The sequence below is a fragment of the Neorhizobium sp. PAMB6716 genome, assembly GCF_058242805.1.
Genome location: NZ_JBZAYW010000003.1, coordinates 102,501 through 160,171 on the forward strand (window position 1 = coordinate 102,501; position 57,671 = coordinate 160,171).

Below are 57,671 nucleotides of genomic sequence, written 5' to 3' on the forward strand. Positions count from 1 at the left end.
TTTGCAAGTAGGCGGATGGTCTTCTTAAGTCAGGCGGCAATCAGGCCGGCGTCGCGGGGGATCTCAACATCGATCTCCAGGATCGAAACGTGCTCGTCGCGGTCTACCTTCACGCGCACCTTGTCGCTGTCGACTTGGACGTGTTTTGCGATCACGGCAAGGATTTCCTCGCGCAGGATCGCCACAAGATCCGAGCCGGCCGAGGCGCGTTCATGTGCGAGGAGCAGTTGCAGTCGCTCACGCGCCATCGGCGCCGACACCTGCTTGCGGAAAAGCTTAAAAATGCTCATGCGGCCCTCCGTGCGAAAATCTTGCTGAGGATGCCTCGCTTTTCTCCCGGCATGGTGACCGGCACGTCTTCGCCGGCCAGGCGACGGGCGGCCTCGAAATAGGCCATGGCAGGGGCCGAGCGGGCATCCGCCAGCGTGACCGGGGCACCGATATTGGAGGCGCGCAACACATCCATGCTCTCAGGGATGATGCCGAGAAGCGGAATGGAGAGGATTTCCAAGACGTCCTCGACCTTCAGCATGTCGCCACGCTCGGCGCGGTTGGCGTCGTAACGGGTGAGCAGCAGGTGCTTTTCCATCCGTTCGCCGCGTTCGGCCTTCAGCGTCTTGGAATCGAGGAGACCGATGATGCGATCGCTGTCGCGCACGGACGAGACTTCCGGATTGGTGACGACCACGGCGACATCCGCATGGCGCATGGCAAGTGTGGCGCCGCGTTCGATACCGGCTGGGCTGTCGCAGATGACCCAGTCGAAATAACGCTTCAGCTCGGCAATCACCTGCTCGACGCCTTCGGCCGTCAGGTTATCCTTGTCGCGGGTCTGGGAAGCCGGCAGCAGAAAGAGGGTTTCCAGCCGCTTGTCGCGGATCAGCGCCTGCGGCAGCTTGGCATCGCCCTGGATGACATTGACGAGATCGTAGACGACCCGGCGTTCTGCCCCCATGACGAGATCGAGATTGCGAAGCCCGACGTCGAAATCCACGACGACGACCTTTTCGTTGCGCTGCGCAAGCGCGGCCCCAAGGGCTGCTGTCGAAGTGGTCTTGCCAACCCCGCCCTTGCCTGACGTGACGACGATTACCTTGCCCATCTTGCTCTCCTGTTCTTGCCGCATGCGGCTCACATCAGTTTTTCGGCGATGATCGCGTCACCCTCGAGCCATAACTGGACCGGTTGTCCATGAAGCTCGGGGGCCAGATCCTCGGCCATTTTGTAAACACCGTCGATTGCCACCAGCTCGGCTTCGAGCTTGCGGCAGAAGATGCGGGCCGATGCATTGCCGACCGATCCCGCCATGGCCCGCCCGCGCAGCGCGCCGTAGATATGCACAGACCCCCCCGCGATGATTTCCGCGCCCGAGGCCACGGAACCGACGACGGTTACGTCTCCCTCGGTAAAGATGATCGATTGCCCGGACCTGACCGGTTCGCGGATCACCAGCGATTGCAGCGTCTGCCGGGGCTCTGCAATCTGGGGCCGGTTATCGACTTTCGATGGTTCGACGGGGGCTTCATTTTCCGGCACCTCGACGTCGGCCGCCGGGCGGCCGCCCTTCAGCGCCGGCGGCATGCCGGGGCCGATAGCGGAATGGCGCGCCCCTTCGATGCCCATGATGCTGACATTGCGCTCGCCAAGGGCTGCGATCAATTCCTTCATCTGCGCCCGGTCGAGGCCCAGGTCGGTGACATCGAGCACCACCGGCCGGCCGAGGAAAAACCCGGCAGACCGCTGCGCCAGATCGTCCAGGCGCGTCAGCCAGTCGTCGAGTGGCATGTCCGGAGACAGTACCACCGCCAGGAATGAGCGGCCTTTGATGCGGATGGAGCGGGCGTCTGTTAGCACTTTGGTCATCTACGTAAACAAATCGTTGATCATGCCTAGCGCCGGCATGGTTAACAAAGGGTTAACGATGGAGCATGGGTGAAGCTTGCGCGGCAGTGCCATTGCCGGGCGCCCGTTGATTTCATGAGGATTTTTTTAGCTGCCTTTGCGTTAACGGAATGGACCGGAAAGGCCTTGCGGCGGTTAACCCCTTGGCATGCAAGGGTTCCGGCAAGGCCTGTGTCATCGCCACAACAGAGGGACCGGAATATCTGTTGGGAGCGGTTCATAACGATCTGGCTTTGCGTCCTTCACCCGTTTTCACTGTTGGTGCGCAAGGACGCATCACCTACGGCGACAGAAATGACTTATTAACCGCATGCGCGCGGGCGCGCGCGAGATCGCATGCCCGCAATGCGAGGGCGATTCGCCTGTCGCCGATGACCGAAGAGGGCTTGGAGATAGGGGAATGGATTTTTCGCGTATTGGTCAGACAATTTCCGCCGTTTTCTCGATATTCCATTGAGTTTTGCTAGAATTCATCATACCTATTTGAGACAAACTGCCTGTCATCGCCGTTCCTGCGAACGCCAGGCGGGCAGACACGGGGGAACGGATGTGACGGTTGAGGTGAAATCGCGCGGCAAGGGCAGCGGGTCGCTGGTGGCGAAGGTGGAGGAGGCCCTGCGCGGGGCCATCGTCTCTGGAACCTATCAGCCGGGCGAGCGACTTCCGAGCGAAATAGAGCTGACGGAGGCGCATGGTGTGAGCCGCACGGTGATCCGCGAGGCGGTGACGGCGCTGCGCTGCGACGGGCTGGTGGAGGTGCGCCAGGGCGCCGGCATTTTCGTGCTGAAGGCGGAGGTCGCGGCTCCTGCCCCACCGAAACTGGATCGGGCGCGCCTCTCGTCGGATCTCGAAATTCTCGAAATCCGCACGCCTTTGGAAATCGAGGCGGCCGGCCTTGCCGCGCAGCGTCGCTCGCCGGCGCAGGAAGAAGCCATCTTCGACTGTCACGCGCGACTGCTGGAACTGATCGAGGCAAACCAGTCGATCCGCGAGGCCGATCTGGCGCTGCACCTGGCTATTGCCGATGCCACCAACAATCCGCTCTTCACGCAGTTTCTCGAAATGCACGGTCCGGCGGTCATTCCGCAGTCGCGGGTGGTCTCCGACAATCGCGGCGCCGATCAGACGGCCTATCGCCGGCTGATCCACAAGGAGCACGAGGCGCTGGTGCTGGCGATTTCCGACGGTGACGAAAAGGCCGCCCGCGCCGCCATGCAGGTGCATCTGCGCGGCAGCCAGTCGCGCTACCGCGACCTGCTGAGAGATATGCGCGGCCTCACCGCCGGATAGGGCGGCTGACGGCACACATCAGGCTTCGGTTCCCCAGACCTCGATCTGCGTCAGCGCCGGATAGGGCGAGGGATCTTCGGCCTTGATCAGGCTGTGCAGGCGCACCCACTCTACGATACGGGGCGGGATGGCAAAACGCTGCCCAGCCGCGGATTTGCGCAGATCCACCCTCATCGTTTCGCCATCGGAGAAGGTGAGGCTTGCCTTTTCCCACCAGGCATCATGGGGAAAATCGGCGCGCAGATAAAGTACGAGTTCATCGACCAGAACCGGGCGGCCGAAATCCACGGTGAGGGCCGCCTCCGGATCGCGATTGATGCCCCAGCTGGTATAGGGCCAGCTGCCGTGGTCATTGTTGGCCTTTTCGCCATCGATGGCGTTGCGGGCCGCAAAGGCGGCTTCGCCGCGCGTTTCAACATTGGCGGACGCATGCGGGAAAAGCGTTGAATTGCTGTGGTCGTCAAGCGGATTAAAGGCGAGATTGCGCCGCAGCGCCACTTCGGCCGCCGTTGCCTTGCGTACATGAAGCCGATGCAGCGCACCTGAAAATGCCTGCGGTGCATAGGGCACGCGCCGATCACCGAAAGGAACCGGCAGACTGAAACGGGGCTCGCGCAGATAGACCAGGGCGGGTGCCAGGGCCGCATCGAAGGAGACGACGACATAGCCGGATTCTGAGGCTTCAAGCACCAGCCGGTCTCCTGGCTGATAGGCGGCGCGGTGGACCAGAAACACCTCGTCCTCTGCCTCCGCCCTTGCCACAACGGCACCTGCGCCATTGGCGATCGCGAGAATCAGGTTCATGGGTCGTCCTCTCATGTTTTCTTGGTTCCGTTTCAACGCTCTCAAGCCTGAAGGCCGATCGCGCGGTCACGGGCGCTAGACGATGTCAATCTGCAGGCGCGTGCCGGTAAAGGGCACCAGCACCCGATAAAGGCGCGCCGGCCAGGATTGCCTCAGCCGCGCATCATCAATGGGGATGGGTTCAATGGTGGGCGTGCCGCCGCCGGCAAGGTGGATCTCGGCGAGACCAGGCAGAACGAGGCGTCCCGCCTCCACCACCGGCTCGATCCCCGTCATCAGCGACAGCACTGCCGGCAGGTCGCCGTCGTGATCATCGACAATCTCGACGCCAGTGGCGTGGTGAAGGCGAACGCTGCGCCGGTAGCTTCGCAAACCGGCCTCCGGCGGATAGACGCCGCCAAGCTCCAGGGAGATGCGCGCCTCCTCGGCCAGAAACTCCGCTTTCACATCGCGGGCGTAAAAATTCTCGCCATCGGCCTGCATCACGCCCCCGAAGGTCGCGAGATTGTGGAAGGCCGATTGCATGGTCCAGATTTCGTAGCGGCGGGGCGAAAAGGTTTTTGCCGTGTAGGTTTCCACACCGATATCGATGAGAAGAGGCCGGCCGTTCTTGTAGAGCGTGACGCTACCGACATCGTTGTGATTGTGGCTTTCGCCGTTGCTGCCCCCCTTCACCGCCAGTGCATACGGCCCCTTGCGGGCAATGAAGAGGCCAATGCCGGGGTAAAAGATATCAGGTGCGGGTACGACAACAGGTGTCAGGGCACGGATAGAGCCTGCCGAAAGCACCGCCTGTACGCGGTACCAGAGGTTCCATTCGCGGCTCATCAACGGATCGGGCGACCGCTGGAAATCCGCTGCGGCAAAATTCTGAAGAACACCGGAGCCGACCGCGGTTCCGGACAGATATTCGCGCGCGCCGCAGGGCTCGACCACGGCAGCGCTGTCGGCGAAATTGAAATAATGGTCGTCAGCCACGTGCATGTGGACGATATAGTCGGCCATGGCGCGGATTTTTGGCGCCTGCCAGAGGTCGGCAAAACAGCCGGGCGCCACCGCATCGAGTACGGTCATTGCGCCGAACAGGCAGAGCGCTGCATGGCGGTAATAAACGACGCCTTCCTCGCAGGCGCCATCCTCGGCATAATCCTTCAGGAAGGCATCGAGGCTTTTGAGCGCCTTTTGCAGAACCGCGCTGCGGGTCTCCTGCGATGTCGGCAGGCTGAAGGTGGCGATGAGAACGTTCTGGGTAATCCAGGCCGTCCAGTTGTTCATCCGCTCATCACCGTTGCCCATCCACCAGAAATGCCGGGAGTGATAAGGCTGAAGGATGCGCCGGTCGATGTCCTGCTCGATGCGGCGGCAAACGGCCGGATCGACGGCATCAAGGCTCTCGCGCAGAAGCGAAAGCGTGGTTGCCAGGATGGCTGCGGTTTCAGCGGCAAACAAATCGATGACCGGATCGAACGCGTCCGGCAGCGGCAGGCGCGGCCCGCCGCGCTGATAGGAATTGTGGGCCGGCAACTGCCAGCCGCTTTCCTCGCAGAGGAGAAAGATGCCATCGATGATGGCGCCGAGAAAGCGCCCCTGCCCCTCGACTTTTTCGGCCAGAACCAGATCGTTCAGCATCAGGCGGCGCTCGAAATACAGCGCTTCAAAGCGCGAGCGATTACCGTTTTCGCCGTATTCCCGGTAGTGCGAGGCGAGAAGCACAGGCCAGCTCTTGTCCAGCGCTGCAACACCTCTGGCAATCAGCGTTGCCGCATCCGCTCGCGACACGGCCTCCCAGGCGCCAGCGCCTGCCACGCAGAAATCGGGCCTGAAATCGGCCAGATCTTTCGGCAGAGTGTTCACCCGTTCGAAAAACAAAGATAGCGCTCCCGTTGGCGGCACACCTCCTGCCGCAGGCAATGCCTATCATACCTATTTTGCAGTTTCCAGCATATTTGTCTGACTGCATAGCAAGTTGTTTGACCAATGCAAAAATTGTGTTATGCAGGGTCCGGGAGGCGGGATGCACCACGAATGCAAACCCGCGCGAAACGTGCAAATCAAGGCGTGAGACAGCGAACCCTCAAGGAGCGCGTCACACGGGGAGGAAGCTGGTGAGCATTACGAGTCCGGCCATGTCTGACAGCCCGGCGGGGTTTGCGCCCAAGAAAAAGGTGCGTGTCGTTTCCAAGCGCCGCCGGCGCGTCGAAAATGCGCTGACCGCCTATTCCTTCATTGCGCCGAACTTTCTGGGCTTTGCGGTCTTCACGCTCGGGCCGATCCTGTTTGCCTTTGCGCTGGCCTTCATGCACTGGGATGGCTCCAACCCGATCACCTTTGCAGGCCTTGATAATTTCTGGCGCCTGTTCGAGGACAAGGCGTTCATCGACGCCTTGTGGAACACGATCGTGTTCACCGTCGTCTCGGTGCCCGCAACGCTTGCCTGCGCGCTGGGGCTTGCGGTCCTGCTCAACCAGAAAATCTTTGGCCGCGACTTTTTCCGCACCGCGATGTTTTTTCCTTACGTCGCCTCGCTGGTGGCGGTCGCCGTGGTCTGGAACATGATTTTCAATCCGGAAATGGGTCCGGTGAACATGATCCTCTATACGCTGGGGATCGCGCCGGAAAACCTGCCCGGCTGGGCGGCAGACCGCCACTGGGCCATGGTCACCGTCATCCTCTTCGGCATCTGGAAGAGCATGGGTTATTACATGGTGATCTATCTCGCCGGCCTGCAGGGCATCAATTCCGAGCTTTACGAGGCAGCCGGCCTCGACGGCGCCAATGCCTGGCAAAAGTTTCGCCATGTGACCCTGCCGCAGCTCGCGCCTACCACCTTCTTCGTCACCGTGATGCTGACCATCCAGTCCTTCAAGGTCTTCGATCAGGTCTACATGATCACGCAAGGCGGCCCCGGCACCTCGACGCTGGTTCTCGTCTACCACATCTATAACGAGGCCTTCATCTCCTGGGATCTCGGCTATTCCAGCATGATCGCGCTCGTCCTTTTCTTCCTGGTTCTGGCTGTCACCGTCGTCCAATTCCGCCGCCAGAGGGAGGATTGAGCCATGCGCATTGCCGGAAAGAAGGTCTCCGCGGGCACGATTGCCGTCTATCTGACCGTGATTGTCGTCACCATCATCATGCTCCTGCCGTTTGCCTGGATGCTGTCGGCCTCGCTGAAGCTCAGCCGCGACGTGTTTGCCTTCCCGATCGAGTGGATCCCCTCGCAGCCGAGATGGGAAAACTACGTTGATATCTGGACAAAGATCCCGCTGGCGCTGTTCATCTACAACACGTCGAAGCTGACGATCATCGTCACGGTCCTGCAGCTGCTGACCTCGAGTTTTGCCGCTTACGCCTTCGCCAAGCTGCATTTCCCTTACAAGAACACGCTGTTTCTCGGCTATATCGCCACCATCGCCATGCCTTGGCAGGTCTACATGGTGCCGCAGTTCCTGCTGATGCGCGAGTTCGGCCTCAACAACACCCATCTGGCACTGATCTGCCTGCAGGCCTTCACCGCGTTTGGCGTCTTCCTGATGCGCCAGTTCTACATGTCGATCCCCACCGAACTTTGTGAGGCGGCCCGCATCGACGGCATGAACGAATACCAGATCTGGGCGAAGATCATGCTGCCGCTGTCAAAGCCGGCGCTGTCGACGCTCACCATCTTCACCTTCGTCACCACCTGGAACGATTTCCTGGGGCCGATGATCTATCTCACCCGCACGGAACTGAAGACGATCCAGATCGGCCTTCGCATGTTCATCTCGCAATATTCGGCCGAATACGGGCTGATCATGGCCGCCTCCGTGGTGGCGCTCATCCCCGTGCTGATCGTTTTCCTCGCGCTGCAACGTTTCTTCGTCGAAGGCGTCGCCTCATCAGGGATCAAGGGCTGACCTTATGAATGCACTCTCCCCCACCTCCCCCGCAGCCATCACGGATGACGAAGTGCGGGCCGCACTTGATCAGGCGGTTGCCCAGGTGCGCCGCAACCTGCCCGCCTTCACCTATACCGCCCAGAACCATTCAAGCGTCGGCAATGTCTATCCGCCGGTTGCCAACGACCAGTGGACGGCGGGTTTCTGGCCGGGCGAGATCTGGCTTGCCTTCGAGCATACCGGCGACAAGGTCTTTCAATATGCGGCACAGATCCAGGTGCAGAGCTTTCTCCACCGCATCGAAAACCGCATCGAGACCGACCATCACGACATGGGCTTTCTCTATTCGCCCTCCTGCATTGCCGCCTGGAAACTGGTGGGCGACAAAGACGGCCGCAAAGCAGCGCTGCTTGCCGCAGATCAGCTGATCGAGCGTTTCCAGCCCATCGGAAAGTTCATCCAGGCCTGGGGCCGGCGCGATAACCCGAACGAATACCGCTACATCATCGACTGCCTGCTGAACCTGCCGCTGCTCTACTGGGCAAGTGCGGAGACGGGGGATGTGAAATACCGCGACATCGCGCTCACCCATGCGCGCACAACGCTTGCCCATTCGGTCCGCCCGGACAACTCCACCTATCACACCTTCTACATGGACCCGGTCACCGGCGAGCCGGTGCGCGGCGTGACGAAGCAGGGTTATGCCGACGACAGTTTCTGGGCGCGCGGACAGGCCTGGGGCATTGCCGGCATGGCCTTCTCTTATCGCTACGAGCCTTTGGAGCAATACCGCGACACGTTCGAGAAGCTTTTGTCTTTTTATCTGGAGCGGCTGCCGGCCGATCTCGTGCCCTATTGGGACCTGATCTTCACAGAAGGATCGAGCGAACCTCGCGACAGTTCTTCGGCCTCGATCGTTGCCTGCGGACTGCTGGAAATGGCGGATCTGGTCGAAGGCGACGATGCCGTGCGTTACCGCGACCTTGCCCGGCGCATGATGAAAAGCCTGGTCGACCATTACGCCGTGACGGATCCCAGCCTTTCCAACGGGCTTGTGCTGCACGGCACCTATTCGAAAAAAACCCCGCACAACACCTGCCGCGGCGAAGGCGTCGATGAGTGCGTGTCCTGGGGGGATTATTATTACATGGAAGCTTTGACGCGCCTTGCGCGCAGCTGGTCTTCCTACTGGTGAGCGCGTGAGGGATTGATGGCAAGCATTTCGCTGAAGAAGCTGAACAAGACGTTTGGTGCGCTGACCGTGGTGCACGATATCGATCTTGAAATCGCCGACAAGGAATTCATCATCCTCGTCGGCCCCTCCGGCTGCGGCAAATCCACGACACTGCGCATGATTGCGGGCCTTGAGGAAATCTCCGGCGGCGAGCTTCTGATCGGCACGGACCTGATGAATGACGTGCCGTCCAAGGATCGCGACATCGCCATGGTGTTCCAGAACTATGCGCTCTATCCGCATATGACGGTCTACAAGAACATGGCGTTTGGCCTGGAACTGCGCAAAGCCCCGCGCGACGTGATCGACCGGAAAGTGCAGGAAGCCGCAAAAATTCTCGACATTACCCATCTTCTGAACCGCAAGCCGAAGGCGCTTTCCGGCGGCCAGCGGCAGCGCGTGGCGCTGGGGCGCGCCATGGTGCGCAATCCGGAAGTGTTTCTGCTCGATGAGCCACTCTCCAACCTCGACGCCAAGCTGCGCGGCACCATGCGCGCCGAAATCACCAAGCTGCACAAAAGGCTGGATGCCACCTTCATCTATGTGACGCATGACCAGGTGGAGGCCATGACCATGGCCGACCGCATCGTTGTGATGAAGGACGGCCATATCCAGCAGGTGGATACGCCGCAGAACCTCTATGACCGCCCGGTCAACATGTTCGTCGCTGGCTTCATCGGCGCCCCGCAGATGAACCTGTTACCGGCAACGATCCGGCGCGAGGCGGGGCGGTTCAGCGCAACGGTTGACGGGCAGGTGCTGCCGCTGCCGCACGCTTTCGATGAAGCCCGCATCGCGCCTTACGAGGGTCGCGAGGTCATGCTCGGCATCCGGCCTGAGAATTTCCATGAGCTGGCCCCGGCCGATATCGATCCGCACAACACGGGCCCCTTTGCCGCGGTCGTGGAACTGACCGAACCAATGGGCTCGGAAGTGCATCTCAACATGCTGGCCGGCGGGCGCCAGCTGATCGCGCGCGTTTCGCCGCGCTTCAAATCGAAAATCGGCGATGCGGTGACGCTGACTGCCGACATGACCAATGCGCAGCTGTTCGACCCGCAAACCGAACGGTCGATCCTGTACTGATCCAAAGGGAAGAGACAACAGATGCAGTGGCTGGAAGCCATGTGGACGAAGGAGGGCAAGGGCATCGACAAGGATGCCCCGAAGCGGACCGGTCTTGCCCTCTTCGTCCAGATTTTTGCGCGCGAATGGTGGGAGCTGGTGAAGCTGAACCTGCTCTTCATCCTCGCCAGCCTGCCGCTCGTCACCCTGCCCGCCGCCTGCTTTGCCACGGCCAGCATCTGCCGGGCGATGGTGGACGATCGCAACGTCTACCTGCTGCGCGATTTCTCAGAAGCCTTCCGCCGCCATGCGCTTGTCGCCACCGTCTGGGGCATCATTACAGGCGCGGTTGTGGCGCTTGGCATCTACGCCATTGCGATCTATGGCGCCGCGGCCCGCGAAAACCTTATCTATGCAGCACCGCTAACGGTGAGCCTTGTGGCCACGGTTTTTGCCGGTCTTTGGGCCATGCATTTCATGGTGCTGAGCGTGACCGCAGAGGCGCGCCGCTTGCGCGATCTGCTGCAGCTTTCGGCGCTCGCCACGCTCTGGCGGCCCCTGCCGCTTCTCGCCTCGCTTGCCTTCGTGGCAGCGCTCTGGCTCGCACATATCCTGTTTTACCCCGTCTCCGTCTTCATGCCGGCGACGTTCAATTTCTCTCTTGGACTGTTCGCCGTGATGTTCGGCGCGCAGCGGGCCGCGACACTGGTTCTGTCGCGACCCGCAGAGGCATCCGGAGAGAAGGAACCATTCTAAAGGCGCCGCAGAAGCGGCGCTTCAACCAGGCACAATCAGGGAAGGAGACTTGAGGATGTATCTGGAGATTTTCGGGAGAACAATGAAGGCGGCGGTTGCCGGTTTCACCATGGCAGCAGCGCTGGGAGGCACGGCGCTGGCGCAAGGGGCAACACCCGTCACACTCAAATGGGCGCTGTGGGACTGGGACAAGGTGGCCTTTTACAAGCCGCTGATCGAGGCCTATACGGCAAAACACCCCAATGTGAAATTCGAGCATATCGACCTTGGCTCGCAAGACTACACGCAGATGATCTCGACGCAGCTGACCGGCGGCTCGACGGATATCGACATCGTCACCATCAAGGACGTGCCGGGTTACGCCAACCTCGTGCGCGCCGGCAATATCGCCCCGCTCAACGAATTCATGACGTCGCAGAAGATCGAATCCGCGCCTTACGGTGGCCTGATCGAGGCATTGACGGTGGACAGCAAGGTCTATGCCCTGCCCTTCCGCTCGGATTTCTGGGTTGTCTATTACAACAAGGATATTTTCGACAAGGCGGGCGTGAAATACCCCACCAATGACATGACCTGGAAGCAGTTCGACGAAACCGCCGAAAAGCTGAAGGGCGGTTTTGGTGCCAACAAGACCTATGGTGCGCTTCTGCACACCTGGCGCTCAGCCGTGCAGCTTCCCGGCATTCAGGACGGCAAGCAGACGCTGGTCGACGGCGATTATGCCTTCCTGAAGCCATGGTACGAGCGGGCGCTGGCACTGCAGAAGAGCGGCGCGATCCCCTCCTATGCCTCGCTGAAAACATCGAACACGCATTATTCGGCGCTGTTCTTCAACGGCACGATCGGCATGCTGCCGATGGGTACATGGTTCATCGGCACGCAGATCGCCAAGGTGAAATCGGGTGAATCCAAGAGCGTGAACTGGGGCATCGTGAAGTTTCCGCATCCGGACGGCGTTGCGGCCGGCACGACCGCGGCGCAGATTTCAGGCCTGTCGGTCAACACCAATTCCAAGCAGAAGGAAGCGGCGCTCGACTTCATCAAGTTTGCGAGCGGCCCGGAAGGGGCGGAAATCGTGGCAGCCACCGGCACCCTGCCGGCCATTCGTTCGGCAGACGTGGCAGACAAGATCACGGCGCTGCCTGGCTTCCCGACGGATGCCAACAGCAAGGCAGCACTTCAGGCCGGCAAGTCCTATCTGGAAATGGCCGTCAACCCGAATGCCGCCAAGATCGAGGTGGTGCTGAACCGTGTCCATGATGCCATCATGACCGACAATATCGCTGTCGATGCGGGCCTGAAGGAAATGACCGATGGCGTAAAGGCCATCAAGTAAAGCAACAGAGGCGGCCGTAGGCATAACGCCCGCGGCCGCCACTGATCTTCAATGTCCAGCATCCGGATACAAGCTCGTGATCTATGATCCTGCCAAGGCAAACCCGCTCTCTGGAAATCCGCTGAAGACCCGTGCCGATCTGGCCAAAGCGGTCACCGACCTGTTCGAGCCGCTTCTTCCCTATTTTTCAGAAGGCGGCGCACGCGTGCGCCTCAGTGCCGCCGGCGCGATCTTCGATCATGCGGCAGCCGATCTCGAAGGCTTTGCCCGTCCGCTCTGGGGCATCGTGCCGCTTGTGGCCGGCGGCGGCTTTTTTGCCTATTGGGATCTTTATCGCCGCGGCCTCGACAACGGCACTAACCCTGAACATCCTGAGTATTGGGGCGATGTGGCAGACCGCAACCAGCGTCTGGTGGAACTCGCCGCCATCGGCTTTGCACTGGCGCTTGTGCCGCAGCATCTCTGGGAACCGCAATCATCAGAGGCGAAAGAGCGCATCGGCGCCTATCTGAAGGCAGCGCGCGAACGCGACTATGTCGACAACAACTGGAAATTCTTTCGCGTGCTGGTCGATCTCGGGCTGGAACGCGTCGGCGTCACGGTAGATGCTGCAAAGACCGTTGCCTATCTCGATGAGCTGGAAGCATTCGATATCGGCGACGGCTGGTATCGCGATGGACCGGTGCGGCGCGTCGACCATTACATTCCCTTTGCCATGCATTTTTATGGCCTGATCTATTCGGTGGTGGCCAAGGATGATGAGGCCCGCAAGTCCCGCATGCGGACGCGGGCCGAAAAATTTGCCGGCGATATCCGCCACTGGTTCGGGCCGGATGGGGCAGCGCTGGCCTTCGGGCGCAGCCAGACCTACCGCTTTGCCGCCGGCGGCATCTGGGCCTCGCTTGCGCTGGCCGATCTGGAGGCCCTGCCCTGGGGGGAGATCAAGGGCTATTACCTGCGCCACATCCGCTGGTGGTCAGACCTTCCGATTGCCGATCGTGATGGCGTGTTGTCGGTGGGGTATGGCTATCCGAACCTTCTGATGAGCGAGAGCTACAATTCCGCCGGCTCGCCTTACTGGGCCTTCAAGTTCTTTTTGGCCCTTGCCCTGCCGGAGGATCACCCGTTCTGGCAGGCGGAAGAGACCGAACAGCCGGCATTTGCCGATCCGGTCCCGCTCGAAAAGCCGGGCATGGTGGCCATGCACACGCCGGGCAATGTCGTTGTCCTGTCCTCAGGGCAGGAGCACGACAAGATGCGCGGCTCCAACGAAAAATACGCGAAATTTGCCTATTCGACGCGTTATGCCTTCAATATCGAGGCCAATGACCGGCATTTCGATGCGGCAAGTTTTGACAATATGCTGGGCCTGTCCGATGACGGCGTGCATTTTCGCATGCGCGAGACGCTGGACGAGGCACTGATTGCTGACAACATGCTCTATTCCCGCTGGAAACCGTGGGGCGACGTCACCGTCGAAACCTGGCTCATTCCCGCCAATCCCTGGCATATCCGCCTGCACAAGATCGTCACGCCGCGCGTGCTCCACTCAACCGAAGGCGGGTTTGCCATTTCTCGCGCCGATTTTGCCCGTGACCGGAGCGAAGAAGGCGAAGGCCGCGCCGTCTGGCATGGGCAGACGGATGTGAGCGCCATCGTTGATCTGGGCTTGGTCAAGCGCCAGGGCCGCGCCCATCTGCCCATTGCCAATACCAACCTCATCCACGCCAAGACCAACCTGCCGCAATTGCGCGGTGACATTGCAGCAGGCGACACATGGCTTGCCACAGCCGTCTTTGCGCTGCCGCTTGGCGATGCGGCAAACACTGCACTCGACAAGCCCCCGTCTGTGCCGAACCGGGCCGAGATCGAAAAAATCTTTGCGGAAAAAGGCCGGCGGGTGGCAGCCTTCGATATCTGAGGCAGTTTTGCGGGAATGGGGATGGCTGCGCGTGAGCGGTTAATTTCGCACGCGCAGGTCCGGTTCCGCGCTGCCTGCCATGATGGCGATGCCGTTCGGCAGGTCATTGCCGTCGACCTTCAGCCGGACGACTGTTTCATCGAAACCGAGGCTTTGCCAGCGCGCCTGCAGGCGCCGGCGCAGTTCCTCGATCTCGACATCGACCAGCACCGAGAGATCAAACAGCGGCTTCAGCCGGTCCCAGGGCGACTGGCGCATCAGGAGGTAATTGCCCTCGCAGACGATGATGCCGGTTTCCCTCGGAATCAGCCGTCCGCCGGCGCGGGCAATCTCGATTTCCCGGTCGAACACCGGCACGGCCACCACGTCATCCACGTTCGCCTTGAGGCGCGCCAGGGTGTGGCGCAGGCCATGCACGTCAAAGGTATCGATCGCCCCCTTGTTTGCCAGCCGCCCCATGTCGGTGAGAACAGCATCGTCGAAATGAAACCCGTCCATCGGGAAGACGGCGGATAGGCCGGGCTGGCGGCGGTTGATCTCCTCCACCACCGCATCGGCCACCGTCGACTTGCCGGATCCCGGAGCCCCGGCAATGCCCAGCATCAGGCGTTTGCCGCGATAAAGGTCCATCATGCGATCGGCGAGATCCCGGGCGGTTTCTTGAAGACGTGTCACTGGCATTCCCGTTGTTTGACATGGCAGGGCGACGCGCTTTTGCGGGCGACGCCTTCGACAGACAAAGCCTCAGCTTCGCACGCAGATCAAGCGGCAAAACGCAACCCCACCCGCACGCAATGGCCGATGTCTCACCTGCCAGCAATTGAAGGCAGACACCGGATGTTAACCTTCCCGTCATTCGACAACGCTAATTTAGGCGAAGTCCATTGGCGTTTGGAAACAATGGGTCATATTCAACCTCGGCAGCTATCGCGATAGCTCTTGGCATGACGCCTGGCCAAACGGGATTCCCGGAATGAACCGCCTTTAGCGCGGCGGGACCCTGAGCAATGGTCCGCCGGATTTTTCTCTAGACACACCACACCGCGCGGCCTTGCGCCTGCATCCAGCAGGCCACCGTGTGAGGATATCCGCCATCATGCATGCCTCCGACGAACTGGCGCGGCTGAGCAGCCTGCGCAACCTGCGGCTTCTCGACACCCTGCCCAGCGAAAGCTTTGACCGCATCACGCGGCTTGTCGCCTCCTATTTCAACCTGCCGATCGCAGCGGTGTCGTTGACCGATGTCGATCGCCAGTGGTTCAAGTCCAAGGTGGGCGTCGAGCATGACGGCATTCCGCGCTACAAGGCGCCCTGCGCGGAAGTGGCGGAAACCGGGCGCATGCTGGTCATCCCCGATTTCGAAAAGGACGATCATTACGCTGACAGTACGCTTGGCAATGCCGGCATCCGTTTTTACGCGGGCGCGCCGCTCCTGACGCCGGACGGGCATGGGCTGGGCGCGCTGTGCGTTCTCGGCGCCGAGCCGCGCACCATCACCGATGATGAAATGGCGACATTGACGGATCTTGCCGCGATGGTCATGGACCAGATCGAACTGCAGCATGCCGTCGGCCGCATCGACGCCTCCAGCGGATTGCCGAACCGTTTCCAGCTGCTGAACGACCTGTCCGACCTTCAAAAGAACCATGGCGAGCAGCGCATCATCAGCCTTCTCGACCTTGCCCAGACGGCGCAGTTCGACCGGCTGTCGCGCGTCATGGGCCCGTCTTATCTCGACGGGCTGATCCGAACCGTCGCCCGCATCCTCAAGGCTCATGTCGGCGAGCAATCGACGCCCTATCATGTCGGGCCGACGCAATTTGCCTTCTTCGCGCCTGAGACAGCCGACCGGGACACCTATTCCGAGTTGCTTGCCGAAACGCTGCGGGACATCGAAAAACACGGCGATTTTCACATGAGCATGACGCCCTCTATCGGTGTCATGTCGTTTGATCCTGCACAAATGCTGCCGGAGGACGTGCTGCGATCCCTGCAGAGCGCCGTGCAGGACGCGCGCGACAGCGATACCGGCGTCGGTTCTTTCTCGTTTGCAACCGATATGCGCCATCGCCGCAATTTCCGTCTGCTGCAGGATTTCCCGATCGCGCTCGATGCGGACGATCAGCTTTTCCTCGTCTTCCAGCCGCGCATGGATCTTGCAACCGGCGAGGTGGAGATCGCCGAGGCGCTGCTGCGGTGGAACCATCCGGTTCTCGGGCCGATTTCGCCCGCTGAATTCATCCCCATCGTCGAGGCCTCCACTTACGCGCGGGCACTCAGCGCCTGGGTGATCGAAGAGGCCTTGCGCAACATTGCAGCCTGGGAGGCGCTGGGGCTGAAATTCAAGCTGTCCATCAATCTGTCGGCGCTCAACCTGGAAGAACACGATTTCTTCGAGCGCATGATGGAGAAGCTGAAAGAGCACTGCGTCTCTCCCGACCGCATCGAGCTGGAACTGACGGAAACCGCGATGATGAAGGAGACGGACCGGGCGCTCGACCTCCTGCAAAGACTGACCGCCACCGGCATCCGTCTTGCCATCGATGATTTCGGCACCGGTTATTCGAGCCTTGCCTATATGCAAAAGCTGCCGGCCAGTGTGGTGAAGATCGACCGATCCTTCATCGCAGACATGGCAAACGGCAACCGAGAGCGTGTCCTTGTGCGCTCGATGATCAACCTGTCGCACAGTCTTGGCTACCGGGTGGTGGCCGAAGGCGTCGAATCGGCAGAAGCTTCTGATCTTTTGCAGGCGATGGGCTGCGACGAGATCCAGGGCTTCTGGCTGTCACGCCCGATGCGCGGCGATGCGCTTCTGGACTGGCTGGCCCACCAGATACCGCGTAAGCTCGCAGTCGCCTGACAAGCGCACCCGCGTCCGGTCAGATCGGCCGGACGCGAGTGACATAATCCTCGAAGAAATTCGAAAAGGCGGCGATGCGGGCGGAAAGCCGCTCATAGGGCGGATAATAAAGGGTAAGCCACAGCTGCGGCATCTGCCAATCGCTGAGCACCTGAACCAGCCGGCCGGCCTTCAGCGCATCCTCCACAATGAACAGCGGCAGCAGCGCCACCCCCTGGCCGTTTTCGGCCAACCGTGCCATCACCTCACCATTGTTGGTGGCAAGCGCCTGCCCGGCGCGGATGCGGCGGTTCTGCCCGTTGCGAGACAGCTCCCAGTTCTCTCCCAGCGCCTCGGCATCGTAGGCAAGGCACCATGGTGGCTGCAGATCGTCCGGACTGTCGATATTGCCATGGGAGGCCAGAAATCCCGGCGAGGCGACCAGCATGCGCGTGACCGGGCAGATCTTGCGCCAGATCGTGGACTTGTCGCGCGGCGCTTCCGAAATGCGGATGGCGACATCGCAGGCGCCCGAGAGAATGTCGATGAACTGGTCGGTCAATTGCAGGGACACCGAAACGGCACGGTGTTCGCTGCGAAAACCGGAAATCATGTCCGGCAGGATCTGCTGGCCAAGGGATAACGGCGCATTAACCCGGATCAGGCCGCCGGTCTCACCCTGGCTCTCGCGCAATTCTTCGGCGGCCCGGTCGAACTCCTCGATGACAGGGCCGATCCGCGCCGCATAACTTGCGCCGGCAGAGGTCAGCGAGACCTGACGTGTGGTGCGCAACAGCAATTGTACGCCAAGGCTTTCCTCAAGTGCGCCCACCGCCCGCGTTACCGTGGGCGGTGTGAGCGACAACTGGCGGGCAGCCGCCACAAAGCTGCGCTGGCGCGCCACTTCGAGAAAGATACGGATATCGGTCAGATCCTGCATGGGTCATTATTACCATAAGAGAAATAATATAGTCAATATTATTGCTATTCAGCATTTCCTCGATCTGCCGCACTTTGTGCTCACGGCGCCAGACAGTGGCGCGCAACCGCCAAAGGATCACTTCCATGCTGAACCAGATCAAGGGCCTGCACCACGTTACCTCGATGGCCGCCGACGCCCAGCAAAACAACAGTTTCTTCACCGGCACGCTCGGCCTGCGGCGCGTCAAGAAAACCGTCAACTTCGATGCACCGGAAGTCTATCACCTCTATTACGGTGACGATGCCGGCACGCCGGGGTCGGTCATGACCTACTTTCCCTTCCCCGACATCGACAGGGGGCGGGGCGGCGCCGGCGAAGTGGGCGAGACTTATTTTGCCGTTCCCAAGGGGTCGATGGCCTATTGGAAGGAACGCTTGGCCGAAAGGGACGTGCCGCTGATCGGTGAGGAAGAACGCTTCGGCCAAAGCTACCTGCGTTTTGCCGGTCCCGACCGGGATGGCTTCTCGCTTGTGGAAACCGACGCCGATCCACGCCTTGGCTGGTCGAAGGCCGGCATCGGCACGGCCGAAGCGGTGAAGGGGTTCCAGGGCGCAAGCCTCCGGCTGAAGGATGCCGGCGCCACAGCCGAGCTTTTGACCTTCATGGGTTATCAGCAGGCCGACACGCAGAAGGAATGGACCCGCTTCGTCATGCCCGGCGGCAATGGCGCCGATATCATCGACCTTCAGACGCTGCCGCAGGCAGGTTCCGCAGCACTTGGCGCCGGCTCGGTGCATCATATCGCCTTTGCCGTCGATGATCGGGCAGCCCAGCTTGAGGTGCGCAGAGCGCTGATGGACACCGGTTACCAGGTGACGCCGGTCATCGACCGCGATTATTTCTACGCGATCTACTTCCGCACGCCGGGCGGTGTGCTGTTTGAAATCGCCACCAACGAACCCGGTTTCGACCGGGATGAAGATACGGCCCATCTCGGGCAAGCCCTGAAACTGCCTGCCCGCTACGAACCGTTCCGCGAGCAGATCAAAGATCTCCTGCCGCCGATCAACGATTAACGGGCGCTCCGGCGCCCCCATCAACCCGAACAATGGAGGCTGACAATGACCCTCATTCACGAAAGCATGAACCGCGGCCATACCGATACGGGCTGGCTGAACAGCTATCACACCTTCTCCTTCGGCGGCTTTCAGGATCCGACCCGCATGGGTTATGGCGCCTTGCGCGTCATCAATGAGGACTGGATTGCCCCCGGCTCCGGCTTTTCCGAGCATGGCCATGCGGACATGGACATCCTGACGCTGGTTCTCTCAGGCAAGCTGAAGCACAAGGATACGCTGGGCAATCTCGTCACCATTACGCCGGGCGAGGCACAGTTGATGTATGCCGGAAGCGGTGTGCGCCACTCGGAAATGAACGCATCCGGCGAAAAGCCGGCGCATTTTCTGCAGATCTGGCTCATCCCCAATCTCGTGGGTGGCACGCCGATGTATCAGCAGGCATCGCTGCCCACAGGCCGGGATGACGGCGGCTGGTCGTTGCTGGCAAGCGGTACTGCCGGTGATGCCCCGCTACAGCTGCAGTCCGATACGCAGCTTTTCATCGCAAATGCCCGCGACGGCGACCGCACACCGCTTCCCGCCCGCTCGGGTCGTCTTGCCTTCCTGCATATCATCGAAGGCGTTGCGATGCTGGAAGGGGAACGGCTGGCCACGGGTGATGCCGTGGAAATCGGCGCCGACCAGTTCGAGGATCTCGTCTGGACAACCGACGGACGCGCGCTGCTGTTTGACATGGCGCGCTGACGCATTCTTGATCCTGCCGCCTGAAAGACCTTGTTTCAGGCGGCAGATGTCACAACGAGTAGGTCAGGCAACAGTTGCCGTCTGCAGATAATCCTCAAGCGCTGCGACCTCATCGGGCGTCAGGAACAGACCCTGTTTCGTGCGCCGCCAAAGGATATCCTCCGCCGAAACCGCCCATTCCTTGTCGAGCAGCCAGCGCACTTCCGCCTCATAGAGCGTGCCGCCGAAATGGCGGCCGAGATCTTCCACCGTCTTGGCAGAGGAAAGCATGGTGCTGGCATCCGTGCCATAACAGCGGATCAGGCGCTCGGCATGGCCACGGTTCAGGAACGGCGCCTTCGACATCAACTGGTCCACGGCCCTGGCAGCGCCGGTTACCGGAAAATCACCGCCCGGCAGGTGGCTGCCGGCCGTCCACGGTTTGCCCTTGGCCCCGATTGTCTCGGCGATCTTTTCAAGCGCGTGCTCGGCAAGGCGCCGGTAGGTGGTGAGCTTTCCGCCAAACACGTTCAAGAGCGGCGCGCCACTCTGAGGCGTTTCCACTTTCAGCACGTAATCGCGCGTGGCCTCCTGGGCCTTCGAGGCACCGTCATCAAACAGCGGCCGCACCGCCGAATAGCTCCAGACGATATCGCCGGGCACGATGGGTTGCTTGAAATATTCGCTGGCGGCATTGCAGAGGTAATGCACCTCCTCGTCGCTGATGCGCACGGTCTTCGGGTCTTCCTTGAAATCCCGGTCGGTGGTGCCGATCAGCGTGAAATCGCCCTCATAGGGAATGGCGAAGATGATGCGGTTATCCGGGTTCTGGAAGAAGTAAGCGCGGTCATGGTTGAATTTCTTGCGCACGATGATGTGGCTGCCCTGCACGAGGCGCACATTGCGGGCGTTGTTGTGGCCCATCGCGCCGGCCAATACCTGGTCCACCCAGGGGCCGGCGGCATTGACCACCATGCGGGCGCGATGCGTCAGCGTTGCCCCGTCGCGCGTCGATTTCGTCGTGATCACCCAGTGATCGGCTTCGCGCTGCGCCGACACAACCTTGGCGCGGCTGAGAATGGTCGCACCCCGGTTTTGTGCATCGCGGGCATTCAGCACCACCATGCGGGCATCATCCACCCAGCCGTCGGAATATTCAAACGCCCGGCGGAACTCCGGCTTCAGGGACCTGCCGGCCTCGTCGCGGGAAAGGTTGAGCGTCCTGGTTGCCGGCAGCAGCTTTCGGCCGCCCAGATGATCGTAGAGAAACAGGCCGAGCCGCACCAGCCAGGCGGGCCGAACGCCGCCCTTCTGGATCGGCAGCACGAAACGCAGCGGCCAGATGACATGCGGCGCCATGGCCCACAGCACCTCGCGCTCCATCAACGCCTCGCGCACAAGGCGAAATTCGTAATGTTCGAGATAACGCAATCCGCCATGGATGAGCTTGGTGGCGCCGGACGAGGTGCCGGAGGCGAAATCGTTCATTTCGGCCAGGGCCACCGAATACCCGCGGCCGGCGGCGTCGCGGGCGATGCCACAGCCATTGATACCGCCACCGATGACGAAAATATCGAATACGGGCGCGCCCGTCATCTGCCGTCTCCTGTTCGCAGTACAGCGATTTTTTAAATTCCGAAATCCAATTCATCTAAATCGAAATACAAACGAATGTCAAACGAAGTCATCACTCCGGCCGGATCGCATCCGTCTGGGGCGCGGTTTCGATCAGGCGCACATCGTTGTCGGTGCACACGGTGCGCAGGCCGGGCAAGGGGCAGTGATCGGTGATGAAGGTGTGGACCTGCGACAGGTGGCCAATGCGCACCGGCGCCGTGCGCTCGAACTTGGAGGCGTCCGAGACAAGGATCACATGGCGGGCATTGGCAATAATGGCCTGCGCCACCTTGACTTCGCGAAAGTCAAAATCAAGAAGCGCACCGTCCTCATCGATCGCCGAGGCGCCGATGACGGCGAAATCCACCTTGAATTGCCGGATGAAATCCACCGCCGCCTCGCCGACGATACCGCCGTCCGTTCCACGCACGACGCCGCCGGCAATGACGACCTCGATCGAGGGAAACACCCGCAAACGGTTGGCAACATTGATATTGTTGGTGATCACCATCAGTTCGCGATGCTCGGTCAATGCATCGCCCACCGCCTCGGTCGTTGTTCCGATATTGATGAACAGCGACGAATTGTCGGGGATGAGGGCCGCCGCCGCGCGCCCGATCGCCTGCTTTTCCGCAGCCGCCATCGAACGGCGAGCCTCGTATTTGACGTTTTCGTTGCCGCTCGGGAAGACCGCACCACCATGGATGCGGGTGAGCGCCCGCTCGTCGCAGAGGTCGTTCAGGTCCTTGCGGATCGTCTGTGGCGTGACAGAAAAGCGCGCCGCCAGTTCATCCACCAGCACCCGCCCCTCTTCGCGCGCAAGGGCCATGATTTCCATCTGGCGTGTTGATAGCTGCATGACGGCTCCTTTTCGTTTGGCTTCAGATTAGACCAAAACGAAAGGCGATCAACAGGCGACGCAACAGGCTGTCCGGCACAAAATCTACCTTGAAGCGTGTCATGTTTAATGCAATTCTACCAATGCGGGTATTTTACTCGGCATTCTATTGCTGACTGTATTTTCCTCAGGGGCTTGGAGGCGGGAATGGGCAGGTATTTTGGGCAGATGGGACTGTGGATGGAGAGGATCCGTCGGCCACGCCGGACGGCAGGCGCGGGAACGAGGAGCTTATGGGCAGGCCTCGTCATGGCCTGCCTTGGATGGGCAACGACAGCGGTTGCCTCTGACCATGCCGATCCGAGCAACCTGATGGGGCCGGAAAGCAATATTACCGACCTCATCTTCTTTCCAGACGGCGACCGGCTGATCCTGATCTTCAATGTGCGCCGCGCCTTGAGCACAAAGCCACCTTACGATCTTTCCCCTTATGTCTACGAGGTGAACCTTGATCTCACCACGCCGGTCACCTTCGACAATGCCGGCGATGTCGCCCGCTACGGCGGAACGGTGGCTGAGCCGGCAAAACTTCATGCCGATGCCAAGGTTCGCATCCGGCTGAACAATGAGGCGGGCCTTGAGCGCATCGAATACGAGGGACTGCAGAACATCAACGATATCCGCACGAATTTCGGCGTGCGGGACGATCCGTTCAACTTCCCCCGCTTTTACGGCGTCAACGCCATCACCATGGCGTTTAGCATTCCACGCAATGCTTTTCCCGCGGGCCAGAAGGACTTTATCCTCTGGGGCACGACGGCAAAGGACGGCAAGCAGATCGACCATGTCGGCCGCTCCATCCGCACACAGTTGCCGCGCTTCGGCTTTCTCAACACGGTGGCCGCAAACGAACAGGTGCCGGCGCTGATGGAGCATTCCACCCGCACCAACGACATCTACAATTTTCTGAGGGGCAACACGCAGTGGTGGTCAAACGCGCTGGCCGAACTGATGGAAACGACGTTTCTCCTGCGCACATACGACAACCAGCCAGACGTGATGATCTACAGCGACCGGTTTGCGGCCGGTTATCCGAACGGAAGGTTGATTGGCGATGACGTCGTGGCGCAGACCTGCGCTGCCGGCGACTGCCTGCTGATGGATATTTCCTTCATCGAAGGCGGCTTTCCCCGTTCGACCAAAAACGACAAGGCGTTTCTGCCGGAGTTTCCGTATCTCGCCGAACCCTGGCCGGAAAAGCCGCCGGCACCGGCTCCCACCCGCTCGCTGACACCCTATATCGTGGCCGGCATCATCCTGCTGCTTCTGGTGTCCTGGGCCATTGTGCAGGGGTTGCGCGTCATCCTGCGCCATCTCTGGCGGGCGATCCGGAACGTTTATGCGCTGGCGACGACCTGAGCGGGTGAAAGGGCGCTGGCCTGCATCCTGGCCAGCGCTTAAACTTGCAGCGGCGCTCCTTGTTGCAGGTCCAGCCCCGGCGCATGATTTCTGGATCGAGCCGTCGCGCTTTACCCCCGGCGCCGGCGCTGCCGTCGCCATTGATCTGAAGGTCGGCGAGGACTTCATCGGAGATTCCGTACCCCGGCGCGCCAGAGCCACCGATCTCTTTGTACTGCAGATCGCAGATGGCGCACCGCGCCCGATCTCCGGCGCAGACGGCCTGTCGCCGGCGGGCATGATCGCAGCAGAGAGCGGGCGCACCGCGCTCATTGCCTATAGCGGCGCCGGCGGCACCGTCACCCTGGCCCCCGATCGCTTCGAACGTTATCTCGAAAGCCATGGCCTGGAATGGGTGATCCGCGAGCGCGCAACACGCCATGAAAGCCTGGAGCCTGGACGGGAAAATTTCTATCGCCATGCAAAGACGCTGCTCGGCGGGGCAGTGGCTGATCGTTTTCTGGGCGGCGAGCCGCTTGGACAGAGGCTGGAAATCCTTGTCGATGGCGATCCCACACAGGATCGCACACCAGGCGTCAGTGGCCGGGTTCTCTGGCAAGGAGATCCGCTTGCCGGCGGCCTCCTCATTGCAAGAGCAAAGGACGATCCGCGCCACCCGCAGAGCGTCCGCACCGGCACCGACGGCCGGTTTTCCCTGCCACTTGCGCGCGGCGGCATCTGGCTGCTGCAGATCGTCTGGATGGAACGGGCCAGCTGGTTCCGTAGCGAAGACTGGCAAAGCCATTGGTCGTCCCTCACATTCCAGAAGCCGCAGCCATGATGAAAGACTGCATCCGCCCGTTCGCGCAGTTTCTTCTGCTGCTCTTCTCGGTGTTGCTGGGTCAGACCTCGGCCGCCCATGAAATCGGCGAAAGCCGGGTGATCATCGCGCGTGAGGCTGCATCCTGGACCGCCCTTTTCACCACGGCCCCGACAGCGCTCATCAACCGGCTGGAACTTCAGGCGGGGCTGCCGCCCAGCCGTCATCTCGATGAGGCACAGGCGCTTGCCCTTCTCAAGCGGTTCGAAGTCGAACTGCCCGCGTATTTCCATGTCACCATCGATGCGACACCGTCGCCCGTCACAGTGGAGATCGAGCGCCTTGAACTCCCGGCGGATATCTCGCGCCCGGCGCTGCTCGTGCTGAAGGTGGCGGGCGCCATGCCGGACAATGCCAAAGCGATGATCTGGCAGTTCGATCTCCTCAAAAGCCGCTATGCGCTGCAACTATCCGAGCGAACCGTCTGGGTGGAGGGTGACGAACCGAGCCCGTCCATGCCGTTTTCCCCCGGCCCGGCCGAAACACTGCCGCGGCTTGTTGCGCAGTATCTGCTGCTTGGCTTTACCCACATCGTGCCCGGCGGACCGGATCATATGCTGTTCGTGCTGGGGCTCGTTCTGCTGACGACCCGCGTGCGGCCGCTCATCACACAGATCACCGCCTTCACGGTGGCCCATTGCCTGACGCTGCTGCTGGCGCTTCAGGGCGTCATCGCGCTGCCGGCCTCGATCGTCGAGCCGCTGATCGCGCTCTCCATCAGCTCTATCGCCATCGAAAACATTCTAGTGCGGCAGATGACGCCGTGGCGGCCGCTGCTGGTTTTCGGCTTCGGGCTGATGCACGGTCTGGGCTTTGCCGGCGTGCTGACGGAACTGGGGCTTCCCGCACAGGATCGCCTTGCCGCCGTTCTCGCCTTTAATCTCGGCGTCGAGGCAGGCCAGCTTGCCGTGGTCGGGCTTGCCTTCGGGCTGGTTCTCTTCTGGTGGAAAGACCGGCCGTGGTATCGCACCCGCCTTGTTCATCCCGCATCGGCGGCCATCGCGCTCACCGGCCTCTATTGGACGGCCGAACGGGTGATCGGTTTCTGACGGCAAAGCTTATTCGGCAGCGGCTGCATCAACCCTTGCCGGGCAAAGCGGCACGACCTTTTTCGGGATCTGCTCCGTACGCGACAGCGCGATCAGGATAGCTTCCAGATCTCCGCCCGGCACAGTCTGGCTGATGCCGGAGAAGAGTTCGTCAACGATCTCGAAACCCAGCGAGCGATAACTTTCGAACTGGGATTCGTCGAACCACTGGTCGGCGGTCGGATCATGCGGAAAGCTTTCATCCTCGTTGGCATAGGCGCGGATTCCGGCCTCTTCCGTGCCGTGATAGCTTGGTTTGATGTAGAGGATATAACCATCCTCACCCGCCCCGTCGGCATCGGCGTAATGGATGCGCCCGACGGTGCAGTATGGCGCAACGCTTGGTTTGTCTCCCGAGCGAATGCGGGCCTGCAACTGGTCGAGATGGGCAAAGGACACCGACACGCCGAGATCGATCTGGATCTTGCGCACGGCATTGCCGAGATCGGCGAAGGTGAAATCGGGATCGCAGCCGGCATCCGACAGCACGATCAGCCGGCAACGCCGCCGCACCATTTCGTAAAGGCCGAGGTTTTCGAAATGCCCGCCATCGGAAAGATTGATATAGGCGCGGTCGGACGTGGTGCGCCCGAAAGCTTCATCGAACCAGGGAACGATGGCCTGACGGGGACCGCTGAGCTGCCAGGTGTTTTTGCCGGGCTGTCCCGGATTGCCAAGCCACCAGCCGAGCCGGATGTTGAAAAGCGCAAAGAGCAGTGTCACCGAAGGCGCTGAGTTATAGCCCATATTCGGATTGGCCGCAGCGCCGGAGATGGCCATCGCCGTGCCGAGCGAAATCCCCTGCTTGCCGCCATAGCTGTCCGCGGGCCGGTAGGCGCCGGCATAACGGCCGGTATAACCTGCCCAGCGCGGGCACGGGTCGAGAGAAGCGGCACCGGCGTGGCGCGGTGTCACGACAAACGAGATCGCCTTGCGCTGTTGCCAGGCCTTGTTGCTTGTGGACACGACGTTCAGCGTGCAGTTGACCACGTGGAAGAGGCGCGAGACGCGGGGCTCATGCGTCGCGTTGGCCTGCGGCCAGATTTGAGACATGGGCGGATTGTCATCCATATCAAAGCCGGTGAACGGGTTCGGCTTTCGCGTCTTGTGGGTGGCCCCGAGATAGGCCCGAACCAGCCGGTTGCGATAGAGATCGTGAAGAGAGAAGCGGTTGATGTTGACGCTGCGCGAAACGACATATGCAAGCGCCCCGAGCACGGCTCCGCCCAGAAGAAGCCTCCCCAGCACTTCGACTTCTGCGACCGGCGGCTCCAGATTCCGACCAAACAGCAGCGTATCGAGTTGCGTGCCCTCGACACTGACCGTGGCAGGCGCCTTGGTGGCATTGGCGAGAAGCAGATCCAGCAGCGATCCCCCCAACAGAACGTAATCAAGCACACCGGAGAGAACGATCAGCAGCAGGGCGAGAAACACCTGGCCACCGGCGACCTGGAGAAATTTGCGCAATCGCGCCAGCGATCCGGCCACCACGCCGCGCTCGCCGCCACCCCCATCGCCGCCGCTGCTGGCAAGTGCAACACCTGCGGTTGCCGCAAGACCGCCACCGGTCAGCGACTGGTAGACATAGCTCGTATCGTTCAGCAAGGCGTCCATCAGGCGCGAGCCGAGCACACCCAGCACGACGGCTGCCGTCCAGCAGACACCGGCCGCCACAAAAAGGCCTGCGGCGCGCGCAAGCCATTCCCGCTGTGCGTCGGAGCGGGTTTCGCTGCTGGTGGCGGCGACATAGATGGTCTCGGCAGTGATCTGCGCCATCAGCAGCCAGGGCGGGCCAAAGACGACAAGTGCCAGAAGTCTGGCCGGCGCATAGGCAATATCCACCACCAGCATCAGGCCGACGGACACGACGCCCCCCCAGACGAGGCCCGCCACCATCCAGCGGGCAAGCCTAAGCCAGGGATTGTGCGGCTGGCCGATATACGAAGGAAAGGACAGGACGAAGCTTGCGGAAAACATGGTGACCCCAAAAACAAGGACAATCGGGGTCGAGGGTGCCGCTGCATCCCAGCCGATGGGAAGGATGGCCCAGGTGGTCACGAAAGCGCCACCAAACGCGGCGGCCAGCAAATCGAACCTCACGAAGTGGACCTGATCGCCACCGCCGCCATCGCTGCGGGAATAATTGGTCAGCGTATAGCGCTGGCCGATCAGCAGCAGCAGCAAGCCGCCGCCGAACAATATCCATCGGGCGGCCGGCATATCGGCCAAAGGGCCTGTAGCTCCAACCGAGGAAATGCCCACCAGCACGATTTTCAACACCAGAAGTGCTGCCGCCAGGGCCGAAATGACCAGAAGCCAGATCAATACAAGGTTGCGCACCACGATGGAGGCCGCCGTCCAGGTATCGACGGACGTCAGCCCCACCTGCGGTGTCAGATAATTGCTGTCGCGGCGCAGGTCGCGGATGGCCCCGGGCTCCGCGTCCGGCCCTTCCGGCCGCTCGGTCAGCTGGCGCTGTACCTCGGCAAAACTTTCGCGGCTGAGCCAGGCGGAAAGCCAGCTGCCGATATAACCCCCGCCCGACACCGTGGAGAGATAGCGAAAACGGCCGAGCAGGGCATCCTGCGGCTCTGCCGGCTCGTGTCCCGGTCTTCGCGGATGGGTGGCGAGCGCCTGGATGACGCCCAGCGCAAAGGTTGCACTGCGGATACCGCCGCCGGAGATGCAAAGGGCCGAGCGGTTCAGCTCGTTCAGTCGGCGGTTCAATTCGACGCCGCCGACACTATGGGCAATGACCTCGCCCTCGATCTCGAATGCCTCCTGCCGCAGCAGGGTTTCGGTATCGAGCGGCATCGCCGTCTGGTTCTTGTGCATCACATCCCCTCCATCTAGGCTGGCGTCCACTTTCAGGCGCGGCCGGATTGCTGCAGGATCACATCGGCAGCCTTTTCGCCGATCATGTAGACGGCGCTGACGATGAAGAAGCCGGGAATGCGGGGAAAGACGCTGGCATCCACCACCCGCAGTCCCCGCACGCCGTGCACGGTAAAATCGCTCGCCAGCACGCCAAAACGGTCACGCGGGCCGATCGGGCAGGTGCAGGAGGCGTGGTGGCCCCAGGCATTGTCGCGCACGAATTGCGCCAGCGCCTCGTCGCTTTGCACCTGTTCCCCCGGCAGATGCTCCTTGACGATCAGGCCGAGCTTCTTCAGCGGCGCCGTCATGGTGCGCACGAACTTGATGCCGGCGACGACGGATTCCAGATCGGCGCCGTTTTGGTCATTGCCTTCCTCGAAATAACGGAACTCGATCTGCGGCCGGTCGCGCGGATCGGCCGTACGCAGCGTGACGGAGCCAGCCGTATTGACCGTATGCGCCTTCAGAATTGCCCAGGTGAGATAGTTGAGATGAGCGGGAAACAGCGCCGAATAGCCGGGAAAATAACCGCGAAACAGGCCCAGCAGGCCAAAGCAGAAGAGATCCGGCAGCGGCCGCTCCGGCAGCGAGCGCTTGATGACGGCAATGACGGCGCCGTTTGTCGTATAGACGCCGTTGCGCCGGTTTTTCCATTCCTGATACTGCGGATCGCCGGCGGCAAACTTTGCGCCTTTCAGAACTTCCCAGTCGGTATTCATCTCGTTGACGACGCCGACCTCGTAACGGTCCTGCATGTTGCGGCCGACGCCCGGCAGATCGACGCGCACGGGGATCCCGTGTTCTTCCAGATGCGCCTTCGGCCCGATACCCGACAGCATCAGAAGCTGCGGCGTGTTGAAGGCGCCGCCCGACAGGATTACCTCACGCGAGCACAGGATGTCCTGGCGAGCAGGCGCAGTCGCTGCTGGATTATAGGCGGCGCGGTAAAGCCGCGCGCCCTGCATCACCTCGACGCCGATGGCGCGGTTGCGCTCATCGAAGAGGACGCGGGTAACAAGCGTATCGAGAAGCACCGTCAACCGGTCGGGATAACGCTCCTGCACCTCCAGCACCCGCTCGCGCGTTCCGAGCCGCTGGTGGTTGCGGTTGGAAAGCGGCGGATAACGGATGCCGGTGGCGTTCTTGGAAACAAGACGCCAGTCATTGGGGTCCCCCTGCCCCTGCACAGTCCATTCGAGCCCTTCCTCCCGGTTGGGCTGGGCCTTGCCCGCCTTGACGGCGCTGTCGAGAATGGTGGTGACGAGCCCTTTATCGCCGAGCGCCTGGAGCGGAATGGCCTTTTCGGTCCGCAACCAGCCTTTCCACCCGTGTCGCGTCGGGTTGATGCCGAGCTTTGCCAGCCAGCGATAGAGAAAGAAACGGTGATGGCAGTTTTCCATGCGCTCGAAAATCTTGCGCATGTTGTGGTGGTTCCAGCTGTCGTCACCGGTCAGTTCGGCAATGCCGTCCCAATCGGCATTGTGCGGATAGACCATGATCTGCGCATTGTGCGCGGTACAGCCGCCGAGCGTTCCGGCGCGTGGATAAAGCACGCCGTCTTCTTCGGGCACGAATTTCGGATCGCGCTCCTGCAGCTTGGAGCTGGAATAATGCCGGACGAAGAAATCCCAGCGCATGCCGGTGTTTTCGGAGGCGAAGGGATGCAGGACCGGCACGTCATAGTCATCGGGCAGACGGTTTTCACCCGGATAAGCGGGATCACCCCCTTTCAGCGTGCGCGGATCGCCGCCCGCTTCGATGAGGAGAACCGTTGCACCGGCTTCCGCCAGACGAGCCGCAAGCGTTCCCCCCCCGGCACCGGACCCCACGACGATATATTCGAAATCTTTGCCCTCACGGCTGGCGACATTGTCCATGGCCATCGACCCATCCCCCAAAAATTTGCCCGGATAAGGAAAAAGGGCGGGGCTGTTACACCCCGCCCCCGTTCAGAAGGTCTTCAGGAAGGCGATCAGCGCTTCCTTGTCGGCATTGCTGAGACCTTGCGGTGCTGGCACGCCGCCAATGCTCGGCACGCGGTCACTGCCGAAATAATGGCCACGGTTGACCTCGAAATCCGCGCATTTGCTCAGCGCCAGAAGCGGATCCTTGAGGTTTGCAAACACCTTGATGGCATCGGCATCGCTGGCATTGGCGCCAAGCTCCTTGAGGTCCTTCTTGATCTTGAGGAGAAGCGAAACCAGCTTCACGTCCTGGTCGAGATTCTGGATCTTGTTTGCCTCATCGAGGCGCAGTTCGAGGTTCGACAGGATATTGACCGGCGTTCCCTTCGGAATTGGCCCGATCTTGACGCCACCCTCGCCGAACAGCCACGGCAGGAAGCGTTCCAGGGGACCAACGACCTTGGCAAGACCATCAGGCAGATAACCGGCCGGCACTTCCAGGTAAGAGGTTGCATCCGTGCGGTAGATCTCGCCGACGCCCTTTGCACCGAGGACCAAATCCTTCTTGCGCGTTTCGGGCCACAACATCTGGCGGATACCCGCCTCGAACGCCTTGACGCGATAGTCGGCGCTTGGGTTGGGGCTGTCATAACCCATGTCATCGCCGACACTGTTGTTGAGGAGGTAAGGCGCCGTCGACCAGAGGCTGGCAAGGTTTGCCGGGCGCGTGTAACCGCGACCGCCGGCCGGCATGGCATAATCCCTCGGCTCGCCAGTAAACGGATCCTTGATCTTGATCGTGCCGACCGAGGGCAGGTCCTTGTAGGACTGCGAGGTGAAATTATCCCAGATATTGCCGGCAATGCCGTTTGTGGCGAGCGGCGAGCAGGCATTCGTCTCCAGAAGCGTCACCGGCACGCGCATTTCCGTGGAGAGATAATTTCCGTCGAGGAAATCCGGGCGAAGCGCGATGTCGACCATCGCCTTCTTGTAATCAGGGGTCTGGACATAGGCCCAATAGGCGTTCCAGCGCTTGATATAATCAGGCCCGGCACTGTCGCGCGGATCGACGCCGGCCGGAAACTCCGGCTGCTTGGCCGAGTGGCAGGCGGCACAGGTTTCACCAAACACCGTCTTGCCACGGGCAAGCGTCGCCTCGTCGGTCGTCAGGAACTGCTGGCCCGAAGGTGCATCCTTCAACCGATGCGGCGCACCAATGGACTTGTTGAGGAAGAACTGCGCCACCAGCGGCGTCTGCTCTTCCGTTGCCTGCCAGTAAACGGAGTTCTTGCGGCCGTCCTGGATGCGGATGGGCGAAACGTCCTTGCCGCCGACAAGCGGGTTGAAGTGTAAAAGCCATTCTTCGCTGAACAGGCCGATATTGATATAGACGCGGTTGAGCGCACCGAGCACGCCGACGGAATCGGCACCGTCCTTCAGCACATGCGGCGTCCAGACCGTGTCCGGTGCCTTGTAGGTGGCGCCATAGGCCTCATAACCCGGAAAATCCTTGAACTGCTTGTTGTCGAGACCGCCGCCGCCAAGCTTTTCCTTGCCGAGCCGAAGCCCAAGCTCCACCCGCTCCTTGGTCTGGTAGACCGCATTCATGGTGCGCGGATTGTTGATATAGTCGGTGGAAACGAGCGATGTATCCAGCGTGCCGGGCTTTGCCGTATGCACCAGCTGGAAGATGAAGTTCTTCTGGTTGGCATCCCAGGAGAAGATGCGGTCGATCCAGAAGAACTGGGCGCCAACGACCGAGGAGAGATTTTCCCATTTGGGATTGTTCGGATCAGCCGGCGAATTGGTCGGGTCGGGACCGACGTGACAGAAACCGCAGCCCATGCCAACCCGGTAGGGCCGCACGAGATCCTTGCGGTTGTAATAACTCGGATCCTTGTAATACCGTTCGGCATCCCAGTCCTTGGCGGCCTTTTCGTCAAAGGCCGGATTGGGAAACAGGCGCAGGCCGACAATGCCCGTCGGCTCGCCGTAATAGGAACCGACAGGCAGCACCTTGCCGGTCTTCGGATCTTTCGTCTTGCCGCGCCCGCCAAGGGCCACGCCCTTGTATTTATCGGCATTGTCAAAGGGATCGGCGGCGCATTTTTGATCGCGTACATCAAGCCAAAGGCCAAAATGCTCCGGATCGGGCGCCGTCGGCTTGGTAAAGCAGGGTTCGTTGACGAGCCCGAGATAACCCCAGCGGTTGTCGCGCGTGGCCTTGAGGCCGGGATGGCTGGAAATGGTCTTCAGGAGATCAAAGCTGCCGAAGGAAGAATTGGTCAGCCCGTCCCACAACCGGTCATTGCCGCCGGTCCAGACGATCCAGTTGTTGCGCCCCTTAACCTCGGCGTCCGAGAGCTTGACGCCCTTATAGCCTCCGTCCATGTCGGCAAAGAAATCCTCATCTGCTGCGGGGAAGGATTTGAGGTCGCGGCCGGCGAGCATCGCCTCATCCTTGACCTGCCCCGGCTTTGGCCCTGCCCCGCCCGTCAAAAGCGACACCGCCACGGCCACACCCGCCACGACCACGACCGCGCCAGCGGTCCACCACACAAACCTGTGCTTCGCCATTCCGCCCCCTTAACACCTAAAGGTGTATTTTTACATTAAATCACCAATAGGTAGAGTTAATGCTCGTTCAGGTGGATTGGCAACTAAAATTATTCTTCCTCTAGTAGTATTTTAAAATAACGCGCGCAAAAAGAGCAAACCTCCAAGAAGCGAGGCACGGTGAAGAGGCGGAAAAACGGGAAAAGCAAATAAAACTGCGGCTTCCGGCAACGACGCATATCCTGGTCTTCATCGGATACGGCCGAGATGGTGGGGAAACCGGATGGCGGCACTTGGCAATGGCTGGCCAAGTTGCGCCGGCGGCACGCAATCAGAAGCATACAGGCAGGCGCAGCCACCTGTTTATCAGGCGGCTGCGTCGAAACGTGCAGGCGGGGTTTGGCGCGGACGTCAGATGCGGATGTTGCGGGCCCGCAGCATCGACTGGATGTTGACCAGCGAGCCGCTTTCAATCGAGGCATTGGCGGCAATGCCGGTAAGGATCGACCAGGCGCCCGCCACGTGATCGGATGCGCGACCGTATCTGTCGGGCTCCATGCCCTCGGGGTTGAAGATATAACCCAGCATCACCGGATCTGCGCCGCCATGCGAGCCTTGCGCCTTCGGCACGTCGAGCATTTTTGGCCGCTCGCCGGCAAGATGCAGTTCAGTGGTGATCGCGTCATCATCGGCATGATCGCGCACGCCGCCGAACACACCATGCACTTCCACATGCCGGTGGGTGATCTCGCCCTTGGTGCCCTGGAACTTGATCTCCAGCCCTTCCCACGGCGAATAGGCCGTCAGCGTATAATTGGCGGTGACGCCAGAGGCATAACGGATATGGGCCTGCATCGTGTCTTCGATGCCGATCTCCTCATCGAACACGCAAAGGTCGCGGAAATAACCGTCCTCGTGCTCGGCCTCCAGATAGAGCGCGCGCAGCTTCTCGTCGGCTGCCAGATCCAGGCGAACCGGACAGGCCTCGGCGACCGGACAGATGGCGCAGCGCGGGCCACGGTTTTGTAAGCCCATTTCGACGGCCGTTTCCGGCCGATAGAATACGCGCCGGCCCGACGCCAGAACCTCCGTCGGCACCGTGCCCAGCCACCAGTTCAACAGATCGAAATGGTGGGTGGATTTATGCACCAGAAGTCCGCCCGAGTTTTCCTTCTGGCGGTGCCAGCGGCGGAAATAATCGGCGCCATGCACCCGGTCGAGATGCCAGCGGAAATCCACCGCCGTCACCGTGCCGATGGCGCCCGACGAGATCAGCTCCTTGATCTGGGTGCGGGCGGGCGAATAACGATAGTTGAAGGTAACCTTCACCTGACGCCCGGTGCGCGCCTGCGCATCGACGATCATTTTGAGCCGCGACAGATCAATCGTCAGCGGCTTTTCGCAGATCACGTCGCAGCCCGCCTCGAAGGCCCGCACGATATAATCCGCATGCAGGAAATCGGGCGTTGCCACCACAACGGTATCCGGCCTCTGCTCGGTTATCAGCCGGTCGAAATCATCGGCCAGATAGGTGGCGACCCCGTTCGTGCCGGGTTTCGACACAAGTTTTGCCGCTTCGCTCAACCGATGTGGATTGCTGTCGCAGAGCGCGACGATTTCGTGCCGGTCGGCATAATCTTCGGTGACGGCGTCACGGAACATCTGGTGGCGGGAGCCGCACCCAACAATGGCAATTTTCAACGTCTTCTACCTCGTCTCATGAGCGTGCGCGTCCGGGAGGAGGACGCCCGCTCTTCCTGCAATCGGTTCAGTTCGCGCCGGATGCGCCCTGGTGCGCAAAAGCCGCGGCCGGCGGCTCGACCCGCTCTCCGCTCGCATCGAAATAATGGAGATCGGCCAGATCAAAGCCGATCGGAACGGTCTGCCCGGCGCGGTAGGCGGCCTGACCGCCCGCCGTTGCCAGCAGGATCTGCCCGGTGGACAGCGCGATATGCAACAGCGTCTCGTTGCCGAGATATTCGACAAGCCGGATCACCCCCTCGCCCACCACATCGCCGCTCCCGATGCGCAAGGCGCCTGGCCGCACGCAGAGCGTCAATGTGCTGTCTGTGGTCGGAAGCGGTGGCAGGGCGAAATCCGGCAGTCCCTCGACGCTTGCCATGCGCCCGCCCGCCGTCACCTTTGCCTCCAGCTTGTTGATTTTCGGCGAGCCGATGAAACCGGCAACGAACAGATTCTGCGGGCGCGTATAAAGCTCCTGCGGGGTTCCGACCTGCTCGACCTTTCCCGACCGCAAGACGACGATGCGGCTCGCCATCGTCATGGCCTCCACCTGGTCATGCGTCACGTAAATCATCGTCGTGCCGAGGCGGGCGTAAAGCGAGGCCAATTCGGCGCGCATCTGCACGCGCAGTTCCGCATCGAGATTGGACAGCGGCTCGTCGAACAGGAAGAGTTTTGGCTCGCGCACGATGGCCCGGCCGATGGCCACACGCTGTTTCTGTCCGCCCGAGAGCTGGCGGGGCTTGCGATCCATCAGCGGCTCGATCTGCAGAATGCGCGCGGCATCGGCGACCCGGCGCTCCACCTCGGCGCGCGGCATGCGGAAATTCTGCAGGCCGAAAGCAAGGTTCTTTCGCACACTCATATGCGGGTAGAGCGCATAACTCTGGAACACCATCGAAAGCTCGCGCTTGGAGGCCGGCAGGTCGTTCACCACCTTGCCGCCGATGGAGACGATACCGTCGGTGATATCCTCAAGCCCGGCAATCATGCGCAAAAGCGTCGACTTGCCGCAGCCGGAGGGGCCGACGAGCACCAGAAACTCTCCATCATGGATATCGAGGTTGAGGCCCTTGATGATCTGCAGTGCGCCGTAGCTCTTGCCGACATTGCGAAGTGTCAAACCAGCCATTTTGATTTCCCTATGTTCTGCGACGGCGCTTATTTCATTCCGGACGTGGCAATGCCGCGCACGATGAATTTCTGGAAAAGGAGGAAGAAGAGGACGACAGGCACCAATGAGAGCACCGACATGGCAAACATCTGGCCATAGGCGGACTGGCCCTCCTGATCGAGGAACAGGCGAAGGGCGAGCGGCACCGTGTAGCTCTTGATGTCGTTCAAATAGATGAGCGGCGCCAGAAAATCCTCCCAGACCCAGATCATCGAGAAGATGGCAGCCGTGCCCATCGCCGGCAGCGACAGCGGCAGGATGATCGCCCAATAGATCTTGAAGGGTGAGCAGCCATCGATCATCGCGGCCTCATCCAGCTCGCGCGGCAATTGGCGGAAGAACTGCACCATCAGGAAGATGAAGAAGGTATCGGAGGCCAGAAACCGCGGCACGACCAGCGGCAGATAGGTATCGACCCAGCCCAGCTGCAGGAACTGCACATATTGCGGGATGAGCACCACATGGTAGGGGATCATCAACGTCATCATCATCAGCGCGAAGAAGAAGTTGCGTCCGGTAAATCGCAGCCGCGCAAAGGCATAGGCCGCAAATGAACACGAGATGAGGTTGCCGATGACCGACAGGATCGTGACGATGGCCGAGTTGACATAAAACACGCTGAAGGACTGTGGCAGCGCATGCCAGCCGGCGGTGTAATTGTCGAACTTGAAGGTCGAGGGCCAGAGGTCGAGATTGCCGAAAATCTCGTTTTCCGGCTTCAGCGACGCCGATAGCAGCCAGAACAGCGGATAAAGCATGATGAAGGACACGCCGAGCAGGAAGGCGTGTTTCAACAGCCGGCCATTGCGCTCGCGTTTTTTGCGCTGGAGCATGAAGACGTGGGCGACACGGGTCGCCTCGTCCAGCTGGATGGCGGCCTCGAGATCAGTCACGCTCGTTTTCATAATGCACCCAATATTTCGAGGTGAAGAAGGCGATTGCCGTGAAGATCGCGATGATGATCAGCAGCACCCAGGCAAGCGCCGAGGCATAGCCCATGCGGAAGAACTTGAAGGCCTCGTTGAACAGGTAGACCGTGTAGAACAGCAGGCTGTCGGCCGGTGCGCCGCTGCCGTTGGAAATGATGAAGGCGCTCGAAAACGTCTTGAAGGCCTCGATGGTCTGGAGCACCAGGTTGAAGAAGATAACGGGAGCCAGAAGCGGCAGCGTGATGCGGGTAAACTGGCGCCAGCGCGGTGTGCCATCGATTTCGGCCGCCTCGTAGAGATCGCGGGGTATGCCGCGAAGGCCGGCGAGAAAGATCAGCATCGGCGAGCCGAACTGCCACATGGCAAGGATCACCAGCGTGTAGAGCGAGGTTTCCGGGTTGGTCAGCCAGTCCGGGCCGGCAATGCCGAAATAACCGAGGGTCTGGTTGACGACCCCGTTTGCATCGAAAAGCTGGCGCCAGAGAATGGCAATCGCAATCGAGGCGCCCAGCAGCGACGGTAGGTAGAAGATCGCACGGTAGACGCCGATGCTGCGCAGGCCTTTGTCAAGCAGCATGGCAACGCCGAGCGCCATGATCAGCCGCGCCGGCACCGACAGCGCCACGTAATGAAACGTCACCTCCAGCGCCGTCCAGAACCGGCGGTCGCGGGTGAACATGTAGGTATAGTTGTCAAAGCCGATCCAGCGCGGCGCATTCACCATGTCGTACCGGGTAAACGACAGGTAGAGCGAGGCAAGGATCGGCCCCAGCGCCAAAAGGAAGAACCCGAGGAACCAGGGCAGCAGAAACAGGTAACCGGGGGCATTGCGGGCAATGAAACGTTTCATGGCAGGGCCTTTGCGAGCGTTCCGGGCTTTCCCACAATGAAAGAGGTTCATTGTGGGAAAGCTGGTCAGTATCAGCGGGCGCGCTCGATAATGGACGCGGCCTCTTCGATGAACATGGATGCGGCATCGGCCGGCTTCGTGCGGTCGAGGACCACATCCGTCCCGATGCGCATGAAGGCGTCGCGAACCTCGCCGGCCCCCTTGGGCGGCGGTGGCGGCACGGGCGCAACCTTGCCCTGGATGGCATCGAAGAAATTGACCGACAGCACTTCCACCGGCTTGAGGTTCGGCTTCAGCGCCTCGCGCACGCGCGGTGAACAGGGAATGCCGCGCTCAATGCCCAAAATTGCCGTGATCTGCGGGTCGGTCACCCAGTCGTTCATGTAAAGCATTGCCGCCTCCACATCACGGCTGTCGCGCGATAGCGACAGGAACATCGATGGCTTGATGAACTGGCCGGGCCGGCCGTTGGCCATTTTCGGCACCATGCCGGCACCGATCTCGTCCTTCATCAGCGCCTGGATGCCAACAAGCTGGTTCGACCAATGCTGGCCCATGGCGGTGTCGCCGGTCACGATGCCCGTGTCCGACAAGGGCGGGCTCAAAACGATGGTCTTGCCCTTGTCACGCACGACACCTGCCTTGCGCAGATCGGCCCAGTATTGCCAGAACGCGGTCGCATCCTCCACCGTCGCCTGGACATTGCCCTCGGCATCGTAAAATTCCCGGCCGTTCTGGCGCACGAAGGATTCCAGCATGTCGATGGTGAGCGAGAGATCGTCAGACCCCTTCATCTTGCCGCCGGATTTGGCGGTGATCTTTTCGCAGACCTGAGCGAACTGCTCATAGGTCCAGTCCAGCACATCCACATCGATGCCGGCCTCCTGGAAGATGCGGCTGTTATAGACCATCACCTGGCTGTTGGAGCCGATGTTGAGCGCATAAAGCTTGCCATCCACCATGCCGCCCTCAAGCGGCGCCTTGTCGAAATCGCCAATCATCAAGCTCTTGCCGATGAAGCCGTCCAGCGGTTGAAGCGCGCCGCGGCGCACATATTCGAACAGGTAGCGGTAATCCATCTGCACGAGATCGGGCATGTTGCGCCCGGCCGTCTGCGTGGCGACCTTCGTCCAGTAATCACCCCAGCCGATCGTCTCGCCGGACACCTCGATGTCGGCATGACGCGCCTGAAATGCCTTGATGACCTCGAAGGTACGCCGGTCGCGCTCGGGATTGCCCCACCAGAAATGCCGGATCGTGCGCGCGGATGCCCGGGCAGGCCGACTTGCCAGCCCCGACAGAGCAGCCGTTGCCGCCGCGCCATGCAGAAAATTCCTTCGTGTGAAACATGCCATGACACCCTCCTCCTTCGTGCTGGCAATTCTTCAACCGGAAGGCCTCCACTCCCCCGGTTGCCGCAAGGCCCTGAGGCCAAACGGCAGGCTTGTCCTTTTCACCCGACCTCCACCGGGTGCGCCTGCAAGCCCTGGAAAGAGCTGAAGCGACAGACATCGTCAGGCTTTGCCCATCGCCTTCGTTCGATCCGTCGATCGACGGGACAGGGTCATTCCATGACGCCAACAAGTCATATAGTCATCATATGACTTGCGCAAGCCTTCAGACGAAACGCGACGGTTTACGGCGTTCCTGCGGTTTTTGGCCGCAGCGCCCGGGCAATGGCGCGGTAACGCTCCTGCGAGCCCTCCAGGTGCCGGCGCATGGCAGCGCGGGCGGCATCGGGGTCCTGCGCGGAAATGGCATCGGCAATGCGGCCATGTTCCTCCACCACCTGCCCGAGATAGGCTTCGCTGTGCGAGGAGGCGAGGTTGGGCAGGTTGGCGCGCGGAATAGCGTTCAAACCGAAGCGGACAAGGGCATTGACGTAGAAGCTGTTATGGGTCGCGCGGGCAATGGCGAGGTGAAAATCGTAATCCGCCTGCGAGGCGGATGCCTTTTCCGCCACGAGGTCGGCCATCTCGTCATTGCAGGCGCGGATCTCGAATTCCTGCGCAGATGAACGTCGCACAGCGGCAAGAGCTGCACATTCGGTCTCGATGCCGACACGAAGCTCCAGCATTTCCAGCGTTTTTGGAATGGAGCCCTGATCTTCGGCGCTGAGATAAGGCTCGTTACCCGGCGGCATGTCGCAGACGAAGACGCCGCGTCCCTGCTCTGCCTTGACGAGGCCTGCCGCCCGCAGTTCCGCCAAAGCCTCGCGGATCACCGTGCGGCTGACACCGAAGCGTTCGATCAATCCCGGCTCCGTCGGCAATTGCGCGCCTGCAACCAGGCGGCCATCGGTAATGTCGAGACGCAGCTGCGCAATCACCCCTTCCGCAAGCCTCGGCTTGCGCGGCTCCTCTTTCAACGATGGCATCTTGCGCATGGCTGCCTCCAGAGACACCGCCTGAGTTAGACGATGAAATTCATAATATGAATTTATTTTCACCTTTAACCACGCCGAGTCCTGAACGCAAGGCCTGTCGTTGCAGCCAGGAGAAACTGACCGGCAACAAGCGGCCGGCAGGCGGAGACATGGACATATGGGCATGGGCAAAATTGACGCATTGCCGTCATTAGGGGCCGCGTGTAATCATCATCGCGTGATGAAGCGATAAACGGGCAGACTTGCAACCGAGATGACGAGGCCGGAGAGATCCATGACCGGGATGGTGCGCATCTTGTGTGCGATCGCCCTGTTGTGCCTCGGATTTGCCCACAAGGCCCCGGTCCTTGCAGCCCCGGGCGGAATTCCGCTGAACGAAATCGCAGCCTTAGTGCTGCCGGATGGCACGCTGCCCGTCCTTTGCATCACCAGCCACGATACCGGCAAGTCGCATCCCCATGAGGATGGTCGCGGCACCGGGTGCGAGGCCTGCCGTCTCAATGCCTCCGTGATCCTGCCCGCGCCGCCCGCTGTGGCGCCGGCTGTTGTCGTCCGGGTTCGCAACACCGTTCTGCCAAAACGTTTCGAGGCGTATCATCGCCAGCTTTATCCCCCAAACACCGGCCCCCGCGCGCCCCCATCCGGCCTGATTGCCTGAAACCCCTGCCGCCTCTTTAAGGCTGCCGGATCCTTCAGCCTGCGCCGGTCCTGACCCTGCCTGATGTGGCACGCTGGCGCGCAAGCCGGATTTTTTAAAATGTTGCCGTTTTCCATGTCTCCAGCCGTGGCGCAGTCTTCACCGCTGCCCTCCCTGCGTTGTCTTTCCCCCGCATGCCTCTTCAGGATATCCGCCCGATGAGCACCGTTGCGCAGGATATCGAAGCAAAACCCGCCGCCGGCTTTCAGCGCCGGTTCTATATCACCGCCTGGCGCTGGCATTTTTATGCCGGGCTTTATGTGGCGCCGTTTCTGGCGATGCTGGCCGTGACCGGCCTCATCATGCTGTGGTCGTCGGTGCTCTCCGGCCGCGATGGCGAAAACCTCTATTCAGTGACGCCCGCAGCGCAGACGGTCGCAGTCTCGCAGCAGGCAGATGCCGCGCTTGCCGCGGTGCCTGATGGCGTCCTGAAACAATATATCGCGCCGCGCACCGACGATCAGGCCGCCCTCTTTCGCGTCAACTCCGAGACGCAATCGATCATGGTGGCGGTCGATCCCTATCGCGGCGCGGTGCTTGGTCAATGGGAGCGCCGCACCGCTCTCTACGATCTCGCCGACACCATCCACGGCACGCTGTTGATCGGCACCGTCGGCGACCGGTTGATCGAGATTGCCGCCGGTTTTGCGGTGATGCTTGTCATCACCGGCCTTTATCTCTGGTGGCCGCGCGATACGGGCTGGCGCAGCGTTCTCGTGCCGCAGTTTTCGTCTGAGGGCCGGCAATGGTGGAAATCGCTGCACCGGACGGTCGGGTTTTACGTCAGCCTCATCCTTCTCACCTTTCTGCTGTCGGGCCTCACCTGGGCTGGCATCTGGGGTGAAAAGTTCACCCAGGCCTGGAGCACGTTCCCGGCCGAAAAATGGGACAATGTGCCGCTTTCCGATGAAACCCATGCCAGCATGAACCATGACGGCGTGAAGAACGTGCCGTGGACGCTGGAGCAGACGCCGATGCCGGCCTCCGGTTCCAGCGCCGGCATCACTGGCATTGCCGAAGGCCAGCCGGTCGATCTGGATAGCGTGGTGGCACTTGCCCGTGCGCTCGGCTTCGATCACCGGTTCCAGCTGTCGTTTCCGGGCGGCGAAACAGGCGTCTGGACGATGGCCCGCGACACCATGAGCAATGACAGCAGCAACCCGCTGTCGGACCGCACGGTGCATGTCGACCGCTACACCGGCCGGATCCTGGCAGACGTCGCCTTTGCCGATTACGGCGTGGCCGGCAAGGCCATGGCCGTCGGCGTTGCCTTCCATGAAGGCGACATGGGGGTCTGGAATATCGCGCTCAACACGCTGTTTTGCCTCTCCATCCTCTTCCTCTCGGCAAGCGGCGTGGTGATGTGGTGGAAAAGACGGCCGAAGCGGGCGGGCCTTCGCCTGATGGCGCCGACCGTGACCGAGCCGGGGCCGCTCTGGAAAGGCGGCGCACTGGTGATGCTGGTGCTTTCTGTTCTGTTTCCGCTCTCCGGCGCGGTGCTTCTGACCGTCATCGCAGCCGACCTTCTGATCTTCAGGCATCTGAAACCGCTGAAGCGGGCCATCGGCTGAAAAGCCTGCGTCAAAAAGCCTTCGGGCAGCCGGGCGGATAAACACCCGACTGCCCTACCCGAACACCGTCAAACCCTCTATTTGAAACCCACGAGAAAACAGGAACAGAATGATGAAAAGACAGATTGCAGCGGCCTGCACCGCCTTGTTTCTCCTCCTCGCGCAGGGCGTTTCTGCCCACGGCTTCAAGGTCGGCGCGCTCGAAATCGGCCATCCCTATTCCCGCGCCATGCTGCCGGGCGCCAAGGTTGGCGGCGGTTACTTCAAGATCGTCAATACCGGCGACACCGCCGACCGGCTGGTCAGCGTCACCTCGGATCGCTCACCCGACGTTCAGATCCACGAGATGAAAATGGACGGCGCCATCATGGAAATGCGCCCGCTGCCCAACGGCCTGGATGTACCCGCCCATGAAACGGTGGAGCTGAAGCCCGCCAGCTATCACGTGATGTTCACGAACGTCACCCAGCCCTTCAAGGAAGGCGAGATGATCAAGGCGACGCTCAACTTCGAAAAGGCAGGTCCGGTCGAGGTCGAATTCGTCGTTGGGCCAGCCGGTGGCGATAAGGCGGGCGGCCATGACGCGCACAAGGACCATGGAAAATGACCCGCGCGCCGCTTTCACTGGCAGCTTTTGGCCTTGCCGGCATTCTCGTCACGGTTCTGGTTGCCATCATGGTGTGGGTGTCGGCTGATAGTGCCCGCGCCCGCCCCGGCCCGTTCCATGCCGCATTTTCGCTGGTCGACGACCGGGGCAACCCGGTCGACGAGACCCTGTTCAAACGTGGACCGGCGCTTGTCTATTTCGGTTACACCCATTGCCCGGAAGTCTGCCCGACCACTCTGTTCGAAGTCTCCGGCTGGCTGAAGCAGCTGGGGCCGGAAGGCAAAAAGCTCGGGGCCTATTTCTTCACCATCGATCCCGCGCGCGATACGCCTGAGGTCATGCATGAATACGTCACCTCGATCACCGACCGCATCACCGGGATCACCGGCACCGATGCCGAGATGAAAAAGGTGACGGAGGGCTGGATGATCCACGCGGCACGCACCTATGGCGATGACAGCGACTATCACATGAGCCACACGACATCGCTGCTGATGGTGGGCGCCGACGGGCGGCTGAAGGGGATGATCCCCTATGGCTCCGATGACGAGGCTGCGCTCCAAAAGATCCGCTCGACGCTGCTGCGCTGACGCGCTTTAGAGAAGCGCAGGGGCAAGGCGATGGATGCCGCGCGGCCTGAAAGACAGAACGTGCGACAGGCCGAGACAGTCCGCAGCAAGCCAGATCACCGAGAGCCACATTTCCGTGCCCTGCAGGCTCGGGCCCTGGCCTTCGGCAAAAGCAAAACCGCCACCCGCCATCCAGCGCCCGCAGATCCTGTCGAGGATGGAGCGGGCGATCTGCCTTGCCTCCTCGCGCCGGTGATCGGTCTGTTTCAGGCAGAGCATCAGCGGATGGATCGTGTCGAGCAGGTTGCAGGCGTTAAAACCGCCCCCCGAAAATCCCTCATGCTGGCGATAGTTGAGGAGAACCGTGTTTATGGCTGCTTCCGGATAAGGCACCGGCAACCCGAACTGCGCATAAGAGCCGCGCGTCAGGCGATAAAAGCCGTTGACCGGCTGCAGAAAACCTTCGGCCTCTGTCGAGCGCCCCCAGAGGCCGGTGGTACGATCGGCATTCAGCGCCAGCCAGCCGAACAGCGTAGGGCGGTGGCGACCGCCGCCAAAATAGCGGGCATTGAGATAAAGCGCCGTGGCAATGGCATCAACGGTGGCGCCGCTGTGCCAGGCGCGTGTAGCCCAAGGCAGGCCTTCCAGCCATTCGACAAGCTGGAAACTGTCCATCTTCTCGACGAGTTCGACCGGCCGCAGAGGGGCAGCACTCAAACATTCCAGCGCATAACCAACCGCCAGCACATTATAGAGTGCTGTCGGATCATCACGCAGCAGCCCTTCACGGCGATGGTTCGGATCGGGAAACAGCCCGGTTTCCTCATCCTGACAGGATTGCAGCCGGGCGATCGTGGCAGCCTTGTCGAACCGCTCAGATTCAGCACCGAAGGCTGACGCAATTTCGATGGCATCGCAGAGATGGCGGATCCGGGGCGCAACCGTGCCGCCGGCATCGGCGGAGAGGTATTGACCGTCTTTGCCGTAGTGATCGAGCGCGGCCCGCCAGCCTTCCTGTGCAGTGAGGTTGAAAGCCGATAACTGTCTTTCCGTCACAGCCTGCGGGCTTTCCACCGGAGACGCCGCCTTGCCGCGCATGCGCACGACCCGCGCCGGCACGCCGCCGACAATGGCATAATCAGGCACATCCTTTGCCACCACCGCACCGGCCGCGATGATGGCACCACGCCCGACCGTCACGCCATCCAGAAGCACGGCATTGGCGCCGATCCAGACATCATCGCAGATCACGATGCCGAGCGAAGTCAGCGGCTGGCGATAGATCGGCGTCTCCAGATCGTCAAAGCCGTGATTAAAGCCGATCATGCTGACATGCGAGGCAATGCGCACGCCGTTTCCGATGCGAAGCCGGCCGGAGAGGCAGGCATACGGATTGACCGAAACGTTGTCGCCAATCTCCACATCGCCTCGCACCAGCGCGTGGCCGGCAATCCAGGATGCCGCCCCCATCACCAGCCGGTCGGTGTGGATATTGGCGTTTTCGGCAATGAACACGCCCTCTGCAAAACGGGCGCCCGCATAGGCTTCGAGATCGCGCAGGCGTTTGCTGTGGGTCTCGTCCTCAATATCCGAGGGGCGTCTTTCCCAGGTGAGGAAATCGAGGCGATGCCTACCCGGCCCCGCGACAGCCTCGGCATCCGGCATTGTCACCGGCTGCGGCGAACTTTCACGCTCACGATCCATAAGAGCCTCCGATCCCTGCCGGATAGCTGTATGACCAATGTGCGAAATAATCAATCAAGACGCATCATAGATCAGACCAATTTAGCAGCCTGTATGATGTGAAGGATCAGTTCTCCTCGTTGTTTCCCTTGACCACCTCGACGTCCTTCAGGTCATGCTGGTGTTTTTCCGGCACGTTGCCGTTGTTTTCCGCCCGGTCGCGGTGAAGGGCTGCGCGTGCCAGCAGCATGAAGGTAATCGGCGTCGTCACCGTCACGAAAAGGCCGATGAGGATTTCATGCAGGACGGGGCGCGAGGAGGCGACGGAAAAATAGACCATCGAGGCCAACATGACGCCGCCGACACCCCAGCTGGTGCCAAGTGTCGGCGCGTGCAGGCGCTCGTAGAAGGTCGGCAGGCGTAAAAAGCCGATGGCTCCGATCAGCGCCAGCAGCGATCCGCCGATCAGGAAGACCGCGACAACGATGGCCGCCCACAGCGGCAGGTCGGAAACCGGCTGTATCATTCGATCACCTCGCCGCGCATGAGGAATTTCGCAAGCGCCACGGTTGCCACGAAGCCGAGCATGCCGATGACGAGGGCGGCCTCGAAATAGATGGTGCGCCCGGTTCCGATGCCGAAGGTGACGAGCATCAGCATGGCGTTGATGTAGAGGGTATCAAGCCCGATGATGCGATCCTGCGCGCGCGGGCCGCGAAACATGCGCACCGAGGCGATCGCCATGGCAAGCGCAATCAGCAGCTGGGCAATGGAAATGGCGGTGAGAAGGATCACGGCGCTCATGCAAAAATCTCCAGCAACAGGGCCTCGTAGCGATGCTTGATCGTGGCGATCCACTGCTCTTCGTCGATGAGGTCGAGCACGTGGAGAAGCACCGTCCCGTCGCGGCTGTCATATTCCAGCCAGGCCGAGCCCGGCGTGCTCGTGAGGATGATCGCCATCAGGGCCAGTGCCGTGCTGTCGCGGATCTCCAGCGGCAGCAGCAGGAAGCCCGACGTGTGCGGGCGGCGCTTGCCCTTGAGAATGAGAGCCGCAACGGCAAGGTTCGAGCGCAGGATATCCACGAACACCACGGCAAAGAGTTTGGGCACAAGCCACCACTTGCGCAGTTTCGGCTTGTCCGGGCGAAGCGAAGCAAGCGCCCAGGAGGCAAAGATGGCAACCAGGGTTCCAAGCACCAGATGGCCCCAGCTGAAGCCGTTGAGCAGCAGCCACATCAGAAGCAGGCAGACGGCAAGAACGGGATAAGGCAGCATCATTCAACCTCCCCGCTCTTGGCGTTGCGTTCCTTCCAGCCCTCCACGGTCGCAGCATTGCGCACCGCATCGATATAGACGGCCGGGTTTGCCAGCGTGCGGATGGTGGTATCCATATATTGCATGGCCGGCCCCGCCTGCACCGACAGCGCAAGCGTCAGCGACAACAGGAACATCACGGGCACCAGCTCGATCACCAGCACGCGCGGCACCACGTTTTCGAGCGAACTCCAGAAGGTGCGGATGCCGACGCGGGTCATGGCGATGAGCGCGGCAACGCCCGACAGGATGACCAGCACGCAGAGCAGCCAGACGGCCGGCGTCGGCGGCACGCCGATGGCACCGGTGCCCATCATGGCCGAGAGCATGGCAAACTTGGCAATGAAACCCGAGAGTGGCGGCAGGCCGGCGAGAAGAATACCGCAGGCGGCAAAACAGGTGCCGAGGATCGCCATCGTGCCCGGCATGGTCACACCTTCACCGTCTTCCGGCCGGTCCTCGTCGCCATCGCCATAAGCCTCCATGGTGACGGCGAGAACGTTGGCGCCAGCATCCTGCCCACGCTCCACCAGTTCGATCAGCATGAAGAAGGCGCTGATGGTGAAGGTAGAACTGACGAGATAAAGCAGCGCCCCGGACGAGATCGCGCCATCATTGATGCCGAGCACCATCAGCATCGTACCGGAGGAAACAAGCACGCTATAGCCGGCCATGCGTCCGAGCGCCTGCGACGCCAGCACGCCGATCGTGCCGAAGATGAGGGTCGCCGTGCCGCCCCAGAGCAGAACGGTGGCACCGAAGCCGGCGGACGGTCCCTCGCCGAACAGCAGCATGGTCAGCCGCAGAATGACGTAGATGCCGAGCTTGCTCAGAATGGCAAAGATGCCGGCGACCGGTGCAGAGGCTGCACTATAGGCTGTCGGCAGCCAGAAGCAGAGCGGCCACATGCCGGCCTTGATGAGGAAGGCAACGCCCAGCACGCCGGCGCCTGCTTCCATCAGCATCCGCCGGTCCGGCTCGATCTGGGGAATGCGCGCGGCAAGATCGGCCATGTTGAGCGTGCCGGCCGTGCCGTAAATGAGGCTGACGCCGATGAGGAAGAACAGCGCCGCCACCAGGTTGACGGCGATGTAATGCATGCCGGCCTTAACGCGCAGCGGTCCCGAACCATGCAGCAGGAGACCGTAGGAGGCCGCCAGCATCACCTCGAAAAAGACGAAGAGGTTAAACAGATCGCCGGTGAGGAAGGCACCGTTCAGCCCCATCAGCAGCAGCTGGAACATGCTGTGGAAATGCGCGCCCACGCCATGCCAGCGCGCCAGCGAAAAGACCAACGTTGCGATGGCAAGAAGTGCTGCCAGCAAAAGCATCAGCGCCGAAAGACCATCCAGCACCAGAACGATGCCGAAAGGTGCTGCCCAGTTGCCGAGGAGGTAGACGCCTTCGAAACTGTTCGGCCCGCTTTCGATGCGAAACAGGATGATGGCGATCATGCAGAGAATGATCGTCGAGGCGAGGCTGATCATGGCCTTCGTCACGCGTTTGCGCTCGTCGAAGAACAGCAGCAGTGCGGCCGCGATCATGGGAACCAGGATCGGCGCGATAATGAGGTGGTGCTCCCAGCCATTCATTTGCGCTCGTTCCTCCCGTCCACATGGTCGTTGCCCGTCAGGCCGCGCGAGGCCAAGAGCACGACAAGGAAAAGCGCCGTCGTGGCAAAGCCGATGACGATGGCCGTCAGCACCAGCGCCTGCGGCACCGGATCGGAGAGCGTGGAGGAGACGACGCCATCCTCCAGGATTGGCGGCAGGTTGCTCTTTACCCCGCCGACGCCGAAGATGAACAGGTTGACGGCATAAGACAGAAGCGCAAGCCCGACGATGACCTGATAGGTGCGCGGGCGAAGGATCAGCCACACCCCGCAGCCGGTCATCACGCCGATGGCTATGGACAACACGAGTTCCATGTCAGGCCTCCTCCGCCTTTGCCGCCGCATCGTTGCTGCGTACCCGCCGGATGCGCACGGACTGGTGGGCAAGGGCGACCATGATCAGCACCGTGGCACCGACGACGAGAGAGAACACACCGAGATCAAACAGAAGCGCGGTTGCCGCCGGCATCTTGCCGATCAGCGGCAGCTCGATATAGCGGAAATGCGAGGTGAGGAAGGGATAACCGAGGAACCAGGCACCGATGCCGGTCGCCAGCGCGGTCAGCAGCCCGCCGCCCATCCAGCGCAGCGGCAGGATCCGCAACCGGTCTTCCGCCCAGCGTGTGCCGCCGGCTAGATACTGCACCAGGAAGGCAATCGACATGGTGAGTCCCGCCGAAAAGCCGCCGCCCGGCATGTCGTGACCGCGCATGAAGATATAGACGGCAAAGGTGATGATGACAGGAAACAGCCACTGCATGATGAGCGAGGGCACCAGAAGGTAATCGCGCACCGTATCGCCGGGCGCCCGCTCCGGCTGCTCCTCGTCAAAACGGTTCTGGATGCGCTGCTGCTCCGGCATCTCGATACTGTCGGACGCGGGCCGGAAACGGCGCAGCAGGGCAAAGACGGTGAGCGACACGACGCCGAGGACAGCGATTTCGCCCAGCGTATCGAAGCCGCGGAAATCCACCAGGATGACGTTGACGACATTGCGGCCGCCGCCCTGCGCATAGGCGTTTTCGAGAAAGTAGGTGGCAATCGCATCCGGCACCGGCATGGTCATCACGGCAAAGGCGATGAAGGACATGCCGACACCGCAGGCAATTGCCAGAACCAGATCGCGGAAGCGGCGAAAGCGGCCGCGCAGCGAAATGAAGGCGCCCATGTCAGGATTGCGCTTCGGCAGCCAGCGCAGGCCGAGAAGAATAAGAACCGTGGTGACGATCTCGACCAGCAACTGGGTAATGGCGAGATCCGGCGCCGAGAGCCAGACAAAGGTGATGCAGACGATGAGCCCGACGCCACCCAGCATGACGAGAGCCGCCAGCCGGTGGTATTTCGCCATATAGGCCGCCCCGAGCGACAGCGCGATGCCAATGGCCCAGAGCGCCGCAAAGGCCGGATCAATGCCGGTGAAACGAAAAAGGCGTGGCTCGAAACCCGAGACGTAAAGCGGCAACAGACCCGCCAGGAAACCGCAGGCAACAACCCAGCGCAGTTGCGGCTGGAGATTGCGCGTGCCCATGCGGCTTTCGGCAAGGCGCGCCCAGCGCCAGGAAACGGTAACGAGAACACGCTCGAAAATGCGCTGTCCACGCAGGTTGCGCAGGAAAGGCGGCCCATCGGCACAGCGGGCAAAATATCCGCGCAAGAGGACATAAAGCAGCGCGCCGCCGACAAGCGCGATCACGCTCATCAGCAAAGGCAGGTTAAAGCCATGCCAGATGGACAGGCTATATTCCGGCGTCTGGCTGCCCAGCACGCTTTCCACTGCCATATGCAGGAAAGGCCCGATGGAATAGGCCGGCACAATGCCGACGACGAGGCAGACGATGACCAGGAATTCGATCGGAAAGCGCATCCAGTGCGGCGGCTCATGCGGCTTTTCAACCGGCAGGTCTGTGGGTTTTGGCCCGAAGAACACCGTATGGATGAAGCGCAGCGAATAGGTGACGCTGAACGCGCCGGCAAGGGTTGCGATATAGGGTAGCGCCTTGTCGAGGATGGAATCGGCATGCGTTTCCACCGCTTCGGCAAAGAACATCTCCTTCGACAGGAAACCGTTCAGGAGCGGCACACCCGCCATCGAGGCGCTCGCCACCATCGCAAGCGTGGCCGTAATCGGTAAAAACCGGAACAGCCCGCTTAATCGTCGCATGTCGCGCGTGCCGGTCTCATGGTCGATGATGCCGGCGGCCATGAACAGCGAGGCCTTGAAGGTCGCATGGTTCAGCATGTGGAAGATGGCCGCCACCGTCGCCAGCGGACTGCCAAGGCTCAAGAGCGTGGTGATGAGGCCGAGATGGCTGATGGTGGAATAGGCGAGCAGCCCCTTCAGATCCTGCTGGAACATGGCGAAATAGGCGCCGAGCAGAAGCGTGAGAACGCCAGCAAGTCCGACCAGCCAGAACCATTCATAGGTGCCGGACAGAACCGGCCAGAGCCTCACCAGCAGAAAGACGCCGGCCTTTACCAGCGTTGCGGAATGCAGGAAGGCCGAAACAGGTGTTGGCGCCGCCATGGCATTGGGCAGCCAGAAATGGAACGGAAACTGCGCGCTCTTGGTGAGCGCCCCGAGCAGGATGAAAATCAGCGCCGGCAGGTAAAGGGCGTGATTGCGAATGACATCGCCTGAAGCCAGCACCTTGTCGAGATCGTAGCTGCCGACGATGTTGCCGAGGAGCAGCATGCCGATCAGCAGGCAGAAACCGCCGATGCCGGTGATCGTCAGCGCCATGCGCGCGCCGTCGCGGGCGGTGGAATTGTTGTGCCAGTAGCTGATCAGCAGGAAGGAGAAGATGCTGGTCAGTTCCCAGAACACCGAGATGAGGATGATATTGCCGGAAATGACAATGCCGAGCATGGCGCCCATGAAGGCGAGCAGGAAGGCAAAGAAGCGGGGGATCGGATCGTCTTCCGACATATAATAGCGGGCGTAAAGCACGACGAGAAAGGCAATCGCAGTGATCAGCATGGCAAAGATCCATGCAAAACCATCCATGCGCAGCGTAAAATTCAGCCCGAACTGGGGAAGCCATTGCGCCTCGAAGCGCAGCACATTGCCATTGGCAAGCGCCGGATAGAAGCTCGCCGTCAAGAGCGCCGCAAGCAGCGTGACGGCACCGGCCACGAAAACGGGAAGATCACGCGAGGTGGTGTTGAGGATAAGACCTGTTGCCAGGCTACCCAGAAACGGCAGAGCCAGAAGGACGACCAGAAGAAATGGCTCAAACGTTATCCCAATGCCCCAGATCCTTCCGTCTTCATACGATGCAGGTTGAAAAGGGCTGCTGGACCCATCTAGCAATCTGCACGTAAACGCCATATATGATTGATATCGACCAATATGGGCAACGTGCTGCAATGGGTCAACCCAAAGCGACCATAATATTAAGTCCGTCTCTCTGTCGGGCTGCCCGCGGGCTTCTCGATTGGACGCAAACCGATCTTGCAGAACGGTCCGGCGTGTCTCGCAGCACCATTCGTGACTATGAGGGCAGCCGCCACGAGGCCCACCGCGCCACCGAAGCCCAGCTTCGCCTTGCGTTCGAACAGGGCGGGATTGCCTTCATCCAGGTCAGCGACGAAACGATCGGCATCTGTGCCGGCACGGCCGAGAGATAACCATCGGCACTCGATGGCGCCGATGGTTCAGATCGCTGTTTCCAACTGTTACCCACCCGGCGATCAGGTCCGGGCGCCAGCCTCGATTGCCTGTTCAGCCGCCGCCTTGCGCCGGGTGCGCCAGTCGCCGAGGAAGAGCAGGATCGGTGCTGCGATGAACACCGAAGACGATGCGGCGATGAAGATGCCGAACACCATCGGGATGGCGAAGCTTTCCACCGCACTGCCGCCCCAGATTGCCATCGGCACCATGGCAAGGAAAGCCGTGGCTGATGTATAGAGGCTTCTGGCCAGCGTTTCGTTGATCGACAGGTTGATCAGGTCGCGGAAGGGCATGGCCTTGTAGAGGCGCATGTTTTCCCGCATTCGGTCATAGACCACCACCTTATCGTTGACGGAATAACCGACAAGCGTCAGCAGGGCCGCAATTGCCGTCAGGTTGAAATCGAGCCCGGTCAGCGCGAAGAAACCGACCGTTTTCGTAACATCGAGGATCAACGTGACAATCGCCCCGACGGCAAACGGCCATTCGAAGCGCACCCAGATATAGATGAGCATTGCAAGGCTTGCGAGCACCACCGAGGTGATGCCGGCCGTTGCCAACTCGCCGCTGACCTTCGGTCCCACCACTTCCGTGCGCTCGATCTTGGCGGAGGGATCGATCCGGACGATCTCGCTGCGCAGTTTCTCGATGGCTTCGGTCTGGGCGGTTTCAGGCCCCGGCTGGCGCTCAAGCCTCAGCAGAATGTGGTTGCGGTCGCCGAATTTCTGCAGCGCCACTTCGCCAAGCCCCAGCCCTTCGATGCCGGAACGGAAGGCCGACAGATCCGCCGGCGCGCCAGTCGAGACCTCCACCTGAATGCCACCCTTGAAATCGACGCCGTAATTGAGGCCCGGCGTGATGAACAGGATGATCGAGGAGATGGAGAGAAAGGCGGAGATGCCGATGCCCACCATGCGCGCCTTCATGAAGTCGATCCTGGTGCCGTCGCGGATGAGGCCGAGCGGCAGAAGCGGGCGGATATTGATTGTCTTGAGCCTGGCGCGGGCGGCAATGGCAATCATCGCGACACGCACGACCGAGACGGCCGTGAACATCGAGATGGCAATGCCAAGCCCCATCGTGACGGCAAAACCGCGCACCGGCCCGGAGCCGAACCAGAACAACAACACGGTTGCGATCAACGCCGTGACATTGCTGTCGATGATGGTGGAATAGGCCTTGTTGAAGCCGAGATCGATGGCGGCAAACGCCCCCCTTCCCTTGCGGCTTTCCTCGCGGATACGCTCGTTGATCAGCACGTTGGCGTCGACCGCAAGGCCGATGCCCAGCACGATGCCGGCAATGCCCGGAAGCGTCAGCGTTGCCCCGATGATACTGAGACCGGCAAAGGTGAGGATGACGTTCAGCGTCAGCGCCACGACGGCCAGAATGCCCCAGCCCCCATAAAGAGCGAGGATGAAGACGACAACGAGGGCAAAACCGATGAGGCCGGAGGTGATGCCCCGCTCGATCGCATCGCCGCCGAGATCGGCGCCGACCGTGCGCTCCTCGATGACAGTGAGCTTCGCCGGAAGCGCGCCGGCGCGCAGAAGCGCTGCCAGCGTATTGGCGTTCGAGACAGAAAACGCGCCGGAAATCTGTCCCGCACCGCCGGTGATCGGTTCGCGGATGACGGGCGCGCTCAAGACCTTGTCGTCGAGCACGATGGCAAAGGGCCGGCCGACATTCTGGCGGGTGATATCGGCAAAACGGGTGGCACCCGTCTGGTCGAAGCGGAAGCTGACCACAGGCTGGTTGTTGTTGGGATCGAAGGCGACGCGCGCATCCGTCAGCCGGTCACCGGAAAGCAGCACCCGGTCCTCAACGGGATAATTCTGGCCTTCCTCGTCGGCGCGCATGGTCACGCCACGGTCGCCTTCACGCCCCAGGAGGTGAAAGCTCATCTTGGCGGTGGAACCGAGAAGGGCGCGAAGGTTGGAGGGATCCTGCTCACCGGGCAGCTGCACCAGCACCCGGTCGCTGCCGACGCGCTGAATTGCGGGCTCGGCGACACCCACCTGGTCAACGCGCTGGCGAATGATTTCCAGGCTCTGCTCGACGGCGCTGCTCATGCGGTGGGTGATGCCCGCGTCCGATGGCCGGATCGTCAGTGCGTCCGTGCCCCGGTCGGCAATGGTCAGATCCTGGCTTGTGCTAAGCCCTGTGGCAACCGGATTGGAAAGGCCTGACAGCGCCGTGCGGGCCGCCTCACGCTTTTGCGCATCGGCAAGCGTGACGGCGACGGCCGTTTTCTCCCGTTGCACGGACCGTATCTCGACACCGGCTTCGCGCAGGGCAACGCGCGCCTCCTGCGTCAGGGTCTGCAGCCATTCGTCCCCAAGTGCGGGGCGGTCCACTTCGAGCACAAGATGCGATCCGCCGCGCAGGTCAAGCCCCAGCGATACCTTCTGGTTCGGCAGGAAGGACGGCCAGCTTTCAAGGGTTTTGTCCGACAAGACATTCGGCAGGGCGACAAGCAGCCCGACCAGGATGATGACCAGATAGGTCACCACCTTCCATGTTGAGTTTTTCACTAGCGATATCCAGCATAGAATGCAGCACGCAACGGCCCTTGGGCTTTTGGCGCGCGCATATGGTGATCGTGATGACGAAGAGTTTCTTCGTCCCGTGGGATCAGGCCAATGCGGATGGCGGAGCGCGAGGCTGGAAGGCGGTAAAGGCAGCCGAAGCCAAACCACGGCGCGGAAGATCGAGAGCGGCAGCCTGCGTGCGAAGCGGCAGAAGCAGTGCCGGGGAATTCGGCACAATAGCATCCGGCGGGTCCGATGCACGGACCTTGCCAGACACCCGCTGATCGGCGGACAGGATGATCCGGACTGCATCCCGCTTGCCGAGAAAAGCCATGTGCTGTGGCAGCGGAGCGGACGAAACAGCAAGGGAAGGGTTGGCGTCTTCGGCAGGATGCGGCCCCGACAGCACCAGAAGCACCACCAGCAGAAAACTCTGCACCACGGATGTCGCAAGCGCGACGCCGGTTCGGCCAGAGGGTTTCAGCGTGGAAAAGAGCGTTCGGATGATCGGATCTGCCTTGTGTATTTGTATCCGTCCCATCGCATATACGCCCTGAAAACTCCACCCCTTGTGCCTGAAACACCTCTCGAACTCATCAAAAGCGGCCCGTTGACCAAGGGACAAGGCGCGGGCGTCAGGGGGATGCCAGCGGTGGCAGCCGCCGCACGTCTTGCGGGTATTCTGGCCGGCCTGTCATCGATCCGCATCAAAAACTTCATCAACCCGTCACGGAACGTTGCTCGATCCATCACAAATGGCCGGTAAACCGCCCCTCGATTTCCGGGGGGACAGACGCCGGAAACATAGTCCTGAAACGAGGCACTCGCGATGAAGATTTTTGCTTTGAAGACCGTTCTGGCCGGCCTGATGGCCGCCACGACGCTGGGGGCAGCACCGGCCTTTGCTGAAAAAACCAAGTTCGAATTCTGGTACGGCCTTTCCGGCGATCTGGGCGAACGCGTGCAGGATGCCTGCAAGAAGTTCAACGACACGCAGACCGATTTCGAGATCGTCTGCACCTCGCAGAACGCTTATGATGCGACGCTGCAGAACACCATTGCCGCTTACCGCGCCAAGAAGCAGCCGGCCATCACCCAGATCTATGATGCCGGCACGCTGGACCTGATGCTGTCGGGCGCCTTCATCCCGGCCAAGAAGCTGATGGCCGACAACGGCTACAAGATCGACTGGAACAACTATTTCGGCGGCATTGCCAACTATTACGCAACGGCCGGCGGCGAACTGCAGTCCTTCCCGTTCAACTCCTCGACGGCGATGTTCTATTACAACGAGACCGCCTTCGAAAAGGCCGGCATCACCTTCAAGCCGGAGACCTGGGAACAGGTTGAAGAAGCCGCCCGCAAGCTGAAGGCCGCAGGCTACGAGTGCCCGCTCGGCTTCAACTTCGACACCTGGGCGATCATGGAGCAGTTTTCTGCCATCCATAACCAGCCGATCGCCACCAAGGCAAACGGCTATCAGGGTCTTGATGCCGAAGTCGTCTTCAACAAGACGAAGTTCGTCGATCACGTCAAATTCTTCAAGAAGATGCAGGACGAGAAGCTGTTCGTCGTCAAGACCAAGCAGCTTGGCATGGATATCGTGCCCGCCTTCACCTCGCAGACCTGCCAGATGATGCAGACCTCGATTGCCGACCACGGCACCGTCGGCAAGACGCTTCCGGAAGGTGTGAAGTGGCAGGCCGCCATGCTGCCCGTCTGGAAGGGCACCGAGCGCAAGAACTCGCTCGTCGGCGGTGCATCGCTGTGGGTTATGGCCGGCCGTCCGGACCCTGAATACAAGGGCGCTGCCGCTTTCCTCAACTTCCTCGGCCAGCCGGAGATGGTTCAGTGGTGGTCGACGGTCACCGGTTACATCCCGGTCACCAAGACCGGCTTTGATGCCATGAAGGCCAACGGCTTCTACGACAAGGCACCCTACAAGGGTCGTGAACTGGCCATCGCCAGCCTCACCTACACGCCGACGTCTGAAAATACTCGTGGTATCCGCCTCGGCGGCTTCACGCAGATCCGCAAGGAAGTCGCGACCTCGCTCGAAGCCATCTTCATGCAGAACGCCGATGTTCAGAAGGAACTGGACCAGGCGGCAGAGCGCTCCAACGTCGTGCTGCGTCGCTTCGAAAAGACCTATGCCGGCCAGAAGCTGAACTGATCCTCTTCTGCCTGATGTCATCGGGGGAGCCTGCCGCATACGGCCGGCTCCCCCTCTCCTGCTGATCGTCTTGCATTGGTCCACTCATGGAAAAACGCGCCGTATTCAAGAGCTGGTGGCTACCTGTTCTGTTTGCCCTGCCGCAGCTCGTCCTGATCCTCCTGTTCTTCTACTGGCCTGTTGCGGCTGTGGTGAACTGGGCCTTCACGCTGGAGCCACCGTTTGGTGGTGCTGCGGAATTTGTCGGCTTTGCCAATTTCACGGAAGCGCTGTCTGACCCGTTCTACTGGAATTCGGTCGTCGTCAGCCTGATCTTTGCAACCGTCGGACCGTTTTTCTGCATTTTCATCGGATTGACACTGGCGCTTGCGGTCGATCGCCAGCTGCCCGGGTCCGGTTTCTTCCGCTTTTTCTACATTCTACCGTTTGCCATCGCGGGTCCTGCCGCCGGCATGGCCTTTCGCTTCATCCTGTCGCCCGAGCGCGGGCTTGCCGCCTCCATCAATGCGCTGTCGCCGGATCTGTGGAACCCGGCCAAATATGGCAGCCATGCGCTGGCGCTTGTGATCATCATCTTCATCTGGAAGTGGTCGGGTTATACGTTCATCTTCCTGCTGGCCGGCCTGCAATCGGTGCCCCGCGCACTTGGAGAAGCTGCTGCCATGGATGGCGCCGGGCCTTTCCGCCGGGCCATCGACGTGCAGGTGCCGCTTCTCGCACCCACCCTGTTCTTCCTGCTTGTGACCATGATGACCGAAGGTTTTGTCGGCGCCGATACGTTCGGCATCGTGCACTCCGTCACCGGCGGTGGTCCGAACCACGGCACAGAGGTGATGGTCTATCGCATCGTCGACGAAGCCTTCCAGGGTCTCAATTATTCCGGCGCATCCGCACAGAGCATCATCCTGATCGGGCTCATCATGGTCTTCACCTTCATCCAGTTCCGCTTCATCGAGAAGCGGGTGCATTACAAGTGAGGCCGGAATGATCCAGCGCACCCCTTATGCCGATGCCTTCACCTATGCCATCATGGTGATCGGCTTCCTCCTGCTGCTCGGCCCCTTCCTCGTCGTCCTCGCCGGCGCCAGCCAAACCATGCCGCAGGTGAATGCAGTCCCCTTCAGCTTCCTGCCGCAGGGCGAATTCATGACGAATGCCAGCGCCGCCTGGACGCGGGCGGATCTCGGCACCGCCATGACCAACAGCTTGATCATGGCGGCTCTGGTCACGGCCGGCAAGGTCGCGCTGTC

Annotated in this window: 49 protein-coding genes (1 of these 49 only partly in view); 22 read left to right on the top strand and 27 right to left on the bottom strand. The window is 61.1% G+C overall.

From position 1 onward, the window contains the following. Positions 1 to 29: 29 nt before the first annotated feature. Genes minE through minC form a run of 3 tightly spaced genes read right to left on the bottom strand, consistent with a single transcriptional unit; the run spans position 30 to position 1,863 of the window. Positions 30 to 290, bottom strand: coding sequence for a cell division topological specificity factor MinE (gene minE, locus AC4CWH_RS25510; protein ID WP_210107241.1), 261 nt, complete (start codon positions 288 to 290; stop codon positions 30 to 32). Beyond that, the gene (gene minD / locus AC4CWH_RS25515) at positions 287 to 1,102 is read right to left on the bottom strand and encodes a septum site-determining protein MinD (RefSeq protein WP_491288177.1); all 816 of its coding nucleotides are present in this window, start codon (positions 1,100 to 1,102) and stop codon (positions 287 to 289) included. The genes minE and minD overlap by 4 nt, the downstream gene beginning before the upstream one ends. Positions 1,103 to 1,131: 29 nt before the next feature. Next, positions 1,132 to 1,863 (bottom strand): septum site-determining protein MinC, encoded by a 732-nt coding sequence (gene minC, locus AC4CWH_RS25520; protein ID WP_491322510.1) that lies wholly within the window; start codon positions 1,861 to 1,863, stop codon positions 1,132 to 1,134. A gap of 588 nt (positions 1,864 to 2,451) precedes the next feature. Between minC and AC4CWH_RS25525 the strand changes: the two genes are divergently transcribed. After that, a complete protein-coding gene (locus AC4CWH_RS25525) occupies positions 2,452 to 3,192 on the top strand; it encodes a FadR/GntR family transcriptional regulator (protein WP_491322511.1) in 741 nt (246 codons plus the stop codon). A gap of 18 nt (positions 3,193 to 3,210) precedes the next feature. On the opposite strand, the gene AC4CWH_RS25530 is transcribed toward AC4CWH_RS25525, so the two are convergent. Next, positions 3,211 to 3,996, bottom strand: a complete 786-nt coding sequence (locus AC4CWH_RS25530; RefSeq protein WP_491322512.1) for a discoidin domain-containing protein — start codon at positions 3,994 to 3,996, stop codon at positions 3,211 to 3,213. A 75-nt stretch (positions 3,997 to 4,071) separates the two neighbouring features. Then, positions 4,072 to 5,865 (bottom strand): heparinase II/III domain-containing protein, encoded by a 1,794-nt coding sequence (locus AC4CWH_RS25535; RefSeq protein WP_491322513.1) that lies wholly within the window; start codon positions 5,863 to 5,865, stop codon positions 4,072 to 4,074. 257 nt (positions 5,866 to 6,122) lie between these two features. On the opposite strand from AC4CWH_RS25535, the gene AC4CWH_RS25540 reads away from it, so the two are divergent. The 7 genes from AC4CWH_RS25540 to AC4CWH_RS25570 all read left to right on the top strand — a co-directional run bounded on the left by AC4CWH_RS25540 (position 6,123) and on the right by AC4CWH_RS25570 (position 14,186). Continuing rightward, on the top strand, positions 6,123 to 7,052 hold the full coding sequence (locus tag AC4CWH_RS25540; protein ID WP_491322537.1) for a carbohydrate ABC transporter permease: 930 nt from the start codon (positions 6,123 to 6,125) through the stop codon (positions 7,050 to 7,052). 3 nt (positions 7,053 to 7,055) lie between these two features. Then, positions 7,056 to 7,892, top strand: coding sequence for a carbohydrate ABC transporter permease (locus AC4CWH_RS25545; protein WP_491322514.1), 837 nt, complete (start codon positions 7,056 to 7,058; stop codon positions 7,890 to 7,892). A gap of 4 nt (positions 7,893 to 7,896) precedes the next feature. Continuing rightward, positions 7,897 to 9,069 carry a glycoside hydrolase family 88 protein gene (locus tag AC4CWH_RS25550; RefSeq protein ID WP_491322515.1) on the top strand — a complete coding sequence of 391 codons (1,173 nt, stop codon included), beginning with the start codon at positions 7,897 to 7,899 and terminating at the stop codon, positions 9,067 to 9,069. Positions 9,070 to 9,084: 15 nt separating this feature from the next. Then, positions 9,085 to 10,194 carry an ABC transporter ATP-binding protein gene (locus AC4CWH_RS25555; protein ID WP_491322516.1) on the top strand — a complete coding sequence of 370 codons (1,110 nt, stop codon included), beginning with the start codon at positions 9,085 to 9,087 and terminating at the stop codon, positions 10,192 to 10,194. Between the two features lie 21 nt (positions 10,195 to 10,215). Beyond that, complete coding sequence (locus AC4CWH_RS25560; RefSeq protein WP_491322517.1) at positions 10,216 to 10,929, top strand: DUF624 domain-containing protein; 714 nt, start codon at positions 10,216 to 10,218, stop codon at positions 10,927 to 10,929. A gap of 55 nt (positions 10,930 to 10,984) precedes the next feature. Further along, positions 10,985 to 12,265, top strand: coding sequence for an ABC transporter substrate-binding protein (locus AC4CWH_RS25565; protein ID WP_491322518.1), 1,281 nt, complete (start codon positions 10,985 to 10,987; stop codon positions 12,263 to 12,265). Between the two features lie 76 nt (positions 12,266 to 12,341). Beyond that, positions 12,342 to 14,186, top strand: coding sequence for a DUF2264 domain-containing protein (locus AC4CWH_RS25570; RefSeq protein WP_491322519.1), 1,845 nt, complete (start codon positions 12,342 to 12,344; stop codon positions 14,184 to 14,186). A gap of 39 nt (positions 14,187 to 14,225) precedes the next feature. Here AC4CWH_RS25570 and AC4CWH_RS25575 read toward each other — a convergent pair whose 3' ends face one another. Then, positions 14,226 to 14,861, bottom strand: coding sequence for a nucleoside/nucleotide kinase family protein (locus AC4CWH_RS25575; protein WP_491322520.1), 636 nt, complete (start codon positions 14,859 to 14,861; stop codon positions 14,226 to 14,228). A 421-nt stretch (positions 14,862 to 15,282) separates the two neighbouring features. On the opposite strand from AC4CWH_RS25575, the gene AC4CWH_RS25580 reads away from it, so the two are divergent. Beyond that, positions 15,283 to 17,049: a sensor domain-containing phosphodiesterase gene (locus AC4CWH_RS25580; protein WP_491322521.1), complete on the top strand. Its 1,767-nt coding sequence runs from the start codon at positions 15,283 to 15,285 to the stop codon at positions 17,047 to 17,049. Between the two features lie 19 nt (positions 17,050 to 17,068). On the opposite strand, the gene AC4CWH_RS25585 is transcribed toward AC4CWH_RS25580, so the two are convergent. Continuing rightward, positions 17,069 to 17,968, bottom strand: coding sequence for a LysR family transcriptional regulator (locus AC4CWH_RS25585; RefSeq protein ID WP_491322522.1), 900 nt, complete (start codon positions 17,966 to 17,968; stop codon positions 17,069 to 17,071). Positions 17,969 to 18,093: 125 nt separating this feature from the next. Between AC4CWH_RS25585 and AC4CWH_RS25590 the strand changes: the two genes are divergently transcribed. Beyond that, on the top strand, positions 18,094 to 19,026 hold the full coding sequence (locus tag AC4CWH_RS25590; protein ID WP_491322523.1) for a ring-cleaving dioxygenase: 933 nt from the start codon (positions 18,094 to 18,096) through the stop codon (positions 19,024 to 19,026). Between the two features lie 45 nt (positions 19,027 to 19,071). Beyond that, on the top strand, positions 19,072 to 19,773 hold the full coding sequence (locus AC4CWH_RS25595) for a pirin family protein (protein ID WP_491322524.1): 702 nt from the start codon (positions 19,072 to 19,074) through the stop codon (positions 19,771 to 19,773). A 63-nt stretch (positions 19,774 to 19,836) separates the two neighbouring features. On the opposite strand, the gene glpD is transcribed toward AC4CWH_RS25595, so the two are convergent. Beyond that, a complete protein-coding gene (gene glpD, locus AC4CWH_RS25600) occupies positions 19,837 to 21,348 on the bottom strand; it encodes a glycerol-3-phosphate dehydrogenase (RefSeq protein ID WP_491322525.1) in 1,512 nt (503 codons plus the stop codon). A 91-nt stretch (positions 21,349 to 21,439) separates the two neighbouring features. Then, on the bottom strand, positions 21,440 to 22,228 hold the full coding sequence (locus AC4CWH_RS25605; RefSeq protein ID WP_491322526.1) for a DeoR/GlpR family DNA-binding transcription regulator: 789 nt from the start codon (positions 22,226 to 22,228) through the stop codon (positions 21,440 to 21,442). Between the two features lie 288 nt (positions 22,229 to 22,516). Here AC4CWH_RS25605 and AC4CWH_RS25610 point away from each other — a divergent pair, with 288 nt between their 5' ends. The 3 genes from AC4CWH_RS25610 to AC4CWH_RS25620 are packed head-to-tail and all read left to right on the top strand — an operon-like array spanning position 22,517 to position 25,534. After that, a complete protein-coding gene (locus AC4CWH_RS25610; protein WP_491322527.1) occupies positions 22,517 to 23,626 on the top strand; it encodes a hypothetical protein in 1,110 nt (369 codons plus the stop codon). Beyond that, positions 23,607 to 24,446, top strand: a complete 840-nt coding sequence (locus tag AC4CWH_RS25615; RefSeq protein ID WP_491322528.1) for a DUF4198 domain-containing protein — start codon at positions 23,607 to 23,609, stop codon at positions 24,444 to 24,446. Before AC4CWH_RS25610 ends, AC4CWH_RS25615 begins: the two co-directional genes overlap by 20 nt. After that, positions 24,443 to 25,534, top strand: a complete 1,092-nt coding sequence (locus tag AC4CWH_RS25620) for a HupE/UreJ family protein (RefSeq protein WP_491322529.1) — start codon at positions 24,443 to 24,445, stop codon at positions 25,532 to 25,534. The genes AC4CWH_RS25615 and AC4CWH_RS25620 overlap by 4 nt, the downstream gene beginning before the upstream one ends. Positions 25,535 to 25,543: 9 nt before the next feature. Here the strand turns inward: AC4CWH_RS25620 and AC4CWH_RS25625 are convergent, their stop codons facing one another. From AC4CWH_RS25625 to AC4CWH_RS25665, 9 genes are all read right to left on the bottom strand, one after another. After that, a complete protein-coding gene (locus tag AC4CWH_RS25625; protein WP_491322530.1) occupies positions 25,544 to 28,408 on the bottom strand; it encodes a patatin-like phospholipase family protein in 2,865 nt (954 codons plus the stop codon). A 32-nt stretch (positions 28,409 to 28,440) separates the two neighbouring features. Further along, entirely contained in the window at positions 28,441 to 30,333 is a 1,893-nt protein-coding gene (locus AC4CWH_RS25630) for a GMC family oxidoreductase (RefSeq protein WP_491322531.1), read from the bottom strand. A 66-nt stretch (positions 30,334 to 30,399) separates the two neighbouring features. Further along, entirely contained in the window at positions 30,400 to 32,931 is a 2,532-nt protein-coding gene (locus AC4CWH_RS25635) for a hypothetical protein (protein WP_491322532.1), read from the bottom strand. A 390-nt stretch (positions 32,932 to 33,321) separates the two neighbouring features. Then, positions 33,322 to 34,611: a Gfo/Idh/MocA family protein gene (locus AC4CWH_RS25640; RefSeq protein ID WP_491322533.1), complete on the bottom strand. Its 1,290-nt coding sequence runs from the start codon at positions 34,609 to 34,611 to the stop codon at positions 33,322 to 33,324. Positions 34,612 to 34,678: 67 nt separating this feature from the next. Then, complete coding sequence (locus tag AC4CWH_RS25645) at positions 34,679 to 35,785, bottom strand: ABC transporter ATP-binding protein (protein ID WP_491322534.1); 1,107 nt, start codon at positions 35,783 to 35,785, stop codon at positions 34,679 to 34,681. Positions 35,786 to 35,814: 29 nt separating this feature from the next. Beyond that, positions 35,815 to 36,660 carry a carbohydrate ABC transporter permease gene (locus tag AC4CWH_RS25650; protein WP_491322538.1) on the bottom strand — a complete coding sequence of 282 codons (846 nt, stop codon included), beginning with the start codon at positions 36,658 to 36,660 and terminating at the stop codon, positions 35,815 to 35,817. A gap of 52 nt (positions 36,661 to 36,712) precedes the next feature. Then, on the bottom strand, positions 36,713 to 37,606 hold the full coding sequence (locus AC4CWH_RS25655) for a carbohydrate ABC transporter permease (protein WP_491322535.1): 894 nt from the start codon (positions 37,604 to 37,606) through the stop codon (positions 36,713 to 36,715). A gap of 71 nt (positions 37,607 to 37,677) precedes the next feature. Beyond that, complete coding sequence (locus AC4CWH_RS25660) at positions 37,678 to 38,961, bottom strand: ABC transporter substrate-binding protein (protein WP_491322536.1); 1,284 nt, start codon at positions 38,959 to 38,961, stop codon at positions 37,678 to 37,680. 281 nt (positions 38,962 to 39,242) lie between these two features. Next, positions 39,243 to 39,992, bottom strand: a complete 750-nt coding sequence (locus tag AC4CWH_RS25665) for a FadR/GntR family transcriptional regulator (RefSeq protein ID WP_491322339.1) — start codon at positions 39,990 to 39,992, stop codon at positions 39,243 to 39,245. 274 nt (positions 39,993 to 40,266) lie between these two features. On the opposite strand from AC4CWH_RS25665, the gene AC4CWH_RS25670 reads away from it, so the two are divergent. From AC4CWH_RS25670 to AC4CWH_RS25685, 4 genes are all read left to right on the top strand, one after another. After that, entirely contained in the window at positions 40,267 to 40,650 is a 384-nt protein-coding gene (locus AC4CWH_RS25670; RefSeq protein WP_491322340.1) for a hypothetical protein, read from the top strand. Between the two features lie 197 nt (positions 40,651 to 40,847). Then, on the top strand, positions 40,848 to 42,260 hold the full coding sequence (locus tag AC4CWH_RS25675) for a PepSY-associated TM helix domain-containing protein (protein WP_491322341.1): 1,413 nt from the start codon (positions 40,848 to 40,850) through the stop codon (positions 42,258 to 42,260). A 112-nt stretch (positions 42,261 to 42,372) separates the two neighbouring features. Continuing rightward, positions 42,373 to 42,867: a copper chaperone PCu(A)C gene (locus AC4CWH_RS25680; RefSeq protein WP_491322342.1), complete on the top strand. Its 495-nt coding sequence runs from the start codon at positions 42,373 to 42,375 to the stop codon at positions 42,865 to 42,867. Continuing rightward, positions 42,864 to 43,457 (top strand): SCO family protein, encoded by a 594-nt coding sequence (locus AC4CWH_RS25685; RefSeq protein ID WP_491322343.1) that lies wholly within the window; start codon positions 42,864 to 42,866, stop codon positions 43,455 to 43,457. Before AC4CWH_RS25680 ends, AC4CWH_RS25685 begins: the two co-directional genes overlap by 4 nt. A 6-nt stretch (positions 43,458 to 43,463) precedes the next feature. On the opposite strand, the gene AC4CWH_RS25690 is transcribed toward AC4CWH_RS25685, so the two are convergent. The 7 genes from AC4CWH_RS25690 to AC4CWH_RS25720 all read right to left on the bottom strand — a co-directional run bounded on the left by AC4CWH_RS25690 (position 43,464) and on the right by AC4CWH_RS25720 (position 51,288). Further along, complete coding sequence (locus AC4CWH_RS25690) at positions 43,464 to 45,101, bottom strand: acyltransferase (RefSeq protein WP_491322539.1); 1,638 nt, start codon at positions 45,099 to 45,101, stop codon at positions 43,464 to 43,466. A gap of 145 nt (positions 45,102 to 45,246) precedes the next feature. Further along, the gene (mnhG, locus tag AC4CWH_RS25695) at positions 45,247 to 45,645 is read right to left on the bottom strand and encodes a monovalent cation/H(+) antiporter subunit G (protein ID WP_491322344.1); all 399 of its coding nucleotides are present in this window, start codon (positions 45,643 to 45,645) and stop codon (positions 45,247 to 45,249) included. Continuing rightward, positions 45,642 to 45,923, bottom strand: coding sequence for a K+/H+ antiporter subunit F (locus AC4CWH_RS25700; RefSeq protein ID WP_491287858.1), 282 nt, complete (start codon positions 45,921 to 45,923; stop codon positions 45,642 to 45,644). The genes mnhG and AC4CWH_RS25700 overlap by 4 nt, the downstream gene beginning before the upstream one ends. After that, entirely contained in the window at positions 45,920 to 46,396 is a 477-nt protein-coding gene (locus AC4CWH_RS25705) for a Na+/H+ antiporter subunit E (protein ID WP_491322540.1), read from the bottom strand. The genes AC4CWH_RS25700 and AC4CWH_RS25705 overlap by 4 nt, the downstream gene beginning before the upstream one ends. Beyond that, positions 46,396 to 48,027, bottom strand: coding sequence for a monovalent cation/H+ antiporter subunit D (locus AC4CWH_RS25710; protein ID WP_491322345.1), 1,632 nt, complete (start codon positions 48,025 to 48,027; stop codon positions 46,396 to 46,398). The genes AC4CWH_RS25705 and AC4CWH_RS25710 overlap by 1 nt, the downstream gene beginning before the upstream one ends. Continuing rightward, a complete protein-coding gene (locus AC4CWH_RS25715; RefSeq protein ID WP_491287862.1) occupies positions 48,024 to 48,362 on the bottom strand; it encodes a Na+/H+ antiporter subunit C in 339 nt (112 codons plus the stop codon). The genes AC4CWH_RS25710 and AC4CWH_RS25715 overlap by 4 nt, the downstream gene beginning before the upstream one ends. 1 nt (position 48,363) lies before the next feature. Continuing rightward, positions 48,364 to 51,288: a monovalent cation/H+ antiporter subunit A gene (locus AC4CWH_RS25720; protein WP_491322541.1), complete on the bottom strand. Its 2,925-nt coding sequence runs from the start codon at positions 51,286 to 51,288 to the stop codon at positions 48,364 to 48,366. Between the two features lie 89 nt (positions 51,289 to 51,377). On the opposite strand from AC4CWH_RS25720, the gene AC4CWH_RS25725 reads away from it, so the two are divergent. After that, entirely contained in the window at positions 51,378 to 51,674 is a 297-nt protein-coding gene (locus AC4CWH_RS25725) for a helix-turn-helix domain-containing protein (RefSeq protein ID WP_491322346.1), read from the top strand. A 63-nt stretch (positions 51,675 to 51,737) separates the two neighbouring features. On the opposite strand, the gene secD is transcribed toward AC4CWH_RS25725, so the two are convergent. Continuing rightward, positions 51,738 to 54,251: a protein translocase subunit SecD gene (gene secD, locus AC4CWH_RS25730; RefSeq protein ID WP_491322347.1), complete on the bottom strand. Its 2,514-nt coding sequence runs from the start codon at positions 54,249 to 54,251 to the stop codon at positions 51,738 to 51,740. Positions 54,252 to 54,351: 100 nt separating this feature from the next. Then, entirely contained in the window at positions 54,352 to 54,789 is a 438-nt protein-coding gene (locus AC4CWH_RS25735) for a hypothetical protein (protein WP_491322348.1), read from the bottom strand. 288 nt (positions 54,790 to 55,077) lie between these two features. On the opposite strand from AC4CWH_RS25735, the gene AC4CWH_RS25740 reads away from it, so the two are divergent. The 3 genes from AC4CWH_RS25740 to AC4CWH_RS25750 form a co-directional block, all read left to right on the top strand. Next, positions 55,078 to 56,421, top strand: coding sequence for an extracellular solute-binding protein (locus tag AC4CWH_RS25740; protein WP_491322349.1), 1,344 nt, complete (start codon positions 55,078 to 55,080; stop codon positions 56,419 to 56,421). Positions 56,422 to 56,507: 86 nt separating this feature from the next. Continuing rightward, positions 56,508 to 57,398, top strand: a complete 891-nt coding sequence (locus AC4CWH_RS25745; protein ID WP_491322350.1) for a carbohydrate ABC transporter permease — start codon at positions 56,508 to 56,510, stop codon at positions 57,396 to 57,398. A gap of 7 nt (positions 57,399 to 57,405) precedes the next feature. Then, on the top strand, positions 57,406 to 57,671 hold the start of the coding sequence (locus AC4CWH_RS25750) for an ABC transporter permease subunit (protein WP_491322351.1). The gene runs 619 nt beyond the window's last position; only the first 266 of its 885 coding nucleotides appear in the window; its start codon is at positions 57,406 to 57,408; the stop codon falls past the right edge of the window.

Bases quoted from the DNA above. Each gene is read 5' to 3' on its own strand.
- minE (WP_210107241.1), bottom strand. From the start codon at position 290: ATGAGCATTTTTAAGCTTTTCCGCAAGCAGGTGTCGGCGCCGATGGCG.
- minD (WP_491288177.1), bottom strand. From the start codon at position 1,102: ATGGGCAAGGTAATCGTCGTCACGTCAGGCAAGGGCGGGGTTGGCAAG.
- minC (WP_491322510.1), bottom strand. From the start codon at position 1,863: ATGACCAAAGTGCTAACAGACGCCCGCTCCATCCGCATCAAAGGCCGC.
- AC4CWH_RS25530 (WP_491322512.1), bottom strand. From the start codon at position 3,996: ATGAACCTGATTCTCGCGATCGCCAATGGCGCAGGTGCCGTTGTGGCA.
- AC4CWH_RS25540 (WP_491322537.1), top strand. From the start codon at position 6,123: ATGTCTGACAGCCCGGCGGGGTTTGCGCCCAAGAAAAAGGTGCGTGTC.
- AC4CWH_RS25545 (WP_491322514.1), top strand. From the start codon at position 7,056: ATGCGCATTGCCGGAAAGAAGGTCTCCGCGGGCACGATTGCCGTCTAT.
- AC4CWH_RS25550 (WP_491322515.1), top strand. From the start codon at position 7,897: ATGAATGCACTCTCCCCCACCTCCCCCGCAGCCATCACGGATGACGAA.
- AC4CWH_RS25555 (WP_491322516.1), top strand. From the start codon at position 9,085: ATGGCAAGCATTTCGCTGAAGAAGCTGAACAAGACGTTTGGTGCGCTG.
- AC4CWH_RS25560 (WP_491322517.1), top strand. From the start codon at position 10,216: ATGCAGTGGCTGGAAGCCATGTGGACGAAGGAGGGCAAGGGCATCGAC.
- AC4CWH_RS25565 (WP_491322518.1), top strand. From the start codon at position 10,985: ATGTATCTGGAGATTTTCGGGAGAACAATGAAGGCGGCGGTTGCCGGT.
- AC4CWH_RS25580 (WP_491322521.1), top strand. From the start codon at position 15,283: ATGCATGCCTCCGACGAACTGGCGCGGCTGAGCAGCCTGCGCAACCTG.
- AC4CWH_RS25585 (WP_491322522.1), bottom strand. From the start codon at position 17,968: ATGCAGGATCTGACCGATATCCGTATCTTTCTCGAAGTGGCGCGCCAG.
- AC4CWH_RS25590 (WP_491322523.1), top strand. From the start codon at position 18,094: ATGCTGAACCAGATCAAGGGCCTGCACCACGTTACCTCGATGGCCGCC.
- AC4CWH_RS25595 (WP_491322524.1), top strand. From the start codon at position 19,072: ATGACCCTCATTCACGAAAGCATGAACCGCGGCCATACCGATACGGGC.
- glpD (WP_491322525.1), bottom strand. From the start codon at position 21,348: ATGACGGGCGCGCCCGTATTCGATATTTTCGTCATCGGTGGCGGTATC.
- AC4CWH_RS25605 (WP_491322526.1), bottom strand. From the start codon at position 22,228: ATGCAGCTATCAACACGCCAGATGGAAATCATGGCCCTTGCGCGCGAA.
- AC4CWH_RS25610 (WP_491322527.1), top strand. From the start codon at position 22,517: ATGGCCTGCCTTGGATGGGCAACGACAGCGGTTGCCTCTGACCATGCC.
- AC4CWH_RS25615 (WP_491322528.1), top strand. From the start codon at position 23,607: ATGCGCTGGCGACGACCTGAGCGGGTGAAAGGGCGCTGGCCTGCATCC.
- AC4CWH_RS25620 (WP_491322529.1), top strand. From the start codon at position 24,443: ATGATGAAAGACTGCATCCGCCCGTTCGCGCAGTTTCTTCTGCTGCTC.
- AC4CWH_RS25625 (WP_491322530.1), bottom strand. From the start codon at position 28,408: ATGCACAAGAACCAGACGGCGATGCCGCTCGATACCGAAACCCTGCTG.
- AC4CWH_RS25630 (WP_491322531.1), bottom strand. From the start codon at position 30,333: ATGGCCATGGACAATGTCGCCAGCCGTGAGGGCAAAGATTTCGAATAT.
- AC4CWH_RS25635 (WP_491322532.1), bottom strand. From the start codon at position 32,931: ATGGCGAAGCACAGGTTTGTGTGGTGGACCGCTGGCGCGGTCGTGGTC.
- AC4CWH_RS25645 (WP_491322534.1), bottom strand. From the start codon at position 35,785: ATGGCTGGTTTGACACTTCGCAATGTCGGCAAGAGCTACGGCGCACTG.
- AC4CWH_RS25650 (WP_491322538.1), bottom strand. From the start codon at position 36,660: ATGCTCCAGCGCAAAAAACGCGAGCGCAATGGCCGGCTGTTGAAACAC.
- AC4CWH_RS25655 (WP_491322535.1), bottom strand. From the start codon at position 37,606: ATGAAACGTTTCATTGCCCGCAATGCCCCCGGTTACCTGTTTCTGCTG.
- AC4CWH_RS25660 (WP_491322536.1), bottom strand. From the start codon at position 38,961: ATGGCATGTTTCACACGAAGGAATTTTCTGCATGGCGCGGCGGCAACG.
- AC4CWH_RS25665 (WP_491322339.1), bottom strand. From the start codon at position 39,992: ATGCGCAAGATGCCATCGTTGAAAGAGGAGCCGCGCAAGCCGAGGCTT.
- AC4CWH_RS25670 (WP_491322340.1), top strand. From the start codon at position 40,267: ATGACCGGGATGGTGCGCATCTTGTGTGCGATCGCCCTGTTGTGCCTC.
- AC4CWH_RS25675 (WP_491322341.1), top strand. From the start codon at position 40,848: ATGAGCACCGTTGCGCAGGATATCGAAGCAAAACCCGCCGCCGGCTTT.
- AC4CWH_RS25680 (WP_491322342.1), top strand. From the start codon at position 42,373: ATGAAAAGACAGATTGCAGCGGCCTGCACCGCCTTGTTTCTCCTCCTC.
- AC4CWH_RS25685 (WP_491322343.1), top strand. From the start codon at position 42,864: ATGACCCGCGCGCCGCTTTCACTGGCAGCTTTTGGCCTTGCCGGCATT.
- AC4CWH_RS25690 (WP_491322539.1), bottom strand. From the start codon at position 45,101: ATGCCGGATGCCGAGGCTGTCGCGGGGCCGGGTAGGCATCGCCTCGAT.
- mnhG (WP_491322344.1), bottom strand. From the start codon at position 45,645: ATGATACAGCCGGTTTCCGACCTGCCGCTGTGGGCGGCCATCGTTGTC.
- AC4CWH_RS25700 (WP_491287858.1), bottom strand. From the start codon at position 45,923: ATGAGCGCCGTGATCCTTCTCACCGCCATTTCCATTGCCCAGCTGCTG.
- AC4CWH_RS25705 (WP_491322540.1), bottom strand. From the start codon at position 46,396: ATGCTGCCTTATCCCGTTCTTGCCGTCTGCCTGCTTCTGATGTGGCTG.
- AC4CWH_RS25710 (WP_491322345.1), bottom strand. From the start codon at position 48,027: ATGAATGGCTGGGAGCACCACCTCATTATCGCGCCGATCCTGGTTCCC.
- AC4CWH_RS25715 (WP_491287862.1), bottom strand. From the start codon at position 48,362: ATGGAACTCGTGTTGTCCATAGCCATCGGCGTGATGACCGGCTGCGGG.
- AC4CWH_RS25725 (WP_491322346.1), top strand. From the start codon at position 51,378: ATGATTGATATCGACCAATATGGGCAACGTGCTGCAATGGGTCAACCC.
- AC4CWH_RS25735 (WP_491322348.1), bottom strand. From the start codon at position 54,789: ATGGGACGGATACAAATACACAAGGCAGATCCGATCATCCGAACGCTC.
- AC4CWH_RS25740 (WP_491322349.1), top strand. From the start codon at position 55,078: ATGAAGATTTTTGCTTTGAAGACCGTTCTGGCCGGCCTGATGGCCGCC.
- AC4CWH_RS25745 (WP_491322350.1), top strand. From the start codon at position 56,508: ATGGAAAAACGCGCCGTATTCAAGAGCTGGTGGCTACCTGTTCTGTTT.